Source organism: Marinobacter sp. F3R08 (assembly GCF_018860425.1).
Taxonomy (GTDB): Bacteria; Pseudomonadota; Gammaproteobacteria; order Pseudomonadales; family Oleiphilaceae; genus Marinobacter.
This window is the reverse complement of record NZ_JAHKPI010000025.1, coordinates 568,605-625,058: the sequence shown is the minus strand read 5'-3', so window position 1 is coordinate 625,058 and position 56,454 is coordinate 568,605. Positions and strand designations below refer to the sequence as shown.

General features: G+C 54.5%; 61 protein-coding genes and 1 tRNA gene (2 of these 62 running past the window's edge). 36 read left to right on the top strand and 26 right to left on the bottom strand.

The window, feature by feature from the left end:
- Window positions 1–288: the 3' end of a thiol reductant ABC exporter subunit CydC gene (cydC, locus tag KO499_RS18260; protein WP_215985176.1), read on the top strand. Its footprint begins 1,329 nt before the window's first position; the window shows 288 of its 1,617 coding nt (coding positions 1,330–1,617); the start codon falls outside the window, past its left edge; the stop codon is at window positions 286–288.
- Here cydC and KO499_RS18255 read toward each other — a convergent pair.
- Complete coding sequence (locus KO499_RS18255; RefSeq protein WP_215985175.1) at window positions 285–1,526, bottom strand: saccharopine dehydrogenase family protein; 1,242 nt, start codon at window positions 1,524–1,526, stop codon at window positions 285–287. The two genes, cydC and KO499_RS18255, sit on opposite strands and share 4 nt — an antisense overlap.
- A 45-nt stretch (window positions 1,527–1,571) precedes the next feature.
- Window positions 1,572–1,988 carry a hypothetical protein gene (locus tag KO499_RS18250; protein WP_215985174.1) on the bottom strand — a complete coding sequence of 139 codons (417 nt, stop codon included), beginning with the start codon at window positions 1,986–1,988 and terminating at the stop codon, window positions 1,572–1,574.
- Window positions 1,989–2,195: 207 nt separating this feature from the next.
- On the opposite strand from KO499_RS18250, the gene KO499_RS18245 reads away from it, so the two are divergent.
- Together KO499_RS18245 and KO499_RS18240 are read left to right on the top strand one after the other, a co-directional pair.
- A complete protein-coding gene (locus KO499_RS18245) occupies window positions 2,196–2,525 on the top strand; it encodes a hypothetical protein (protein ID WP_215985173.1) in 330 nt (109 codons plus the stop codon).
- 19 nt (window positions 2,526–2,544) lie between these two features.
- Window positions 2,545–3,021, top strand: coding sequence for a hypothetical protein (locus KO499_RS18240; protein ID WP_215985172.1), 477 nt, complete (start codon window positions 2,545–2,547; stop codon window positions 3,019–3,021).
- A 10-nt stretch (window positions 3,022–3,031) separates the two neighbouring features.
- Here KO499_RS18240 and KO499_RS18235 read toward each other — a convergent pair whose 3' ends face one another.
- The 3 genes from KO499_RS18235 to KO499_RS18225 all read right to left on the bottom strand — a co-directional run bounded on the left by KO499_RS18235 (window position 3,032) and on the right by KO499_RS18225 (window position 5,672).
- Window positions 3,032–3,871 carry a putative RNA methyltransferase gene (locus KO499_RS18235; RefSeq protein ID WP_215985171.1) on the bottom strand — a complete coding sequence of 280 codons (840 nt, stop codon included), beginning with the start codon at window positions 3,869–3,871 and terminating at the stop codon, window positions 3,032–3,034.
- Between the two features lie 109 nt (window positions 3,872–3,980).
- Window positions 3,981–4,922, bottom strand: a complete 942-nt coding sequence (locus KO499_RS18230; protein ID WP_215985170.1) for an electron transfer flavoprotein subunit alpha/FixB family protein — start codon at window positions 4,920–4,922, stop codon at window positions 3,981–3,983.
- The gene (locus KO499_RS18225) at window positions 4,923–5,672 is read right to left on the bottom strand and encodes an electron transfer flavoprotein subunit beta/FixA family protein (protein WP_215985169.1); all 750 of its coding nucleotides are present in this window, start codon (window positions 5,670–5,672) and stop codon (window positions 4,923–4,925) included.
- A gap of 415 nt (window positions 5,673–6,087) precedes the next feature.
- Between KO499_RS18225 and KO499_RS18220 the strand changes: the two genes are divergently transcribed.
- A complete protein-coding gene (locus KO499_RS18220; RefSeq protein WP_215985168.1) occupies window positions 6,088–7,740 on the top strand; it encodes an electron transfer flavoprotein-ubiquinone oxidoreductase in 1,653 nt (550 codons plus the stop codon).
- A gap of 150 nt (window positions 7,741–7,890) precedes the next feature.
- Here KO499_RS18220 and KO499_RS18215 read toward each other — a convergent pair whose 3' ends face one another.
- The 7 genes from KO499_RS18215 to KO499_RS18185 all read right to left on the bottom strand — a co-directional run bounded on the left by KO499_RS18215 (window position 7,891) and on the right by KO499_RS18185 (window position 13,405).
- The gene (locus KO499_RS18215; RefSeq protein WP_215985167.1) at window positions 7,891–8,352 is read right to left on the bottom strand and encodes an FKBP-type peptidyl-prolyl cis-trans isomerase; all 462 of its coding nucleotides are present in this window, start codon (window positions 8,350–8,352) and stop codon (window positions 7,891–7,893) included.
- A 199-nt stretch (window positions 8,353–8,551) separates the two neighbouring features.
- On the bottom strand, window positions 8,552–9,118 hold the full coding sequence (locus tag KO499_RS18210; protein ID WP_215985166.1) for a DUF1285 domain-containing protein: 567 nt from the start codon (window positions 9,116–9,118) through the stop codon (window positions 8,552–8,554).
- Between the two features lie 24 nt (window positions 9,119–9,142).
- Window positions 9,143–10,039 (bottom strand): radical SAM protein, encoded by an 897-nt coding sequence (locus KO499_RS18205; protein WP_215985165.1) that lies wholly within the window; start codon window positions 10,037–10,039, stop codon window positions 9,143–9,145.
- A 46-nt stretch (window positions 10,040–10,085) separates the two neighbouring features.
- Window positions 10,086–10,535, bottom strand: a complete 450-nt coding sequence (locus KO499_RS18200) for a SixA phosphatase family protein (RefSeq protein ID WP_215985164.1) — start codon at window positions 10,533–10,535, stop codon at window positions 10,086–10,088.
- A 24-nt stretch (window positions 10,536–10,559) separates the two neighbouring features.
- On the bottom strand, window positions 10,560–11,627 hold the full coding sequence (locus KO499_RS18195; protein WP_215985163.1) for an NAD(P)H-dependent glycerol-3-phosphate dehydrogenase: 1,068 nt from the start codon (window positions 11,625–11,627) through the stop codon (window positions 10,560–10,562).
- Window positions 11,628–11,690: 63 nt separating this feature from the next.
- The gene (locus KO499_RS18190) at window positions 11,691–12,182 is read right to left on the bottom strand and encodes an STAS domain-containing protein (protein WP_215985162.1); all 492 of its coding nucleotides are present in this window, start codon (window positions 12,180–12,182) and stop codon (window positions 11,691–11,693) included.
- 14 nt (window positions 12,183–12,196) lie between these two features.
- Window positions 12,197–13,405 carry a PP2C family protein-serine/threonine phosphatase gene (locus KO499_RS18185; protein WP_215985161.1) on the bottom strand — a complete coding sequence of 403 codons (1,209 nt, stop codon included), beginning with the start codon at window positions 13,403–13,405 and terminating at the stop codon, window positions 12,197–12,199.
- Between the two features lie 114 nt (window positions 13,406–13,519).
- Here KO499_RS18185 and KO499_RS18180 point away from each other — a divergent pair, with 114 nt between their 5' ends.
- Complete coding sequence (locus tag KO499_RS18180; RefSeq protein WP_215985160.1) at window positions 13,520–15,004, top strand: HD domain-containing protein; 1,485 nt, start codon at window positions 13,520–13,522, stop codon at window positions 15,002–15,004.
- Here the strand turns inward: KO499_RS18180 and KO499_RS18175 are convergent.
- Window positions 14,994–16,022 (bottom strand): NAD(P)/FAD-dependent oxidoreductase, encoded by a 1,029-nt coding sequence (locus tag KO499_RS18175; RefSeq protein WP_215985159.1) that lies wholly within the window; start codon window positions 16,020–16,022, stop codon window positions 14,994–14,996. The two genes, KO499_RS18180 and KO499_RS18175, sit on opposite strands and share 11 nt — an antisense overlap.
- Window positions 16,023–16,138: 116 nt before the next feature.
- Between KO499_RS18175 and KO499_RS18170 the strand changes: the two genes are divergently transcribed.
- The 10 genes from KO499_RS18170 (at window position 16,139) to KO499_RS18125 (ending at window position 24,567) form a co-directional block, all read left to right on the top strand.
- Window positions 16,139–17,095 carry an acyl-CoA desaturase gene (locus tag KO499_RS18170; protein ID WP_215985158.1) on the top strand — a complete coding sequence of 319 codons (957 nt, stop codon included), beginning with the start codon at window positions 16,139–16,141 and terminating at the stop codon, window positions 17,093–17,095.
- Window positions 17,092–17,562, top strand: a complete 471-nt coding sequence (locus KO499_RS18165; protein ID WP_215985157.1) for a nuclear transport factor 2 family protein — start codon at window positions 17,092–17,094, stop codon at window positions 17,560–17,562. The genes KO499_RS18170 and KO499_RS18165 overlap by 4 nt, the downstream gene beginning before the upstream one ends.
- Entirely contained in the window at window positions 17,559–18,359 is an 801-nt protein-coding gene (locus tag KO499_RS18160; protein WP_215985156.1) for an SDR family NAD(P)-dependent oxidoreductase, read from the top strand. The genes KO499_RS18165 and KO499_RS18160 overlap by 4 nt, the downstream gene beginning before the upstream one ends.
- Window positions 18,356–19,621, top strand: a complete 1,266-nt coding sequence (locus KO499_RS18155; protein ID WP_215985155.1) for an NAD(P)/FAD-dependent oxidoreductase — start codon at window positions 18,356–18,358, stop codon at window positions 19,619–19,621. Before KO499_RS18160 ends, KO499_RS18155 begins: the two co-directional genes overlap by 4 nt.
- 2 nt (window positions 19,622–19,623) lie before the next feature.
- Entirely contained in the window at window positions 19,624–20,508 is an 885-nt protein-coding gene (locus KO499_RS18150; RefSeq protein WP_215985154.1) for a DUF1365 domain-containing protein, read from the top strand.
- Entirely contained in the window at window positions 20,496–21,770 is a 1,275-nt protein-coding gene (locus KO499_RS18145; RefSeq protein WP_215985153.1) for an SAM-dependent methyltransferase, read from the top strand. The genes KO499_RS18150 and KO499_RS18145 overlap by 13 nt, the downstream gene beginning before the upstream one ends.
- Window positions 21,767–22,288 carry a DUF2878 domain-containing protein gene (locus KO499_RS18140; protein ID WP_215985152.1) on the top strand — a complete coding sequence of 174 codons (522 nt, stop codon included), beginning with the start codon at window positions 21,767–21,769 and terminating at the stop codon, window positions 22,286–22,288. The genes KO499_RS18145 and KO499_RS18140 overlap by 4 nt, the downstream gene beginning before the upstream one ends.
- A complete protein-coding gene (locus KO499_RS18135) occupies window positions 22,285–23,025 on the top strand; it encodes a hypothetical protein (RefSeq protein ID WP_323133367.1) in 741 nt (246 codons plus the stop codon). The genes KO499_RS18140 and KO499_RS18135 overlap by 4 nt, the downstream gene beginning before the upstream one ends.
- Window positions 23,026–23,106: 81 nt before the next feature.
- The gene (gene xthA, locus KO499_RS18130) at window positions 23,107–23,919 is read left to right on the top strand and encodes an exodeoxyribonuclease III (RefSeq protein WP_215985151.1); all 813 of its coding nucleotides are present in this window, start codon (window positions 23,107–23,109) and stop codon (window positions 23,917–23,919) included.
- An 18-nt stretch (window positions 23,920–23,937) separates the two neighbouring features.
- The gene (locus KO499_RS18125) at window positions 23,938–24,567 is read left to right on the top strand and encodes a TetR/AcrR family transcriptional regulator (RefSeq protein WP_215985150.1); all 630 of its coding nucleotides are present in this window, start codon (window positions 23,938–23,940) and stop codon (window positions 24,565–24,567) included.
- Window positions 24,568–24,576: 9 nt separating this feature from the next.
- Here the strand turns inward: KO499_RS18125 and KO499_RS18120 are convergent, their stop codons facing one another.
- Entirely contained in the window at window positions 24,577–24,990 is a 414-nt protein-coding gene (locus tag KO499_RS18120) for a phasin family protein (RefSeq protein ID WP_215985149.1), read from the bottom strand.
- Between the two features lie 347 nt (window positions 24,991–25,337).
- On the opposite strand from KO499_RS18120, the gene KO499_RS18115 reads away from it, so the two are divergent.
- The 4 genes from KO499_RS18115 (at window position 25,338) to hemH (ending at window position 27,880) form a co-directional block, all read left to right on the top strand.
- Window positions 25,338–25,775: a YeeE/YedE family protein gene (locus KO499_RS18115; protein WP_215985148.1), complete on the top strand. Its 438-nt coding sequence runs from the start codon at window positions 25,338–25,340 to the stop codon at window positions 25,773–25,775.
- A 4-nt stretch (window positions 25,776–25,779) separates the two neighbouring features.
- A complete protein-coding gene (locus KO499_RS18110) occupies window positions 25,780–26,205 on the top strand; it encodes a DUF6691 family protein (RefSeq protein ID WP_215985147.1) in 426 nt (141 codons plus the stop codon).
- 97 nt (window positions 26,206–26,302) lie between these two features.
- Window positions 26,303–26,734: a TIGR01244 family sulfur transferase gene (locus tag KO499_RS18105; protein ID WP_215985146.1), complete on the top strand. Its 432-nt coding sequence runs from the start codon at window positions 26,303–26,305 to the stop codon at window positions 26,732–26,734.
- Between the two features lie 36 nt (window positions 26,735–26,770).
- The gene (gene hemH, locus KO499_RS18100) at window positions 26,771–27,880 is read left to right on the top strand and encodes a ferrochelatase (RefSeq protein ID WP_215985145.1); all 1,110 of its coding nucleotides are present in this window, start codon (window positions 26,771–26,773) and stop codon (window positions 27,878–27,880) included.
- 41 nt (window positions 27,881–27,921) lie between these two features.
- Here hemH and KO499_RS18095 read toward each other — a convergent pair whose 3' ends face one another.
- The gene (locus tag KO499_RS18095; RefSeq protein ID WP_215985144.1) at window positions 27,922–28,125 is read right to left on the bottom strand and encodes a hypothetical protein; all 204 of its coding nucleotides are present in this window, start codon (window positions 28,123–28,125) and stop codon (window positions 27,922–27,924) included.
- A 115-nt stretch (window positions 28,126–28,240) separates the two neighbouring features.
- Window positions 28,241–28,331: transfer RNA gene (locus tag KO499_RS18090), tRNA-Ser, on the bottom strand.
- 254 nt (window positions 28,332–28,585) lie between these two features.
- Between KO499_RS18090 and KO499_RS18085 the strand changes: the two genes are divergently transcribed.
- The 5 genes from KO499_RS18085 to KO499_RS18065 all read left to right on the top strand — a co-directional run bounded on the left by KO499_RS18085 (window position 28,586) and on the right by KO499_RS18065 (window position 30,787).
- Complete coding sequence (locus tag KO499_RS18085; RefSeq protein WP_215985143.1) at window positions 28,586–29,305, top strand: Bax inhibitor-1/YccA family protein; 720 nt, start codon at window positions 28,586–28,588, stop codon at window positions 29,303–29,305.
- 95 nt (window positions 29,306–29,400) lie between these two features.
- Complete coding sequence (tusD, locus tag KO499_RS18080) at window positions 29,401–29,817, top strand: sulfurtransferase complex subunit TusD (protein ID WP_215985142.1); 417 nt, start codon at window positions 29,401–29,403, stop codon at window positions 29,815–29,817.
- A gap of 2 nt (window positions 29,818–29,819) precedes the next feature.
- On the top strand, window positions 29,820–30,170 hold the full coding sequence (locus tag KO499_RS18075; RefSeq protein ID WP_215985141.1) for a DsrE family protein: 351 nt from the start codon (window positions 29,820–29,822) through the stop codon (window positions 30,168–30,170).
- A 5-nt stretch (window positions 30,171–30,175) separates the two neighbouring features.
- Complete coding sequence (gene tusB, locus KO499_RS18070; RefSeq protein WP_215985140.1) at window positions 30,176–30,457, top strand: sulfurtransferase complex subunit TusB; 282 nt, start codon at window positions 30,176–30,178, stop codon at window positions 30,455–30,457.
- A gap of 3 nt (window positions 30,458–30,460) precedes the next feature.
- Entirely contained in the window at window positions 30,461–30,787 is a 327-nt protein-coding gene (locus tag KO499_RS18065) for a TusE/DsrC/DsvC family sulfur relay protein (protein WP_215985139.1), read from the top strand.
- Between the two features lie 73 nt (window positions 30,788–30,860).
- Here KO499_RS18065 and KO499_RS18060 read toward each other — a convergent pair whose 3' ends face one another.
- Both KO499_RS18060 and nfuA read right to left on the bottom strand, forming a co-directional pair.
- Window positions 30,861–32,060, bottom strand: a complete 1,200-nt coding sequence (locus tag KO499_RS18060) for a hypothetical protein (protein WP_215985138.1) — start codon at window positions 32,058–32,060, stop codon at window positions 30,861–30,863.
- Window positions 32,061–32,276: 216 nt separating this feature from the next.
- The gene (gene nfuA, locus KO499_RS18055; RefSeq protein ID WP_215985137.1) at window positions 32,277–32,864 is read right to left on the bottom strand and encodes a Fe-S biogenesis protein NfuA; all 588 of its coding nucleotides are present in this window, start codon (window positions 32,862–32,864) and stop codon (window positions 32,277–32,279) included.
- 219 nt (window positions 32,865–33,083) lie between these two features.
- Between nfuA and metH the strand changes: the two genes are divergently transcribed.
- The 4 genes from metH to KO499_RS18035 all read left to right on the top strand — a co-directional run bounded on the left by metH (window position 33,084) and on the right by KO499_RS18035 (window position 39,565).
- The gene (gene metH / locus KO499_RS18050) at window positions 33,084–36,782 is read left to right on the top strand and encodes a methionine synthase (RefSeq protein WP_215985136.1); all 3,699 of its coding nucleotides are present in this window, start codon (window positions 33,084–33,086) and stop codon (window positions 36,780–36,782) included.
- Window positions 36,783–36,814: 32 nt separating this feature from the next.
- Window positions 36,815–37,051, top strand: coding sequence for a DUF2970 domain-containing protein (locus KO499_RS18045; RefSeq protein ID WP_215985135.1), 237 nt, complete (start codon window positions 36,815–36,817; stop codon window positions 37,049–37,051).
- A gap of 362 nt (window positions 37,052–37,413) precedes the next feature.
- The gene (locus KO499_RS18040) at window positions 37,414–39,066 is read left to right on the top strand and encodes a nitrite/sulfite reductase (protein ID WP_215985134.1); all 1,653 of its coding nucleotides are present in this window, start codon (window positions 37,414–37,416) and stop codon (window positions 39,064–39,066) included.
- Window positions 39,059–39,565: a DUF934 domain-containing protein gene (locus tag KO499_RS18035; protein WP_215985133.1), complete on the top strand. Its 507-nt coding sequence runs from the start codon at window positions 39,059–39,061 to the stop codon at window positions 39,563–39,565. Before KO499_RS18040 ends, KO499_RS18035 begins: the two co-directional genes overlap by 8 nt.
- 70 nt (window positions 39,566–39,635) lie before the next feature.
- Here the strand turns inward: KO499_RS18035 and sohB are convergent, their stop codons facing one another.
- A complete protein-coding gene (gene sohB / locus KO499_RS18030) occupies window positions 39,636–40,700 on the bottom strand; it encodes a protease SohB (RefSeq protein WP_215985132.1) in 1,065 nt (354 codons plus the stop codon).
- 231 nt (window positions 40,701–40,931) lie between these two features.
- Here sohB and KO499_RS18025 point away from each other — a divergent pair, with 231 nt between their 5' ends.
- Window positions 40,932–41,246, top strand: coding sequence for an SCP2 sterol-binding domain-containing protein (locus KO499_RS18025; protein WP_215985131.1), 315 nt, complete (start codon window positions 40,932–40,934; stop codon window positions 41,244–41,246).
- Window positions 41,247–41,317: 71 nt separating this feature from the next.
- Here KO499_RS18025 and KO499_RS18020 read toward each other — a convergent pair whose 3' ends face one another.
- The 5 genes from KO499_RS18020 to KO499_RS18000 all read right to left on the bottom strand — a co-directional run bounded on the left by KO499_RS18020 (window position 41,318) and on the right by KO499_RS18000 (window position 45,908).
- Window positions 41,318–41,965, bottom strand: coding sequence for a multidrug transporter (locus tag KO499_RS18020; RefSeq protein WP_215985130.1), 648 nt, complete (start codon window positions 41,963–41,965; stop codon window positions 41,318–41,320).
- Window positions 41,966–41,969: 4 nt separating this feature from the next.
- The gene (locus KO499_RS18015) at window positions 41,970–43,676 is read right to left on the bottom strand and encodes a chemotaxis protein (protein WP_215985129.1); all 1,707 of its coding nucleotides are present in this window, start codon (window positions 43,674–43,676) and stop codon (window positions 41,970–41,972) included.
- Between the two features lie 217 nt (window positions 43,677–43,893).
- Entirely contained in the window at window positions 43,894–44,604 is a 711-nt protein-coding gene (dnaQ, locus tag KO499_RS18010) for a DNA polymerase III subunit epsilon (protein ID WP_215985128.1), read from the bottom strand.
- A 37-nt stretch (window positions 44,605–44,641) separates the two neighbouring features.
- A complete protein-coding gene (gene rnhA, locus KO499_RS18005) occupies window positions 44,642–45,085 on the bottom strand; it encodes a ribonuclease HI (protein WP_215985127.1) in 444 nt (147 codons plus the stop codon).
- A 31-nt stretch (window positions 45,086–45,116) separates the two neighbouring features.
- Window positions 45,117–45,908: a class I SAM-dependent methyltransferase gene (locus tag KO499_RS18000; RefSeq protein ID WP_215985126.1), complete on the bottom strand. Its 792-nt coding sequence runs from the start codon at window positions 45,906–45,908 to the stop codon at window positions 45,117–45,119.
- A gap of 97 nt (window positions 45,909–46,005) precedes the next feature.
- On the opposite strand from KO499_RS18000, the gene gloB reads away from it, so the two are divergent.
- The 7 genes from gloB (at window position 46,006) to KO499_RS17965 (ending at window position 55,080) form a co-directional block, all read left to right on the top strand.
- Window positions 46,006–46,800, top strand: a complete 795-nt coding sequence (gene gloB / locus KO499_RS17995; RefSeq protein ID WP_215985125.1) for a hydroxyacylglutathione hydrolase — start codon at window positions 46,006–46,008, stop codon at window positions 46,798–46,800.
- A gap of 169 nt (window positions 46,801–46,969) precedes the next feature.
- Window positions 46,970–48,661, top strand: coding sequence for a lytic transglycosylase (locus KO499_RS17990; protein WP_215985124.1), 1,692 nt, complete (start codon window positions 46,970–46,972; stop codon window positions 48,659–48,661).
- A 12-nt stretch (window positions 48,662–48,673) separates the two neighbouring features.
- Window positions 48,674–50,497 carry an extracellular solute-binding protein gene (locus tag KO499_RS17985; RefSeq protein WP_215985123.1) on the top strand — a complete coding sequence of 608 codons (1,824 nt, stop codon included), beginning with the start codon at window positions 48,674–48,676 and terminating at the stop codon, window positions 50,495–50,497.
- Between the two features lie 15 nt (window positions 50,498–50,512).
- Window positions 50,513–51,598: a microcin C ABC transporter permease YejB gene (locus tag KO499_RS17980; protein ID WP_215985122.1), complete on the top strand. Its 1,086-nt coding sequence runs from the start codon at window positions 50,513–50,515 to the stop codon at window positions 51,596–51,598.
- Window positions 51,595–52,623, top strand: coding sequence for an ABC transporter permease (locus KO499_RS17975; protein WP_215985121.1), 1,029 nt, complete (start codon window positions 51,595–51,597; stop codon window positions 52,621–52,623). The genes KO499_RS17980 and KO499_RS17975 overlap by 4 nt, the downstream gene beginning before the upstream one ends.
- A gap of 1 nt (window position 52,624) precedes the next feature.
- A complete protein-coding gene (locus KO499_RS17970) occupies window positions 52,625–54,229 on the top strand; it encodes an ABC transporter ATP-binding protein (RefSeq protein ID WP_215985120.1) in 1,605 nt (534 codons plus the stop codon).
- Between the two features lie 65 nt (window positions 54,230–54,294).
- Complete coding sequence (locus KO499_RS17965; protein ID WP_215985119.1) at window positions 54,295–55,080, top strand: enoyl-ACP reductase FabI; 786 nt, start codon at window positions 54,295–54,297, stop codon at window positions 55,078–55,080.
- A 69-nt stretch (window positions 55,081–55,149) separates the two neighbouring features.
- Here the strand turns inward: KO499_RS17965 and KO499_RS17960 are convergent, their stop codons facing one another.
- Window positions 55,150–55,554: a PilZ domain-containing protein gene (locus tag KO499_RS17960; RefSeq protein ID WP_215985118.1), complete on the bottom strand. Its 405-nt coding sequence runs from the start codon at window positions 55,552–55,554 to the stop codon at window positions 55,150–55,152.
- 25 nt (window positions 55,555–55,579) lie between these two features.
- On the bottom strand, window positions 55,580–56,454 hold the end of the coding sequence (locus KO499_RS17955; protein WP_215985117.1) for a DUF1631 family protein. 949 nt of this gene lie beyond the right edge of the window; only the last 875 of its 1,824 coding nucleotides appear in the window; the start codon falls outside the window, past its right edge; the stop codon is at window positions 55,580–55,582.

The following is a 56,454-nucleotide window of genomic DNA, read 5'->3' as shown; positions in this document are numbered from 1 at the left end:
CTTGCCGAACGCTTCGCCACAGAACCGGACCAACTGGATACCTGGCTGGGCAACGCGGGCAGCCGGCTATCCGGCGGCGAGGCGCGTCGGGTCGCTCTGGCACGGGTATTGTTGAACCCTGCTCCGCTGGTCATTCTGGATGAACCCTTTACCGGTCTGGACGCCGAAACCCGTGCACGGATTACACTGCGGATGCAGTCGATACTGGAAGGAAAAACCGTGATCAGCCTTGCTCACGGGTCCGATGCCCTTCCGGACACCGACCGCGTGCTTCATCTGACTGGTTAACGGGTTTCGAGAACCTCGAACGTAAGGCCTGCCTTGCTGGTCAGCCGCTCCATCAATTTGCCGTCGAGCAAAGACGATGGCGTCCAGAACCCGCCCGGCTGACCCGCCGGAATATCGAACGCCAGACACATGCCTGCCTCACCAAGCATCTTGCCGGTGGAACCGTAGCCGGGATCCTGATCGCCGGTCACCTTGGTGATGATGGTTTTGCCATCTTCTGTACGACCCACAAAACGCAGATCATAAAACCCGGCCTTTTGCGCTTCAGGGCTGGGCCCCTCACCAGGCTGGGGCACAAATTTCCCAACCAGCCAACGGGTTGGCTTAATGGCCGAGGCAGTAAAGAACGCTGCCAGGCCGCCGGTGATGGCGTACGCCGCCAACCGACCCTTGGTTCCACGGCCGGTCATCATTGCTTCGTCGTAAGTGAATTCCTTGCCGTACCGTGCGTTCTGCATAGCGTTAGAGCGATGTACCACCCGCGTATTGATCGCCCCCATCACGAAAGGCGCCAGCCAGGCGTTAAAGGTTTTATCGAACTCGGCACCCTTCAGGTTGGGCTGACGGGTCTGTGAGCGATGGTCCGGTGGGCAGATAGAGAAAGGATTAGCCAGTTCTTTTCGTAGCTTGGGATCAGCCGCGGCCTCCTTCGCGATGTTCATCATGGAAGCGACGGTGCCACCAGAAAACTCTCCCTTGGCCACTTTCACCCGCATGCGAACATCCTGACAGGGCTTACCGAAGGTTGCTTCTGCCTCATTCTGCAGGAACCAGACCCCCATATCCGACGGAATTGAATCGAAACCGCAACAGTGAACAATGCGCGCACCAGAGGATTTCGCCTCCTCCTCGTAACGTTCCACCATCTTGCGGATCCATTGCACCTCGCCGGTAAGATCGCAATAATCCGTGCCATTGCGGACACAGGCCTGCACTAACGGCTCTCCATACAGCGCATAAGGGCCAACGGTGGAAATGATCACCCGGGTTTGCTCGCACATGGCATTCAAGGCTGCCGCATCAGACGCGTCAGCCAGTATCACGGGCAGATCTTTGGCCTTCTCACCAAGCTCGCCTTTCAGAGTGTTGAGCTTGCTCTCGGACCGGCCGGCAATCGCCCACTTCACCGATTGACCAGTTCCATAAGAATCGAGCAGATAACGGCTCAGAATCTGGCCGACAAAACTGGTGGCACCGAATACCACCAAATCATAGGTTGTTTCTTGGGATTTGGTCATTACTCTTCCTTAGTCCACAGTATTGATTGAGTATCGCCTGAGCGTTTAACGAAGCGCAGCGGGCGCTTTGGCGCCCATCAGGCGCATAAACGCAGCCACACCCAGGCCCCAGAAACCGTTGAGAAGCAGTCCGCCGACCCAGGTCTGGGCAGACACATCGATCCCCTTCAGCGGGAATACCAGCAACATGGCAACTGCGGTGGGACCTACAGCCCCCACAATGACATGCCCCAACCAGAACTTCACCCCGGCAAGCCGACCAAGGACCAGCCACAGAAAAACGCCCCAAAGCCCGCCAAAAAATGCCAGTGATACAACCTGTGGAACGCCAAGTGGCGGCACCGGAGAAAGGTTAAAGGGCGCGACAGGAACAATACCACCGAGCCAGAACAGCGCGAACAGGCCCTGATGGAACACAAGCGTTGCGAAAAAACCACTGGCAAATGCCTTTAGCCAAACCATGAACAATCCTCTGTTAGTATGAATAGTCGGCCTTAACTCTCTGATTCTGCGCAGCCCATTTCACAACTTCAACTCATATTAACCGTTTTGAGTGCCTGTTCTATTTTCCTGACCGCGTCCGGGAATTCGTCGTCACGGCCAATCGTTTTTCCCTCGTCGTCAGTCACACTTCAAGGCAATGCCCGAAACGATTTCCGGAGGCTCAAATTGATCACATTCTTGATGGTAGTGAGCATCTCGCTTGTCCTGTTCGGCAGCTTTGTTAGCTGGCAGGTTCTTGAACAGCGCAAAGTGATCGCCCGAATGATGGAAAACGACGACATCTCCTGCCCCGGGCAGGAGCCGGAGCTGTTTCTTACGCTGCGGGTGCTGGATCCGATTACCCTGGCAAAGCGGGAATCACGCTCTGCCCGTTTGCTTGCTGATAAGCTCCCGGTGATGGTGCGGAAAATGGTGTATCAGGAAGTTATGAAGGAACTGGAGGAAGAAATGACCGAACGCGGTATTGATGTGGAAATGCAGATCGAATATCGGTAACCGATAGGAGCAAAGCACCATGATCACCACTGTAATCGTACCGTTACTGCTGCTTCTGGCCTTCAGCGGATTTTGCTTCGCCTACTGGCAGCTTTTGCTCTGCCGCCGTGAAACACTGATCGTCAATTCCCATCGCTTAGCGGCACACAATGCCATTCAAAAGCGTAGAATGGAGCTTCTGGAAGTCCGTAATCGCGCCAGGTTATTGGAGGATTCCGTCTCCGGTGGCACCAGTGCCGTAGAAAAGCTTCACAAGGCAATTTCCAATACCACGTTCGGGCTGATCGATCGGTTCTCGAAGGATGAGGCGTTCCGGCAAAGCGCTCGCAAAGCCCGGACGACCCATGACCAGACCAGCCAGCAGATCTATCGAACCGTACGCACTACCAACAAGGCATTGCACATTCTCGCGGACACCCTGATCATCGGAAAGGCCGAAAAACGACTCGCATCCCGCACACGCGAAAAGCCCTCGGATTCAGGCAACAGTCGCTAAACAGGTAGAGTTAAGTCTTTTCCAGACGTTTGAAAACCAGATCGACAGTCAGATCCAGTGACTCAAGTTCCGCGGCCTTCGCAAGCCCTTCTGACGTCGCCCGGTATAAATGTGGAGTCATCGCAAGAAGATCAGCGATACTGTTCCGGTCCGGAAGAGTCATTGGAAAACGCAGCACGGTCGAGCTCAGTTGCCGGAAACCCTCGGGTACCGAGGCCCCGTTGTCTCCTGCCGGTTTCAGTTCAGGATAGATGATCTGACGCAGTTCCCGGAGATGGTCTGCTCCGGCATCCACTTGCAGTACCTGCCCACCTGACTTCAGCACCCTTGAAAATTCGCTGTAAACCGGAAACCCGAAGAGACACAGCACCAGATCCAATGACTCTGGCATAACCGGCAGGTTTGCGTTACTACCCACCACCCACCGGGTTTGCTTGTCCTTTTTTGCCGCTGCAAGAACTGCCCATTTCGAGATATCGACACCAATCGTGGCAAGATTTCTGTCCCCGGCGGAGCCTGTCAGATGTCGAAGGTAATAACCTTCTCCGGAGCCGGCATCGAGCACAGAGCCCCTCGCGTCTCCCGGAAGAGATCGCAGCGCCTGCTCACTCACGGCGTCGGCAATCTTTTCATAGAAGCCCGCACCCAGAAACCGTTGCCGCGCAGCGACCATCTCTTTGCTGTCACCCGGATCCAAAGAGCGTTTCTTCTGCACCGGCAACAAATGTATATAGCCCTGCCGCGCGACATCAAAACTGTGGCCATTCTCGCAACGCCAGGTGTTATCACTCGGGGTCAGCGGACAGCCGTCCAGTGGACAGGCTAAAGCATCAAAGGGCATGGAGCTCATGGTTCGGGTATCCGGTTCAACAGTCAGTGCCAGGTATCATGGCAGGTATTTTAATGTCACCCAAAAGAAAAGGCACCCGAAGGTGCCTTTTTGCAAGTCTGACAGAAAGTTACAGAACTTTCTTCAGCTCTTCTTCCAGTTGCGGAACTGCTTCAAACAGATCCGCCACCAGGCCGTAATCGGCAACCTGGAAGATCGGCGCTTCCTCATCCTTGTTGATCGCAACGATCACTTTGGAATCAGACATGCCGGCCAGGTGCTGGATGGCACCGGAGATGCCAACGGCGATGTACAGTTGTGGCGCAACAATCTTACCGGTCTGACCAACCTGCATGTCATTCGGTACGAAGCCCGCATCAACAGCGGCACGGGAAGCACCCACTGCGGCACCCATCAGATCAGCAACCTGCTCCAGCATCTTGAAGTTGTCGCCGTTCTGCATGCCACGGCCACCGGAAACCACGATACCCGCGCTTCCGAGATCCGGACGGTCCGACTTGGCCAGCTCTTCGCTCACGAAGGTAGACAGGCCTGCATCCTTAACCACGTCCAGCTGCTCAACGGTAGCAGAGCCACCTTCAGCAGCCACCGGATCAAAAGCGGTCGGGCGAACGGTGATGACCTTGATGCTGTCGCTGGACTTAACAGTAGCGATAGCGTTACCTGCGTAGATCGGACGAACAAAGGTATCGTCAGATTCAACACGCATGATGTCGGAAACCTGGGCAACGTCCAGAAGCGCAGCAACGCGCGGCATGAAGTCTTTACCGGTGGTGCTGGCAGCGGCCAGGATGTGGCTATAGCCCTTGCCTACTTCGGCAACCAGTTCGCCCAGATTTTCACCCAGAAAGTGACCATAAGCAGCGTTATCGGCAACCAGTACCTTGTTCACGCCTTCAGCCTTGGCGGCTGCTTCAGCAACGGCGCCACAGCTCTCACCGGCAACCAGTACGTCGATGTCTCCGCCGATGGCCTTGGCAGCCGCTACAACATTCAGGGTGGCCTGTTTCAGGCTGCTGTTGTCATGTTCAGCAATTACAAGGATGCTCATTTAGATCACCTTCGCTTCGTTCTTCAGTTTATCGACCAGCTCGGCAACGTCGGCCACTTTCACACCCGCCTGACGGGAAGCAGGCGCTTCAACCTTCAGAGTGGAAAGGCGTGGAGCGATGTCGACACCCAGATCGGCCGGGCTCATGTTGTCCAGAGGCTTCTTCTTGGCCTTCATGATGTTTGGCAGAGAAGCGTAACGCGGTTCGTTCAGACGCAGGTCGGTGGTAACAACCGCCGGGAGGGTCAGGGAAACGGTCATCAGACCACCGTCAACCTCGCGGGTCACGTTAACCTTGTCGCCTTCAACAACCACTTCGGAAGCGAAAGTGCCCTGAGCCATGCCGCTCAGCGCGGCCAGCATCTGGCCAGTCTGGTTGTTGTCGGAATCGATGGACTGCTTGCCAAGAATAACCAGCTTCGGCTCTTCTTTCTCAACAACAGCCTTGAGCAGCTTGGCCGCTTCGAGAGACTGAACCTCCTCGTCTGTTTCGACGTGGATACCACGATCCGCACCCAGCGCCAGCGCAGTACGAATCTGCTCCTGGGAGGCTTTCGGTCCGATGGATACCACCACGATTTCACTGGCAACACCCTTTTCCTTCAGGCGAACGGCTTCTTCAACCGCGATTTCGCAGAACGGGTTCATTGCCATCTTGACGTTAGCGAGGTCAACACCGGTGTTATCCGGCTTGACGCGCACCTTTACGTTGTAGTCGATTACTCGTTTTACAGCGACCAGAACCTTCATAGATTCCTCGTTCTTCTACGATGGGTTTATCTTGCAGTCCTCACGCGAAGCCTGCCGAAAATCAGTGCGCACAACAGATAGAGGCAACACCCGGCAGAATCAACAGACTCAAACGTCGCGTCAGAACTGACCTTTCAGCCAGTTTCCCGGTATTGACTGGGAATGACAGTGAGACGATACTAGATTTCGACTCAAAACACACGTTTTTCAGTGTGCCCATACAATGCCAAAGGATAGAGCAAATTTCAAACAAACGTTTGTTTGATTCTTGAGATGCGTTATCCTTACTTGCATTCGAGTCAGCTTTATAAGCTTTCAGCAGTCGTCCATAGGCATTTTTACCGGTATGATGGCGACCAGAAAAACTCTGCCCGCGGGCACATAATATTCATTAAAGATGTTTGAGGAGACCAACGTGGAACGCGAATCGATGGAATTTGATGTTCTGATCGTCGGCGGCGGCCCGGCAGGCCTGTCGGCAGCTTGCCGTGTCATGCAACTGGCACAGGAAGCAGGCGAGGAACTCACCGTGTGCGTGGTGGAAAAAGGTTCTGAGATCGGCGCCCACATTCTGGCCGGTACCGTATTCGAGCCCACTGCCCTCAACGAGCTCTTCCCTGACTGGAAAGAAAAGGGTGCGCCTTTGAACACGCCGGTGACCCGTGATGATATTTTCCTGTTGAAGAATCAGGAAAGCGCCACCAAGATCCCCAATGCATTTGTGCCCAGGAACATGCACAACCATGGCAACTATATTATCAGCCTTGGCAACCTGTGCCGCTGGCTTGCCGAGCAAGCTGAAGGACTTGGCGTTGAGGTTTATCCGGGGTTTGCAGCAGCTGAAACCATTGTTGAAGATGGTCAGGTAAAGGGCATCATCACTGGTGATATGGGTGTTGCCCGGGACGGTTCTGAAAAAGATGGCTACATGCCGGGCATGGAATTGCGTGCCAAGTACACCTTGTTTACCGAAGGCTGTCGCGGCCACCTTGGGAAGCGTCTGATCAACGACTTCAAGCTGGATGAAGGCAAGGATCCCCAGCACTACGGTATCGGCATTAAAGAACTCTGGGATATCGATCCCGCAAAACATGAGCCGGGCCTGGTGGTGCACACCACGGGCTGGCCCCTGAACGAAACCGGCTCCACCGGCGGCTCGTTCCTGTATCACCTGGAAAATGGCCAGGTCTATGTTGGTCTGATCACCGATCTGTCCTACAGCAACCCGCATCTGAGTCCGTTTGAAGAGTTCCAGCGACTGAAGCTGCATCCGGAAATCAAAAAGTATCTTGAAGGTGGCAAGCGTGTTTCCTACGGCGCACGGGCCATTGCAAAGGGTGGCTACAACGCCCTGCCGAAGATGAGCTTCCCGGGTGGTCTGTTGCTGGGTTGCGATGCCGGCACTCTGAACAGCTCCAAAATCAAGGGCTCTCATACCGCCATGAAATCTGGCTTGTTGGGCGCCGAAGCCGTGTTCGAGGCACTGAAGGGCGGCAAGAGCGGAGAGGAAATCACCAGCTTCCAGCAGCGTTTCGAAGACAGCTGGCTGTACAAGGAACTCTATGCCGAGCGTAACTTCGGACCAGCAATGCACAAGTTTGGCAACGTGGTTGGCGGCGCGATTGCCTTCGTAGAGCAGAACATCCTGCGTGGCAGCCTGCCAATCACCTTCCGCGACACCACTCCGGACTACGCCACCCTGAAGCCGGCGTCCGAGTGCAAAAAGGTGAGCTACCCGAAACCGGATAATGCGCTGACATTCGATCGCCTGTCCTCGGTGTTTATTTCCAACACCAACCATGAGGAAGATCAGCCGGTACATCTGAAGCTGACCGATCCGGATTTACCAATCCGTGACAACCTGCCCAGATTCGATGAGCCTGCGCAGCGGTATTGCCCGGCCGGCGTCTATGAGGTTGTTGAGAAAGACGATGGCAGCGGTCAGCGATTCCAGATCAATGCCCAGAACTGTGTTCACTGCAAGACCTGCGATATCAAGGACCCTGCCCAGAACATCAACTGGGTAACTCCGGAAGGCGGCGGTGGCCCGAACTATCCGAATATGTAAATTCGGATTGCGGAAATCAGAGCGGCCCCTCGGGGCCGCTTTTTTATTGGCCTGGGCACAGATGAAAGCGTTCATCTGTGCCAATTTTATTCTCAACGCACAAAAAAACGGCTCCCGAAGGAGCCGTTTTTAACACCACATCAGAAAAGCTTAGTGAGCGTGGCCGTGCTCTTGCTCTTCGTCGGTCGCTTCACGAGCTTCTACCACTTCTACGTCGAAGTGCAGTGTCTGTCCGGCAAGCGGATGGTTCGCGTCGATAGTGACGGTCTCATCGCCAACCTCAACCACGCGAACAACCTGAGGGCCGCCCGGGGTCTGAGCCTGGAACTGCATGCCCGGCTCGATGGTGTCAACGCCTTCAAATGCAGAACGCGGAACCGGCTGAACCAGCTCTTCGTTAACTTCACCGTAGCCTTCAGAAGGTTCTACAGAAACCTTAACCTGATCGCCTGCATTTTTTTCGTTCAGCGCACTTTCCAGTCCACCGATAATGTTCTGTGCACCTTCCACGTAAGACAGTGGCTCACGACCTTCTACACGGGAGGAGTCAAGCTGCTCTCCCTGATCGTTGGTGAGCGTGTAATGGATGGTAACAACACGAGGTTGGGCCATGTGATCTCCTTGCGTGTCGCAATGACTGTTTAATTGATTTAGGCAATCGAAAGTAGTCATGAACAGCCAGACTGCACAGAGGGACTAACGACCACCGGGCCTCGTTAGAGAGCCAGGCTCATAACAAGTATGAAAACACAGTCTAACAATTGGGCGCTTGCGTTTTCTACCGTCAATTCTGGGGCCGCGGTAGGGGTTTTCAACCACCCTGCCCGATTTTGTAGAAAATTCCGTGACTGAACACCCCCAGAACCGGCTGGCCATCTTCATTTCGCTCAACCACATGCTCAGCCAACTCGTAATAGGCGGCAGTAACCACTCGCGCTTCGATGCCATGACGAACCGTCACAATCGGTCGAGGTTCGTCGGAGTCCGGATAGACACCAACTTCCAGAGAATGATGCTGTCCAATCTCCAGGGTCTCGCCCATATTTGTTGTCAGTGAAATAACCTGCCGATCGCCCTCACCCACTACCTGAAGGGAGTGGGCCAGCAGCGGCGCATCCTCGACCTTTATGCGCCACTTTTCAGCCGGCGTAACCAGGTAATATTCGCCATCCTGTTCCCGTCGAAGAATGGTAGAAAAAAGGCGCACAATGGCTTCCCGAGCCAGAGGTTCGCCCTTGAAAATCCACTGGCCGTCCCGGCTGATGCGAAGATCCATATCGCCCGACAATGCCGGATTCCACTGGTCGAGTGGCGGGTTTCCGGAATTTTTCACGGTTTCGTCCACCTGCTGTGCGAGATTTTCGGGCTTCATGCTCATAACGGTGGCTCCAGCTTCAGGAAATTACAATCCACGCATCCATTCCGCACGAAGCGGCGCCGCGCCAGGATTGCTTATGGCCAGATTTACCTGGTCCAGCATTTTCTGCTTGTCGCGGCCCAATGTACCTTTGAGCACCAGGTAGTTGGAGGCGTGGTCACTGCGAAAGATGGTTCTGTCGAGCTCAAGATGCTCCAGAAAGAGACGAATCTCTTCAAAAAGCCCCTGCTGGGAAAGCTGGACAAAATCATGACCAAAGCCTTCACGGAAACGTTCCTCACCTTGGGGGAAGCTGACTACGAGGGTCGACAGATAATCCGGCTGGGTTTCATTGCACAACGTGGCGGTATTGATCGCATGCTGGCGTGAAAGGCTTTCACCTCCAAGCCCGTTAAGCACCATCACCGAACTGGTCAGGCCCGCTTCACGGATCTTCAGCAGAGCCGAACGGGTGGATTCCCAGGATTCACCCTTATTCACCCGGCGGAGGATTTCATCGTCACCCGATTCCATACCTACATACAGAATCTGCAGGCCTGCTTCCTTGAGCTGGGCAAGTTCTTCCACCGTTTTTTTCGCAAGATTCCGGGGCAGGCAGTAGCTGGATACCCGCTGAAGATCCGGAAAAGCCTCCCGTAACTGTCCGAGAATTTCCAGAAGTCTGCGGGTAGGCAGCACCATGGCATCGCCATCCGCAAGGAAAACCCGACGCACACTACCCAGGCTTTGGGCTGCTTTTTCGATATCACGAAGCACGTCGTCAGGCTTGCGGGCCCGGAATTTCTTCTGGGGCTGGGTGTACATCTCGCAGAATGTGCATTTATTCCAGGAACAGCCATTGGTAACCGGCAGAATCAGCGACTTTGCTTCACTGGGTGGCCGAAAAACGGGTTCTACGTAGTCTATCGGGAAGCTGTACATAGTCAGGCTCGAATAGTCAGGATTTCAGAAGTCGGGGGACGAAGGATCAGGGCAGAAACTGTGCTTTCAGGTCAGCGCAGCCGGGACCGACCACAGGCATGTCCAGCAACACGGCCTGAGATGTCATAAACGGGATTCCCCGCCGATGAGCATCCACCATCAGAGTGGCCAGAGCCCCTACCAACGGCATGTGGGACACGATCATCAATGGCGATTCCTGATGCTCGATCAGCGCGTCAAGACATTCCCCCGGGTCATCGTCAGGGGTAATGAACCGTTTTTCCTCAATCGGACAGTTGAGAATCTCGGAAACGATGGCCGCCGTCTGCCGGGCACGGACGTAAGGGCTACTCCAGATCAGCTTTGGGCGCCAGGGCGACTCCGCGATACGGGCTGCAACTTCAGCGACACCCAACCGGCCATATTCGGTGAGTTCTCGCTCCCGATCCAGCGAGTGCCAACCAGCTTCTCCGTGACGCATAATAAGCAGTTGCAAGAGCACCCTCCGTTTCCTGGACCTTTACTGGCTGATCGTCCGCGGCAAAATAAACTCAACATCAGAATTCTGGACCGACATCATCAGGCTATTGATGACCGCTTTAATCGACGCCGTGCCATACAATATTTCATATAGCCCCCGTACGAGCGGCATGTAGATACCGACAGCCTCTGCTTTTTCCTTGACCAGTTTCAAGGTATAGATGCCTTCGGCCACCTGCCCCAGCTCAGCCACGGCATCGTCCAGCTTCTGTCCCTGCCCAACGGCAAAGCCAACGCGGTAGTTCCGGCTCTTGGGAGACGTACAGGTTACGATCAGGTCACCAACCCCTGCCAGCCCCATAAACGTCATGGGATTGGCACCGAGACTGACCGCGAAACGGCTCATCTCGGCAAGACCCCGGGTTATCAGCATGGCCTTGGCGTTCTCCCCCATCTCCAGAGCAGACGACAGACCGGCAACAATGGCATAGATATTTTTCAGCGCACCGGCCAGTTCCACACCGTAAATATCCACATTGGCATAAACACGAAAATACTCGCACCCCAGAAGATCCTGAACCGTGCGGCGCACCTCAGGATCTTTTGCGGCAATCACGGTGGCTGTCAGGTCGCGGTTTGCAATTTCACCCGCAAGGTTGGGGCCACTCAGCACACCGATTCGACAACGGGGAATCTCCTCCTGGAGGATTTCGCTCATCAGTTTGAAGCCGTGCGCTTCAATGCCTTTGGTCAGACTGATAACGATCTGTCCATCACGAAACTTGTCGCTATTTTCATGGATAACGGCCCGAAATGCCTTGCTGGGGATCGCAACAAAAACGATTTCCGCCTTTGCAACAGCGTCGGCAAGATCGGTGGTCGGCTGAATGTCTCCGATCAGTTCGACATCCGGCATGTAACGGCTGTTGATCCGGGTGGCGCGAATTTCTTCCGCCTGGGCTTCGCCGCGCATCCAGAAATGAACGCGATGGCCGTTTTCGCCAAGAACCTTGGCCATGGCGGTGCCAAAACTACCCCCGCCAAGAACCGCGACATCGTGCATTGGTCCGTTTGCCTCATCATCCCGAGGCATCGTTCGTTCAGACATAGTTCTTCCATTTCTAAGATCGGGTGTGAATCCGGATTCGCCTTGCGTAGCAGACTTTAGGTGTTAACCGGGTTCCTCACATTCCAGGGCACGTACCAGATTCTTGAACTCTTCCCTGTTCCTCTTGTTCAGGCCCATTAGCACCCTGTGGGCATCGAGAACCTTGTCCCGAACCTGCTGCTCACTGGCCCTGAGCACCGGGATTTCTTCAAGTTCTTCAATACGGGACGCGGGTTCTCGAACAATGATGAAGATCTTGTCGAACCCCATGGAAGTGATAATGCGGGTAATATCAGGATTGGTCGAAATCAGTGTAGGCAGGAAATGGCTCTGTTTCTGGGCTGCCATGGCAATCTTTGCCAAAAGCCCGAGCGTGGTACTGTCAATAATCTCGGTTTCGGTGAGATCAATCACCACCGTTTTAAACTCGGGGTCCTGGGTAATGGACTCAACCAGATTGTCCAGCGTCGAACACAGGTTCAGCCGGATTTCCCCAATAAACTTGAGGACATAAATGCCCTGTTTCTCAGCTTGCAGGATCTTGTAACCAGCCATGTTTCACACTGCCACTATTTCGACGAAGTGTTGTCTGACCCAATCAGGGTATCAGTTACCGACACAACAGCGATATCGTCCGGCAGCTCTGAAATCTCATCGAGATTCAGAGCCTCGTTAAATGAGGCGATAGTGTGACTACCTCCTGATACGAGTTCAAGTAGTGTCCGCTCCTTTTCATCCAGACCCTTTTCCCGAATCACCTCCAGGATGCCATCCGAAAACAGGATCAGATGGAAAGGTTTATTGAGGAACACCTCGTAAACTTCCCACTCGGGGGCCTCAAACAGACCTACCGGTAAACCGTTGCCTTCCAGAAAAGCCGTTTCTCCTCCTTCGAAAGACAGAATGGGCATCGGGAAGTGTGCGCCCACCGCGTAACGGAGTTTACGCTCACTCAGGGAAATAATGCCAACGAAGACGGTTACATGCTTCCCAAGGCCCGTATCGAGCAACTCTGAATTGATCCGCTCCAGGAAACGCTCAGGGTATAGAATGTCTTCGCTGGATCCCCGCCGAAGGTTGCGCTGCAGGCGATTGGTGAGGTTTTTAAGCAACACGGTCACAAAGGCAGAACTGGCCCCGTGACCTGACACGTCGGCGATATAGACCAGAACCTTGTCGTCGGAAATGCGAAAATAATCCAGGAAATCACCGCTCAGATAGAGCGATGGTTTGATCATATGATCCACCTGAAGGCCACTCATGACCTGCTCGTGTTCAGGCAACATCCTTAACTGAACTTTTCGGCCGGCCCGTTGATCAGCGCGCAGCTCTGCGATCCCGTCCCGGAGATCCCTGTTCGCTTCTTCCAGTTCCTGCCGGTACAGCTGGTTCAGGCGGTGGACCCGAACCCGGTCAAACAGTTTTCCGATGACATCATCCAACGCGCCTTTGTCGTCGTTGCATGGTTTGAGGACAAAATCCGCCGCCCCTGCCCGCAAAGCACTGACAACATCGGCACTGGACACTCCGGAAGAGCAGGCCACGATGGGCGTGAAGGTTTCTACTTCCTCCAGCCGATTGGCAAGGTCTCTAATGGCGGAGGGACGCAGATCTGCAAAGATAACGTCAGGGGTGTTATCGTCGAACAGTGCCTTTGCACCCGCAAGATCCGGATAGCCGGTCACGTAGAACCCCCTCGCTTCAAGGTAACGGGCGAGATCCGTACGGGCCTTTTCATCGGCGTCGATTATAAGTATGCGCTCGGTGCGCGAGGTCATGGCAACTGCCCTAAACTACCAGCGATAAACGATAAATTGGCTTGAATAAGCCTATTCTGGCACGACCCTGTGATATAACAAGGCCAGTTTTACGAATTTGGGAGATTCCATCTGATGCGACGTGCCGTTAATGACCTTCTCGGAGCCTATGACAAGCTGATAATGGATCCGGTTCACGGGGGTATTCCGCTATACCGGCACGAGATTCAGGTGATCGACCACCCGCTGTTCCAGCGCCTGAGAAATATTTGCCAGAACGACATCCTGAGCCTGGTGTTTCCTGGAGCGACCCACTCCCGGTTTCTGCACAGTATTGGCGTGATGCACGTAGGCACCCGGATGTTCCGATCGATGATCGACGCCTATCTGAGGGAACGTCAACTCAGTGAACAGACAGATCTGAGCCTGAGCCAGCTGGATGCCATCGACTATCTGGCGAAAACCATCCGGTTGGGGTGTCTTCTGCATGACAGCGGACATTCCAGCTTTTCCCATCAGTTCACCCAGGCCCGTCGCATCCGGGAACTGATGTCCCGGCCGGGCCGATTCAGGGATCTCTGGCGAGGCGTGGACTACTCCACGTATCATCCGGAAGACCCCGAAGAACTCGAGCATGAACATTATTCGGTACGTGTTGCCCACGACGTACTGATGGCGGTGGACCTGGACAGCGCCGGCCTTCATCCCCGGGACGTTATTGGCATCATGGAAACCACAGAGGTAAAGCCCAGCGACACGTTTTGCCGCCATGCACGAACCTTCTGGGCCTTTATCGCGGGTGAAGACGCTGCCGCCGGCTCGCCCTTGAGCGACAATATTCCGGGCCTCGTGATGGACCTGCTGTCGTCGATTGTGTCCGGAGAGATAGATGCTGACCGGGCCGATTATATGCTGCGAGACGGCTTTCACTCATCGGTCACCATCGGCGGATTCAACCTGGACCACCTCCTCAGCAACCTGCGCTTTGGCTGGGATGTCTCTGAACCCTGGCTCGGGCTTGCCATCACCCAGAAAGGGCTTGGCGCTCTGGAAGACTTCGTTTATAGCCGTCACCAGATGTACCGAAAAGTGTATGCTCACAAAACAGCCCTTGGTTTTGACTGGTTACTGAGAGAGGCCATCAATGAGGTCCTGGATGATCCGGAGAATTTCGACTGGGTCGATACGTGTTTGAGCGATATGAGCTACTTTGCGGAACTCACCGACAACTTTTTCTGGGAGGCGTTTCGGAAAGTGGCTCGCAAACATCCGAAGAGTTTCTCCTTCTGTATTGTAAACCGCGTAAAGCTGAACCACCTGGACACCCAGGAAGATCTTTCGGCCGCTGGCATCGAGAGCCATAGTTCATGGCTGGCAAAGGAACTCGCGCTCAACCCGGCGCAAGTGGTTACCTGCTCAATGCGTGCACGATTCTCCAACATCCAGGACAATTTCAACGGTATCAAGGTTCTCGTGCGAGAGCCCATTCATCGCGCGCGCTCTCTGGAAAAGATCAGCGATGTCAGCGCCTTCTTCAGCAAATTCAGTGACGGTACCATCACCCATTTTTACACGCGCCCGGACGTAACCACGGGAAAACAGAATCTGCTCACCGAGTGACAGCACTGGCAGTCAGTTCGGCAACCAGACCGCTGGCGCTGTCGAACGCGCCCTCAACCCGTCCCCCGCTGAGCCAGTCGCCTGCAAACCCCAGCCCACAATCCGGGAACCACAGGTGACCAGGCTGTTCGCCGCCTTCCGAGCGGGCATAGAGCCAGCGATGCGTGACAATGTCATCCGGACCGACTTGAAACCCTGTCAGTTGCCGGAAGGCTTCAAGCAGTCTGTTCGCAACCTCTTCTGCGGGCGTGTCCACATGCTCCTCCGTCCAGGACGGACCGGCGTGCAAAACCCACCACTGCCCATCATCTGGCCGATCGGGCTTGCTGGAATTATTCGCTACCCAGAACAGGGCCGGATGCTGGCAGCGCATGCCCTCATGATGTAGCCAGGGTGAAACCGGAAAGTGAGCTGCAACAGCCCAGCAAGGCAAGACTCTGCTGACCGGATCATCAAGATATGAAGCCAGCCGATCAAGGCCACTATCCGCCAGCAAATCTCTCGCCTGAGCCGGCGGCGTGGTGATAATAATCTGATCGAAGTCTCCGAGAGGATTGCCAGCCGTATCGTAAACAGTCCAGGACTGGTCATTACGAACCAATGAGCCAACCCGGGTTTCGGTAACGACGTGGGTATGAGCAGACAGCGCCCGGGTGATGGCCGTCATTCGCGGCGTGCCCACGAATCGGTTTTCCTGAGGAAATGCCTCCCACTGCCCGGTACTGGTCTGGAAGCCAAATCGCCCGTGCCATGGTGCAAAGATACTGTCACCGCCGAATTGGCGAAGAAAAGGCAGAAACTGCGGATTTCTGGAGGTGAAGTATTGGGCGCCCACATCGACTGACCCATCGCTTACACGCTTTGATGCCAGCCTGCCCCCGGGGCCCCGGCTTTTTTCAAACACGGTAACGTCATGGCCAAGTTCCTTCAGTTGTATGGCCGCAGTCAGTCCTGAAAGGCCTGAACCAACAATGGCAATACTGCGTATAACAGGTGTATCAAAGGTCTTATTAAACATGGGTTAGCGTGCATCCAATTTCGGTAATGAGATCGTACAACGTCCTGTGATGGATGGCTCAGCCACCGTGTTGTCCGTTCAACCAAGCTTCCATTGAGAGAAAAGGCACCCTGGGTATGACCCGAAGGCAGCATTTGCTTACAAACATTCGGAGATGGTTCGATTCCGAGGCGGGTTCGGATCACATAGACACCACCTCAAGATCATTCAACATTTCGCGGGTTATTCCGTTCATAGCGCTTCATCTGGCCTGTTTACTGGCCTTCTATACCGGAGTAAGTGCATTTGCGATCGGGTTCGCACTGGCCTTCTTCCTGATTCGCATGTTTGCGATTACTGGATTCTATCATCGGTATTTTGCCCACAAGACGTTCAAGACCAGCCGGCCTGCCCAATTCGTGTTCGCCGTTCTGGGTGCCAGTGCCGCGCAACGCGGGCCGCTTTGGTGGGCTGCACATCACCGACACCATCATCAGCACTCCGATCAGGAACTTGACCTTCACTCGCCACATCAGGGCGGATTCTGGTGGTCTCATATGGGCTGGTTTACCTGTGAGGCAGGCTTCGCGACCGATGAACGGCGGGTCAGGGACTGGCTGAAATTCCCCGAACTCAAACTGATCAATCGCTTCGACTCTCTGGTGCCTGCACTGGCCGCCGTTGGCATCTACAGCCTCGGAGAGATTCTGGCGAACTGGGCACCAGGCCTGGGAACCAACGGCATGCAGTTGCTGATATGGGGATTCTTTATCTCGACTGTTGTGCTGTTCCACGCCACGGTATCAATCAACTCCCTGTCCCATGTCTGGGGCAGACGCAGGTTCGAAACCTCAGACGACAGCCGTAACAATTTCTGGCTGGCTCTGCTTACCCTTGGTGAGGGATGGCACAACAACCACCATCGCTGGCCCCAATCCGTGCGCCAGGGGTTCCGATGGTATGAAATCGATATGACGTGGTATGGCCTCTGGCTGATGTCAAAGCTGGGAATCATCTGGGAACTGAATCCTATTCCCCGGCACATTCAGGAAGAAACACGCGAGATGGATGAACGGAGGAGGAACAGGCAATGACAACCGCCTCACAGAAGATTGAAGTGGGTAAACGCAATCCTGCCATTCCGGTGACGCTCGACCACTTCCGGACACTGTTTAACGAACTCGACAAGGGAAACCTGAACAAGCTTTCTCAGGTCTATAGTGAAGATGTCCGGTTTCAGGACCCGCTGGGAACGGTTCACGGCCTTGACGAACTCACCCGCTACTTCGCCGGGGCCTACGCAAATGTGCTCTCCTGTCGGTTCGAGTTTGGCGACGCGGTGGTTCAGGGCGAGTCGGCAGCGGTGCCCTGGGTGATGCACCTGCGACACAAACGCCTTCGTAAAGGCCGGGAAGTACAGGTTCAGGGTATCAGCCACCTGGAGATCAGAGACGGCATGGTGTGTTACCACCGTGACTACTTTGATGCAGGAGAAATGCTCTATGAAAACCTGCCGCTGGTTGGCAGAGTTGTTCGCTGGATCAAGGATCAGGCCGGATGAGTGATCGCCTACAGGAAACCTCTAACATCTGGATTACTGGTGCCAGCTCTGGCATCGGAGAGTCCGTTACCCGGGCCCTGACCCGGGGTGGTCACCGGCTGGTTATTACCGGGCGACGCAAGGCAGCACTCGAGGAGCTTGTCTCTGATGCGCCCGAGCGGATTATACCGGCCGCAGCCGACACCACCAGCAAAGAAGAATTGCAAGCCATTGCCGGGACGCTGGAGAAACACGGCGACCTGAACATGGTTATCCTCAACGCCGGCACCTGTGAATACCTTGAGATTGCCCAGTACAGCAGCGATGTCATTGAAAAAAACATCCATACCAACGTCATTGGCACGGCGAGGTGCATCGACATAGCCCTGCCTGCGCTCCGGCGCACCCGTGCCAAAGGCCAGCCTGCGACGCTGGTCATAGTCAGCTCATCGGCCTGGTGGTTTCCCTTCGGCCGGGCCGAAGGTTACGGAGCGTCCAAGGCCGCGCTGACCTACTTTGCCCAGGCGCTCAGGGCAGACCTTGCAGCCGAAGGCATCGATGTGGTGGTCGTTTCACCGGGCTTCGTGAAAACCCCGCTGACCGATCGCAACGATTTCCCCATGCCGTTTCTGGTATCAGCAGAGGATGCTGCGGAGCGGATAGTCAGCGGCCTTGCCCGTGGACATAACGAAATCGCCTTTCCCAAACGTTTCACCTGGATGTTGAAAGTACTCGGCGCCCTTCCCCGGCCCCTGATTGATCGCATGGCAGCCTCGATGGCCAGCAAAAACAACGCTGAACAGGAAAACAATGGATGAATAGCGAACGTCAGCGAATTGCTGTCATCGGAGCCGGTGTCTCTGGCCTCACGGCTGCATGGCTTCTTGCCGAAAAACACGAGGTTCAGATTTTCGAGGCCGGCGACTACGCCGGTGGTCATACCAATACCGAACAGATTGAAGCCGGTGGCAGGACCTGGCCGGTAAACACCGGATTCATCGTATTCAACGACTGGACTTATCCGAATTTCATCCGACTGATGGAGCGCCTAGGAGTGGCCTCTGAAGTCAGTGATATGAGTTTCAGCGTGGACTGCAGCAGCACTGGACTGCAATACAACGGCACCAGTCTGAACACGCTGTTTGCGCAACGCCGGAACCTGATCAATCTGCCCTTCCTGAAGATGGTGCAGGAGATTCTCCGCTTCAATAAGGAGACCCGCACCGAACTTGAAGCAGGCAACATCAACAACGAGGAGACCCTGGGTGAATACCTGAACCGCAACGGCTACTCCCGCTATTTCAGAAACTTCTACATCGTCCCCATGGGCGCGGCGATCTGGTCGGCGCCCGAGATTGTTCTAGAACAGTTCCCGATCCGCTTCTTTCTTCAGTTCTTCAACAATCACGGCATGCTGTCCGTTGATGACCGCCCCACCTGGAGAGTCATTACCGGAGGGTCGGCCCAGTATGTGACCAAAATGATGGAGCGACTTGGCGACGCCACTCATCTGAACAGTCCGGTAGACAAAGTTGTAAGAACTGAAACCGGCGTAACGGTCTCTGTGAAAGGTCAGGAGCACCATTTCGATCAGGTTATTTTCGCATGCCACAGTGATCAGGCTCTGGCCATGCTCGGAGACCCCACTGACAAGGAACAGGATATTCTTGGCGCAATGGCGTTCCAGAACAATGATGTTGTGCTCCATACCGACAGCAGCGTTCTGCCAGGCAACAGACGTGCCTGGGCCGCCTGGAACTATTTCATTCCCGCGCACAACACGGAACCCGTCTCGGTCACCTATAACATGAATATCCTGCAGAACTTCCACGACGCACCGGAAACCTTCTGTGTGACGCTGAATCGCAGCCGGGATATCGATCCCGGCAAGGTGCTCAAGCGTTTCGAGTACGCGCACCCGTTATTTACCCTGGATGCGGTCGCTGCCCAGGAACGCTACGACGAAATTGGCAACCAGAACCGGACCCACTTCTGTGGCGCGTACTGGTTCAACGGCTTCCACGAGGACGGTGTTCGCAGTGCTCTGCGCGTAACCCGGGCCTTCGGGGTGGAGCTTTGAATGTGAACAGCCAGTGGCTGGAAGGCACCGTCAGGCACAGACGCAAGTACCCTGTGGCGCATGAGTTCAGCTACAGCACGGGTATGCTTGCCCTGGACACCGATGAATGGAACCAGGTCGCTGCTGTGAGCCCGTTATTTTCTCTGGAACGGCGCAACTGGCTGTCTCTGAAGCGCAAAGATTACTTCCGCCCGGACATCCCAGACCTGTCGGACGCAGTGAGAGATCATGTCGCTGAAGCCACCGGCTGGCGTCCGGACGGGGAAGTCGAGCTCATCACCCACCCCCGCTATTTTGGCTATGTGTTCAACCCGGTCAGTTTTTATTTCTGCTATCGGGCCGGAGACTGCCCTGCAGATGGTGCGGTTCCCAGAGTCATCGTCGCTCAGATTACCAACACGCCCTGGCATGATCGCCATGTCTATTGTCTCGAAACCATCGGTGCGGAACCTAATCAGGCCGGCTGGCGCACCGAACAGTTCGGATTCAGCAAGCGCTTTCATGTATCACCCTTCAACGGCATGAACCAGCACTATGAGTGGTCTTTCAGCTTTCGTGGCCCGGAGCTGAGAATTCACATGAATGTTCTGGAAGAGGGGCGCAAGCATTTCGACGCCACTCTGGTAGTCCAACGTACCCCCCTGACTCGTAAAGAAATGCATAGAAGTCTGCGAAAGTTTCCCCTGGAAGCTTTCAAGGTGGTGGTTGGCATCTACTGGCATGCCCTTCGGCTCAAACTCAAGGGAGCACCGTTCTACACCCACCCGGACAAACTGTCTGAAGACGATACCACCTACCGCCGTGGGCATGATGATGCCGGGCTGGATGTCTCCGGCTCCAGGACTAATGACAAGATTCGTGGAAGGGTAAGCTCATGGAGAACCTGAATACTTCTGTTAAAAACGCCACCCCCGGTTCCGGCAGTGTGCCGGCCCTCAGCCGATTCGCGAGAACCCTGGTGATTCAGCAGCTCTGGCTACTGGGCGAAGGTAGACTGACAATCCGGGAATCCGGTTTTGAGGATCTGGTGTTCGGCGATGGCAATACCAGGTATGAGCCTGCCGAACTGATTGTCCATGATCACAGCACCTGGCGAGACCTGCTCACCGGAGGCAGCGTCGGCGCAGCAGAGGCGTTCGTAGCCGGCGATTGGTCTACTCCCGATCTGGTTGCACTGCTTCAGTTCTTCACCCGCAACGTGGACCGGATGAACGAGTTCGAGGACCGGTTCAGCTGGATTACCAAGCCGGCGCTGAAGGGTCTGCACTGGCTTAACCGAAACACCAAAGAAGGCTCACGGAAAAATATCAGTGCCCATTACGATCTGGGCAATGACCTCTTCGAGGCGTTTCTGGACCCTACCATGATGTACTCCTCGGCCATCTACCCAAGTGCCGAATCCACACTGGAAGAGGCTGCAGTGCACAAACTGGATACCATCTGTCGAAAGCTGAATCTGCAACCTGACGATAAGGTGATTGAAATCGGTACTGGCTGGGGCGGCTTTGCCGTTCATGCGGCCAAAAACTATGGCTGCCACGTGACCACCACGACCATTTCCAGAGAACAGCTGGAGCTCGCGAGGGAGCGGGTTCAGAAGGAAGGCCTTGAAGACCGGATCACCCTGCTGTTTGACGATTACCGTGACCTGGAGGGGCAATTCGACAAACTCGTCTCCATTGAAATGATTGAAGCCGTTGGCCCGCAGTTCCTGGACAGCTATTTCTCCCAGATAAACGCACTGCTCAAGCCTGATGGCCTGGCTCTTGTACAGGCTATCAACATGCCGGAACAGCGTTACCAGCGTGCGCTGAAGAATGTGGACTTCATTCAGCGCTTCATCTTCCCGGGCAGCTTTATTCCCTCCTTCGGGGCGATTCTGGAGTCGGTTCGCAAAGAGAGCAAACTGGTTCTGACCCATGCCGAAGACACCGGCTTCCATTATGCCCGAACGCTCAGAGACTGGTGTGACCGCTTCATGGCCCAGCGCGACAAGCTGGAGTCCATGGGCTACGACGAGGCATTCCGACGCCTGTGGCACTTTTACTTTGCCTACTGCGAGGCAGGCTTCAGCGAGCGAGCCATTGGCGTGGCACAGCTGATTTTCGCCAAGCCCGGCAACAAGCGCGAGAATATTCTGAGCGTATGATCAACTCGGAAACGGTCCGTAACGTTCTGAATTTTCTTCTTTTCCAGGCCGGCTGGTTTGCCTGCGTGTTCTATCCAGGGCTGATCGGCGCGGGGATCGTAGTGTTATTTCTGGTCTTTCATTTCCTGCTGATAAGCCAGAAACGGATGACCGAACTGCAGTTCATCGGCCTGGGAACCGTGGTTGGCTCAGTTCTGGACGGCATCTGGTTTCACACCGGGATTCTCGACGACGGTACCGGCCAGGTAATGTTGACGCCACCCTGGTTGGTGGCCATCTGGGCCATTTTCATGACCACCCTGAGCCATTCGCTTGACTGGATCAGTAAGAAGCCGTGGCTACCTTTCGTGCTGGCGCCCTTTGCCGGCCCGTTCGCTTACTGGTCTGCAAGTCAGCTCGGTGCGGTAGAGCTGCCCGAACTGGTGCCCTCACTTTTTGCACTCGGGATTGGCTGGCTGGTTGTTTTCCCGCTACTCCTGTATGCCCGCAAAACGCTGTATCCGGAGCTGGTGGGGTGAGTAGCCCGTCCGGACTCGCTGCCCTGGCCCTGATGGCGGTAACCCTCCAGGCCTCGGCCCAGGAATTCCGGTTTACCGGTATGGCTTCCACCAAAGATGGCACTGGGATCTACGAGGAACACCACCAGGTTGATGGCACTTGTACAGGCGGGGTATTTCGCCCTCAACAGCATAGGGTTGCCTATTACAAGCCCGGGGAAGAGGCGTCGTTCGCCTATAAAACGCTTGATTACAGCGCTTCAGTGCTGCGCCCTGGCGTCGATTTCATTCAGCCGACCTTCGCTGAACAGATGCAAGTAAACTACCCTGAACCGGAAACCCTGTTAATTGAATGGCAGACGCCCCAAGGCGATTCAAAGCGCTTTGAGGTTGCCTACCCACCAGATACTGTTGTGGACTCCGGCTTTGATAACTTCGTCCGTCAGAACTGGCAGAGTGTGGTGGCTGGCGAATCTGTTGAATTTCGATTTCTCGGTCCTACCCGTGGCGAGCACTATGGCTTTGTGCTGGAGCGAGCCGAGAATAGCCGGCTGAATGCAGACCACATAGTGCAGATACGCCCAACGGGAATGGTGCTGAGGTTCCTTGTGGAGCCTATTGTCCTGGGTTACAGCGACTCCGGCGCCCTCTCTGATTACCTCGGACTGACCAATATTCGGAAAAATCGAGACGAAAACCATACGGCCCACATCCGCTATTCGGTGGATACCTACCCGAATTGCGAACTGACCCCCTAAAACGGCCTCCCGAGCCAAGGCAGACCCTGGGGGGCAATATGTTAAACTTCGGCGGGAATCAACGCCGGAGAGTTTTTTGCAATGATGTTCGTGTCTTTCAACGTCAACAGTATCCGCACACGCCTGCACCAGCTAGAGGCTGTCATTAATAGCCTTGCCCCCGATTTCATCGGCCTCCAGGAAACCAAGGTTCAGGACGACGACTTTCCCGTCGAGGCGATCCGTGAGCTTGGCTATCACGTGCATTTCCACGGTCAGAAAACCCATTATGGTGTTGCTCTGCTCTCGAAACTCGCACCGAAGGAAGTGATCAAAGGCTATCCCTGGGACGACGAAGATTCCCAGCGCAGACTGATTACCGGACATTTCACGGTTAACGGTGAGAACCTGACCGTAATTAATGGTTATTTTCCCCAGGGAGAAAGCCGCGACCATCCGGTGAAGTTTCCTGCCAAAGAAAAATTCTACGCTGACCTGATGCGCTATCTGGACGAGCTCGGTGAACATGGGGGCCATGTAGTGGTCATGGGGGATATGAACATCTCGCCAACCGACAAAGACATCGGTATCGGTGCAGACAACGCCAAACGCTGGCTGCGGAGTGGCAAGTGCTCTTTCCTTCCGGAAGAACGGGAATGGCTTGGCCAGGTAGAGTCCAGGGGGTATACCGATATTTTCCGGTATCTGCATCCGGATGAAACAGACACCTTCAGCTGGTTTGATTATCGCAGTAAAGGCTTTGACCGGGAGCCCAGGCGGGGCCTGAGAATTGACCTGATCATGGCCAATAGCAGCCTGCTGCCCAAAGCCCAACAAGCCGGTGTTTCCTACGACATTCGAGCCATGGAGCGGCCGTCCGACCATTGTCCGGTCTGGGCGAGCTTCGAGCTATAGAGGCCGGCCCGGCGCGACATGAAAAAAATTAAAACCCGCGACCGTATTCTTCAAACAAGCCTGGCGCTGTTTAACAGCGTCGGCGAACCCAATGTCACCACACTCCTGATCTCCGATGAGATGGATATCAGCCCGGGTAATCTTTACTACCATTTCAAAAGTAAAGGCGACATTGTCGAAGAGCTTTTCGACCAGTACGAGCACGAAATGCTGGATCTGCTGTCGGTTCCGAACGACGCCGATATCACGCTGGATCAACAGGGATTCTTTCTTCATCTGTTATTTGAAACAGTAGCGCGTTACCGGTTCCTCTATCAGGACCTGGTGAACGTGCTATCCCGCTACCAACCGTTGCAGGTAAGGTTTAAGCGGATCAAGAGGAAGAAAACGTTCGCCTTTCGGACAATTTGTGAGAGCTTCCAGCGCCAGGGAATCATGGAAATTGGCACGAAGGAACTTGACCCACTCTGTGAGCAGTTAACGCTAACCTCTTGTTACTGGAGTGCTTTTGACACGCTGTCGCACTTGGAAAACCGCGAGACAGTGGATCCAGGTCGCGGTGTTTACCAAATGATGCACCTTGTGCTTCCCTACCTGACTCCGGATTTCCAGGAAGAAGCCCGACTGATGAGTCGGGACTATCTTTGAACACCGTCGTTATTCTTCGTCGTCGCCCGCACGGCCCCGAAGGCGAGCAAGTTCAGACTCCAGCTTCTCGATGCGACGCTCAAGAGACTCAATGTCTTCGCGACGATGGATACCAAGCCGCCTGAGCGCACCGGACACCCGCTCATCAAACAGGTGCTCAAGTCGGTCCCAGGTGCCGGTGGCGCGCTCACGAACCCCCTCAACACGATCCTCAACCGATTTGATCTGCTTTTCTACGACACCCCGGGTCTTGTTTTCCAGTTGCTCACCCTCTTGGACAAGGCGATCGAAAAAGCGGCCGGTGTCTTCCTCGGCCTTGGTGTAGGCGCCCAGCCCTGCCAGCCAGATCTGACGGGCAGAGCCCTTGATTTTTGCCGCCAGCTGCGGATCGTTCTCTGGCTTATTGTCACTCTCATCCGACATAAAACATCCTCGGGGGTACGGATACTTCTTACAGAAGCCCATTGTATTACAGGTTTCGTCGCATTTCAGTCAGTCCGAAAACCGCATAGTGAAAGGCGGCAGTATAAAGACGCATCCAATATGAAAAAATGTTTTCAAACGAGAGACGCTCTGGCTTGAAGTGTTCAAAATATGGTCAATACTTCCCAATACCGGTGTCCCAGCTGATGCCGGTTTGTCTGGAAGTCTTTCATGGATACTACTCGCACGCCTCCGCCCGGCATCCTTTGCCGGGCTTTTTTTTGGTATTATTGCCCCAAGATATATGCTTATTCCAAATCGAACATCCGTAATATGGGGACTATCAGATGATTGAAATCGCGTGGAATGACTTCACCCCCTGGTCAGCGCTGCTGGGCGGGATTTTGGTGGGTATTGCAGCGGCCAGCTTCCTGCTTCTGAACGGCCGCATTGCCGGCATCAGCGGCATCCTTGGCGGCCTCCTCGCCCCAGCGAAAGGCGATGTCATCTGGCGGCTGGCTTTCCTGGGCGGTCTGATCTGCGCACCGGCACTCTGGCTATTGGCAACGGATCTGCCAGCCATCGAAATCAATGCCGGCTATCCCGCGTTAATCATTGCCGGTGTGCTCGTTGGTATTGGCACCCGTTATGGATCTGGCTGCACGAGCGGCCACGGTGTCTGCGGCCTGTCACGTCTTTCTCTCCGATCACTGATGGCAACCCTCAGCTTCATGGGCGCCGGTTTTGCCACCGTGTACGTTATCCGTCATCTTTTGGGAGTCTGATGCCATGAAATATTCCCTAGCATCGTTGTTCGCCGGACTTGTGTTCGGCATTGGTTTGATTGCCTCCGGCATGGCGAATCCCGAGAAAGTGCTCGGCTTCCTCGACCTTGCAGGCTCGTGGGACCCTTCCCTCGCCTTTGTCATGGGTGGTGCCATTCTGGTTGGCGTGTTCGCCTTTGCGATCGCCCGTAAACGCACGTTATCGTTCCTCGGTTTCGACATAAAAATGCCAGCAAGCACGCATATCGACAAACGCCTGATCCTTGGCGGGCTCATGTTCGGTGTTGGCTGGGGAATTGCCGGTTTCTGCCCTGGTCCGGGGCTTGTCGCACTGGGCGCCGGTGAAATTAAGGCCGCCGTCTTTGTTGCCGCTATGATTGCCGGCATGGCCATTTTTGAAGTGATTGAGCGTAACCGCGCAAACGCCTGAACGGTTTCAGAAAATTTCCCTGCGGTCACTCTGACACAGCTCTGAGGCTGTGCGATGATAGTGACAGCGCCATTACCCGACCCGGAGACAACGTTTCATGGATATCAGAAAAATTGACGATCACATCTCGGTAACTCCGCAGATTTCCGTCGACGACGTGGCTGAGGCCGCAAAACTGGGATTCAGAACCCTCGTAGCGAATCGCCCCGATTGTGAAGAACCTGGCCAACCGCCAATGGCCGAGATTGAGGCCGCTGCCCGTGAGCAAGGGTTGACCTGGGTATATATGCCGGTGGCGTCAGGACATATTACTGATGACGACGTAGAGCAGTTTGCACCCATGATCCGGGACGCCGAAAAACCCGTATTGGCATTCTGTCGGTCCGGGACGCGCTGCACCGTTCTCTGGGCGCTGAGCTCGGCTCGCTCCAGGCCAGCCTCTGAAATCTTCACCAAGGCTCAGAACGCCGGCTACGACATTTCCGGTCTCGCCCCCCGGATGGCAGAACAAGCCTCCCGCAAAGGCTGAGTTACAACCGATCAATCAAAGCTCAGGATCCACTCTATGCAATTCAAAGGTTCACAGAACTTCAGCCACAACAGACCTGACCGTTTAGGTGTACTGGTAACCAACCTTGGTACTCCGGACGCGCCCACAACGTCAGCGCTCCGTCGTTATCTTGCTGAGTTCCTCTCGGACCCGCGAGTAGTCGAGCTGCCCCGACCTCTTTGGTGGATGATCCTGCATGGCGTTATTCTGCGCATTCGCCCCAAACGCAGTGCAAAAGCCTACGCCAGCGTTTGGCAGCCTGAGGGCTCTCCACTTCTGTTCCACACCGCCAGGCAGGCTGAGGGGATTCGGGAAGCGCTCAAGCATAAATATGGCTCAAATGTTGTGGTCGGATTTGCCATGCGCTATGGCAATCCCTCGATTGCTCGAGTTCTGGATGACATGCAGGAACAGGGCGTTCGCAAGCTGCTGGTACTGCCGCTATACCCTCAGTATTCAGCGTCTACCTCCGCGTCAACCTTCGATGCCATTGCCAAAGATTTCACCAGACGGCGGTGGCTGCCGGATTTTCGGTTTATTTCCCACTATCCGGATTTCCCACCTTATATCGAGGCGATGGCTCGCCACATCGAAGGACACTGGGCCAACCACGGGCGGAATGAAAAACTCATCCTTTCCTATCATGGGATTCCGCTGAAGTACCTCAACAAGGGCGATCCATACCATTGTGAATGCCATAAAACGTCACGACTGCTGGCGGAACGACTTGGCCTGAACAAGGAAGACTACATGACCACCTTTCAGTCGAGATTCGGCAAGGAAGAGTGGCTCAAGCCTTATACGGATGAAACCCTGAAATCCCTGCCAGGAAAAGGCGTAAAGTCCATCGACGTGTTCTGCCCCGGCTTCTCATCGGACTGCCTGGAAACCATTGAGGAAATCGACGAGGAAAACCGCGAATACTTCATGGAGGCTGGCGGCGCAGAATTCAGCTATATCACTGCACTCAACGCGACGCCAGGGCATATCGAGGCGCTCGTGAAGTTGATTGAAGAAAATCTGGAAGGCTGGCAAGTGCCAAAAAACGAGCCTGACACTCTGACCGCACGACAGCAAAGAGCCGACGAGCAAAAAGAGTTCGCCTATCCGGGCCGGAATCTCTGATACAGGCCATCTCTAAACCGGACGACGTCAGTTGCTCCGGTTTACTCTTTCTCCCCACCATCGTCCGAAAGATCCGGAACAGACTGGCAGAAGGTACACTCCTGTGTATCGACTGCCGCGCCACCCGCTTCCACATACCGGACCTTATGATTCGCCTTGCCCCGGTTTGCGGACACAGCGAACTTGCGGTCCCGGCGTTCTGTTGAACGGGGTTCAGTTGTCTGGGTTGTTTGAGAATCAGTCATAGGAAACCCTCGCGCTAACAATACCTGAATAATGAGGGTGAGACGGCGCTAAACCAAGTACGAATAAATACCGGGAGATAAAACAGAAGAAATACTTAAGAAGAGAGAGGAAAAATGGCGGTGGGCCAGGGATTCGAACCCCGGGAAGGCTACTAACCTTCGGCGGTTTTCAAGACCGCTGCATTCAGCCACTCTGCCAGCCCACCGTTTTTCCATTCACTGCCGTGCGACAGCGATGTGCATCATACCGGATTTGCTTGTGCTGTCAACGCTCTGCATAAAACCTGCCGCACTTTTAAACATTACCAGTTTTTAATGGAATCCAGCAGCGAGTTTCCGGTCGTAAATGATTGAAAGTCTGGAAACTGGCACTATGATCTGACCTAGATTCCTCAACCTGTTTCATTTACAGTTCAAGGCTGTTCCGCGATCAAAATCCTGGAACCCAACGGAGAGAAAGATGGAAAACAGACAATACAGTTACCAACAGAACCGAGGGAATACCATTGCCCGCGGCTCTGCGACAGATGCAATTAGCCCGGAAGCTTCCAAGGTTCTGAAAAACACCTACACACTGCTTGCCATGACTTTGCTGTTCAGCACGGTAATGGCCGCAGCCTCAATGTATGTGGGACTGGGCCGGGGCGCCAGCCTGATCTGCAGCCTCGGCGCATTGGCGCTGGTCTGGTTTGTTCTCCCCCGGACAGCGAACAGCAGCGCCGGCATTGGTGTTGTTTTCGCCTTCACAGGGCTCCTTGGGCTTTCCCTCGGGCCAACGATGAATTACTACCTGCAGTTCTCGAACGGTAGTCAGATTGTTATGCAGGCGCTGGGTGGAACGGCACTGGTCTTTTTTGCCTTGTCCGGCTATGTTCTGACCACCAAGAAAGACTTCAGCTTCATGCGTGGCATGCTGGTAGCAGGCTTGGTTGTTGTGCTGGTTGCGGCTGTTGGCGCCATGGTTGCCAGCCTCTTCGGTGTAGAAATCACAGCGTTCAGCCTCGCCATCAGTGCTGCGATCGTTTTCCTGATGTCTGGCTTTATCCTTTACGATACAAGCCGCATCGTAAATGGCGGTGAGCAGAACTACATTATGGCCACGACAGGACTGTACCTGAACATCTACAACCTGTTCCTTGCCCTGCTTCATCTGATCTCCGCATTCAGCGGTAACGATTGATGCAGCCATAGGCTCTGGCCTTTGGAAAGCCCCGGCACTTGCCGGGGTTTTTGCTTTCTGTAAACTGAAAAGGTTCTCTGGTAAGACGCGACGGCATGACCGACACAAGCACTCAATCGTTTACTCTGGTGATTACCGGTGCCCCCTATACGTCCCAGGCCCCGCAAACGGCTCTCGCCTTTGCCAGGGCTGCTGTTAATCTGGGCCACCGTCTTGATCGGGTTTTCCTCTACGGGGATGGGGTTCATCTGGCCTCGGCACTGTGTGCACCGCCATCTGATGAACCCCATTGGCCGGAAGAGTGGTCGCGTTTTCTCACCGATCACAGCATTCCCGGGGTTGCCTGCATTGCCTCTGCTCTGCGTCGTGGCCTGATCAACGAAACCGAACAGAAGCGCTACGAGTTGCCGGCCGCGAATCTGCGCGCTCCGTTTGAAATAGCCGGGCTCGGAGACTGGGTCGAGGGGCGGATAAAGTCCGCGCGCACGCTCTATTTTCACGCTGGAGACTAACCATGAGTACTCTGATCATGATTGATCATCCGCCTTATGGCACATGGATCGGGCGGGAAGCACTCGACATGGCGTTTTCCCTTGCAGCTTTCGATCAGCCGGCATCGCTTCTGTTCATGGGGGCTGGCGTTAACTGGCTGAGAAAGCCACAGGAAGCCGGCAGTATTGGCCAGAAGTCTGTGGAGAAGAACCTGTCAGCGGCACAGATATTCGGTATCGATGCAATCCTCGCCGATCGGGCAGCATGCGAGATCTACGGACTGGATGAGAATTCCCTCATCAAAGGCGTGACTCTGGCGGATGCCGATGCGGCCCTGCTATCCGATTATGACCACACAACGTTCGCAGGTTAGCCTGAATGACTGGCATTCACACATTGCACATTCTGAATAAAGCCCCCGACCACCCACGGGCTACCCGATGCCTCGAGATGATTTCTCCGGACGATGGCCTGTTGCTCATAGGTGGCGGGGTACTGTTTCTTTCCACCGGGTGCCTGCCTGATGCAGCCAAGGTATTTGCTCTGACTGCGGATGTCGATGCCCGCGGAATCGGGCATCTGAGTGGCAATACCAGCATGGTGGACTATACGGAAATGGTAGCGCTCTCACTGCAGGCACATCGGGTTATCAGTTGGTGAATCATGACCAGTAACGCAATACCACAGCGAAACAACGAAGGATTTCTTGAAGACGCCGAGGAGTGGACAGAAGGGGTTGCGACCGTGATTGCTGCCCAGGATGATATAAAACTGACTGAAAAGCACTGGGAAATCATTCAGTTTCTTCGCTCTTTTTACAAAGAGCATGAGATGTCACCTCCATCCAACCGCCTATTCGTGAAAGCCGTCAAAGAGGCATTGGGCGAGGACAAAGGCAACAGCATTTACCTGATGCAGCTATTTCCTGGTACGCCGGCAAAAACCGCCTGCCGGATTGCCGGACTGCCACGCCCCACCAATTGCCTGTAGCGCGCCCCTCTGCAAAGATGCCTACGAGCTCCGCTACCTTGCCGCCAAGAACCAGATAGGCGCGCTCTTGTTGCTAAAAACTCAAATAACTTAGCGAGAGGAACTGAATCATTCCCGTCAGGGCTCCGAACAGACCTCCCACAACCATCAACTGAATCTCCTCCTCCCGAAACGCAGGCCGAAGAACATCCTGGAATTCACGAGGTTTGAGTGCTTTCATCCGGTGGGACAGAATCTCTGAAACCACTGCCGCCTGATTTCGGTTGAAGCCCGGATCGCTGAAGACATCACGGGTAGCGAATACAGCCTTCTGGTTCATAACCTTTTTCAACTCTGTATAGCCGGTCATACCCACAGCCACCTGCGCGGTCAGCTTCATGACGACAGCATTATCCAGTAATGGTCGCAGATGTTTCTGGATAAGGGCCCGGGTTCTGTTGGCATGACTTCCATTGATCATCGCATCCGCAACCTTCTCGACGGTGATCAACTCCTCAGCAACAAGCCGTGCCCAGACCTCACTGATCTCGGATTGCCTCCGAAGAAACAGGCCCTGAAGATTCCAGAACAGGAAGCGTCGGGGTTTCAGCGGGGCGAAGATCAGGCTGATGGCAATCCAGTTGGTAACAAAGCCAATCACCAGGCCGCCTGCGGGTAGCAGCCAGGGCTCCGGATAACGGATCCATAAAGGCACAAGTAAGGCACCGAGAGCGCCACCGATAATCGCACCGCGGTTGATAACAGACTGCAGCTCCACCCTGCCCGCCTGCTGAAACATGCGGTTCATCATATCAGGGTGCTTTGCCAACTCGCGGCTGAGCAGCGCTTTGAGGTCGACCAGTTCGTCAAGCTCGTCGCCAACATCCTCCACCAACTCTTCTATGCAGGACGGAAGCTGGTCCCGGCCCCACCGGTAGATCCGGTTTTTCAGGAACTGTGGCAAATTATCCCAAAGCACCGGGTCGATTTCATACATGACCTCATCGATGTACTCGTCCATTCTGGGCGTAACCTGGGATATGACCTGTTGAACGATGCGCTGGGGTTCCAGCTTCTGATACACCGTGCTCAAGTCACCCATGCTCTGGAGGGTTCTGTCGATGCAAATGTGTGCCATTCTCTCGGCTTTACGCGGAATGACCCCCTGCCAACCAAACACTCCCACGCCGATATACTGGATCGGATAAAAGGACATCTGGATAGCAAGCCAGTTGGTTAGCCAACCGACTACCGCCGCCATCAGAGGCACGGACAGAAGCACAACGTCGAACAATTTTGACCCCGGCTGAAGAGTGTAAACCGGTCAAACCGGTAATAACGCTATGAACGAGGACAGGATGGTACCTGTGCGGTGTTACTTTGATGCAACCAATAATAGAGCATTCATACCACCGCAGCATTGGCAGTGTTGCAAGACAATATCTTGCGGTAGGGCCTTGCAGCCGCTGCCGCGCCCGAAGAGAGCGCGGTACAGCGGAGAGAGAAGGTTTTACTGGTAGTAGGCGTTTTCAGTGTTGGTGTGGTCGGTCACATCACGTACGGCCGTGATTTCCGGTACGCGCTCTCTAAGCGTGGTTTCAACGCCCTGCTTCAGGGTCAGGCTGACTGCAGAACAGCCCTGACAACCACCACCAAAGCGCAGTACCGCCACCGATTCATCGACAATTTCTACCAGCGAAACCTCGCCACCGTGAGCTGCCAGGTTCGGATTGATCTCCGAAGCCAGAGTGTAATTCACGCGGTCGGGCAAAGGCGCATCATCATCGATCTTGGGCACCTTGGCGTTGGGTGCTTTGATAGTGAGCTGACCGCCCATCTGGTCTTTGGAATAGTCTACGTAAGCCTCTTCGAGGAAGGGCACGGAATTGTGATCCAGATACAAAATGAACTTGTCCAGATCCACCTGCTCGTCCGTAGGTACCACTTCGTTGGGCGGGCAATAGGCCAGACAGGTCTCGGCATTTTTGGTACCGGGCTGGGTCACGAATATACGGACTCCCATGCCTTCCACGTCCTGCTTCTCGATAAGTTGTGCAAGATAATCCCGTGCGGGATCTGTCACAGTAACCTGAGCCATGTTTTCAACCCGTTTGAAAGTTTCACTTCATTTTAAGGGAGATCGTCGCAACATGAAAGACCAAGTAAAATAGTCGGGTAATGAATTTCCCGTATTGGCAGGTATATACGAAAGGCAATTGATAATCGTCATTCGTACTAAGACGAGCCTGGGCATTTTTGCTATGATCCCGCGCCATTGACACTATTACAGCGCTATTAACGACATCCGGATATATTTATGACCGATCGCACAACCCGTCTCGACCAGCTCCACAAGGCCTTGCAGGAACGCATAGTAATCCTTGATGGCGGCATGGGTACCATGATCCAGAACCTCAAGCTGGACGAGAAGGCCTTCCGCGGCGATCGGTTTGCCGATTATGAACGTGAGGTTCAGGGCAACAACGATCTTCTGAACCTGACTCAGCCGGCCCTGCTCCGCAACATCCATGCGGACTACCTGGACGCCGGCGCGGATATCATCGAAACCAACACCTTCAATTCCACCCAGCTTTCCCAGGCAGATTACGGCCTCGAAGAAATTGCGAAAGAACTGAACGTAGCTGCCGCACAGCTTGCGCGACAGATCGCAGATGTATACACCGCCAAGACTCCGGAAAAGCCCCGTTTTGTGGCCGGCGCCGTCGGACCCACATCGCGCACCGCGTCTATCTCACCGGATGTTAACAACCCTGGCTACCGAAACGTCGACTTTCAGGCCCTGGTAGACAACTATTACGAGGCGGTTGAAGGCCTGGTTGAGGGTGGCTGCGACCTGATCCTGATCGAAACCATTTTCGATACGCTGAATGCCAAAGCAGCCATCTACGCCACCCAACAATACTTTGAAGACAGCGGTACAGCACTGCCGATCATGATTTCCGGCACGATTACCGATGCGTCAGGCCGAACCCTGTCGGGCCAGACCACCGAAGCCTTCTGGAACTCCGTAGCGCACGCCAGACCTATCTCCGTGGGGCTCAACTGCGCGCTGGGTGCCGATACTCTTCGGCCATACGTCGAAGAACTGTCTGCCAAGGCGGAAACCTATGTAACCGCACACCCGAACGCCGGCCTTCCGAACGAATTTGGTGAGTACGACCAGACACCTGAAGAAATGGCCGAGATTATTGAAGGTTTCGCTCGCGATGGCTTCCTGAATATCATCGGCGGCTGCTGCGGCTCACGCCCCGACCACATTGAAGCCATCGCCCAGGCTGTAGCAAAGTACCCTCCCCGGAAAATTCCTGAACGACCGAAAGCCCTGCGCCTCTCCGGCCTCGAGCCATTTACTGGCGATGATAACGTTCTGTTCATCAACGTAGGCGAGCGCACCAACGTCACCGGCTCCAAGCGTTTTCTGCGCCTGATCAAGGAAGAACAGTACGAAGAAGCTCTCAGCGTTGCCCGGGACCAGGTAGAAAACGGTGCCCAGATCATCGACATCAACATGGATGAGGGCATGCTGGAGTCGAAGGACGTGATGGTTACCTTCCTGAAGCTGGTGGCCTCGGAACCGGACATCTCCCGGGTCCCGATCATGATTGATTCATCCAAGTGGGACGTGATCGAAGCAGGGCTACGTTGCATCCAGGGCAAGGCCGTCGTGAACTCTATCAGCCTTAAGGAAGGCGAAGACGAGTTCATCAAACGAGCCCGGGATTGCATGCGCTATGGCGCCGCCGTTGTCGTGATGGCATTTGACGAACAGGGGCAAGCAGATACCTATGAGCGCAAGACAGAGATCTGCAAACGCTCCTACGACGTGTTAAAGGGCATCGGCTTCAATCCGGCCGATATTATCTTTGACCCTAACATCTTCGCCATTGCTACTGGCATAGAAGAACATAACAACTACGCTGTGGATTTCATCAACGCCACACGCTGGATTCGGGAACACCTTCCCTACGCCTCCATTTCCGGAGGCGTGAGCAACGTGTCCTTCTCGTTCCGGGGCAATGATATGGTCCGGGAAGCCATCCACTCCGTGTTCCTGTACCACGCCATCAAGGCCGGGATGAACATGGGAATCGTGAATCCCGGACAATTGGTGATCTACGACGAAATCGATCCGGAACTCAAGGAACGGGTGGAAGACGTTGTCCTGAACCGCCGCGATGACGCCACCGACCGCCTGCTTGAAATTGCCGAACGCTACAAAGGCAAAGGCGGAAAAACACAGGAAGAAGACCTGGCATGGCGGCAATGGCCCGTTGAAAAAAGACTTGAACATGCTCTGGTGAAGGGCATTACCTCGTACATCATTGATGACACCGAAGCCTGCCGCCAAAACGCAAGCCACCCCATTGAAGTGATTGAAGGTCCGTTGATGGACGGCATGAACGTGGTTGGCGATCTGTTCGGCGACGGGAAAATGTTCCTGCCCCAGGTGGTCAAGAGTGCCCGCGTCATGAAGCAGGCCGTCGCCCATCTGATCCCTTTTATCGAGGCCGAGAAGACTGAAGATCAGAAAGCCAAAGGCAAGATCCTCATGGCGACAGTGAAAGGCGACGTGCACGATATTGGCAAGAACATCGTCGGAGTGGTGCTTCAGTGCAACAACTATGAAGTCATTGACCTCGGCGTCATGGTGCCTTGTGACAAGATTCTGGACGCCGCAAAACAATACGACGTCGACATCATTGGTCTCAGCGGGTTGATCACACCCTCCCTGGACGAAATGGTGCACGTGGCCCGCGAAATGCAGCGGCTGGATTTCAAGATCCCGCTTATGATAGGCGGAGCCACAACGTCGAAGGCTCATACTGCCGTAAAGATCGAGCCCCAGTACAAAAACGACATTGCACTGTACGTATCGGATGCGTCTCGCTGCGTGAACGTTGCCTCGCAACTTCTAAGCAAAACCGCCAAGCCGGATTTGGTAAGCGCTGCACGCACGGAATATGATGAAATCCGCGAGCGCCGCAAGAACCGTGGCGACAGGACCAAGCTGGTTTCTCTCAAGGCGGCACGGGATCGTGCTCCGGAGATATCGTTTGAAGGCTACCAGCCCCCCAAACCGGCATTTACTGGAATCCGGGTCTTCGAAGAATACGATCTCAATGAGCTGGTTGATTACATCGACTGGACGCCATTCTTCATATCCTGGGATATTTCTGGCAAGTACCCGGCCATCTTTGATGACCCCAAGCGTGGTGAGGCAGCACGAAATCTCTTCGACGATGCTCAGATTATTCTGCGCCGGATGATCGACGAGAAACGGATCACTGCCCGCGGCGTTATCGGTTTCTGGCCAGCGAATCGCAGAGGCGACGACATCGTGCTGTACAAGGACGAATCCCGTAGCGACGAGTTGACCACCCTGCACCACCTTCGACAACAGGATGAGAAGGCTCCCGGAAAACCCATGATGGCACTCTCTGATTTCGTGGCACCTGAGGGCTCGGACAACGTTGATTACGTGGGTGGCTTTGCCGTCACTACAGGCATCGGCGCCGAGGAGTTCTCAGTGGAGTTCAAGGACGCCAATGACGATTACAACGCAATCATGGTGAAAGCTCTGGCAGACCGTCTCGCAGAAGCTTTCGCTGAGCGCATGCACGAGCGTGTCCGACAGGAGTTCTGGCGTTACGCCGCTGACGAAGAACTGGCCAATGACGATCTGATCAAAGAACGATACCGCGGAATCCGCCCTGCTCCAGGCTACCCTGCCTGTCCGGATCATACTGAGAAGGCTGCCTTGTTTGAACTTCTCGAGGCCACCGATAAAATCGGAATTGAGCTGACGGAACATTTCGCCATGTTTCCAACCGCCGCCGTGTCCGGCTGGTATTTTTCGCACCCGGAATCCAAATACTTTTCAGTCGGGAAAATTGGCGCTGACCAGGTTGAAGACTATGCTGAACGCAAGGGAATATCCCGAGCCGAAGCGGAACGTTGGCTTGCACCAAGTCTGGCCTACGATCCAGCTGAATAATCTGCACGCAAGACAGAGACCAGGGGCGGATCATGACTGAGTTGTTAAAGGCAAATAAGATCGATCAACAAAAGCCTAAAAGACCCGGTATTTTGAAGGTCATGCAAAGTATTCTTGCCGGCGCCATCGGTGTGCAGTCCGACAAACGCCGGGAAGAAGATTTTTCAAGCCACAGCCCCTGGCCATACATCATCGCAGGAATCCTGTTTACCGTCAGTTTCGTGGTGGGGCTGATTGTGATTGTGAACCTGGTTCTGGCCAGTCAGTAGCGTTACTGACCTGAGACCCAGACAACTGCGAAGGTCACCGCAAGCATTACCAGAACAACTGCGGCAACGGCATCAGCTTGGCTGTCAGAGCGTACGGTCTTCTTCATGTCGATTCCTCTTTGCGGGTGATTGCTCGTCTTGTTGTTATTGTCATGGCGGCGGTAACTGACACGGCGCCAATCCCCCCTAAGTTAAGCAGGTAATTAATATTCGTCCAGTGCCTTGTTCTTTCTGCTTATCACCTGAATCGATAAACATATTTTGAAATAATCATTTTAAGAATAAAAACCCGCTGTTATCCTTCCCGTCAGATATAAGGCCGCCGGCCTGAATATGACGCTTTCAAGCAGGATCTTCCCACTATGTACGTATATGATGAACACGATCGGCAAATGGCTGCCGAGAGGGTTGCCCAGTTCCGAGACCAGACCGAACGAGCTCTGGCCGGTGAACTGGCTGAAGAGGAGTTTCTTCCCCTGCGCCTGCAGAATGGGCTGTACGTTCAGCGTCTTGCCCCTATGCTCAGGATCTGTGTTCCCTACGGCATGATGCGCTCGAATCAGTTGCGCAGACTTGCCCGTATCACCCGCGATTACGACAAAGGGTACGCCCACTTCACGACGCGCCAGAACGTCCAGCTCAACTGGCCAGCGCTTGAGGATGTGCCCGATATTCTGGCCGAACTGGCGGAAGTCGAGATGCATGCGAACCAGACCAGCGGTAACTGCATACGAAACACCACAACGGATCAGTTCTCCGGCGTCCAGTTTGACGAAATCGCCGATCCCAGGCCCTACTGCGAAGTCATCCGTCAGTGGTCTACGTTCCATCCGGAATTTGCCTTCCTGCCCAGGAAATTCAAAGTGGCGGTGAATGCCTCGGAGCACACTGACCGTGCCGCTATTCAGGTTCACGACATTGGCCTGCAAATGGTACGCAATGACGCCGGTGAGCTTGGCTTCCGGGTTCATGTCGGTGGCGGCCTCGGCCGCACTCCAATGGTCGGCCCTGTCATTCGCAGCTTCCTTCCCGAGCTGGACCTGCTGACCTATCTGGAAGCGGTGCTCCGCGTTTACAACCGATATGGCCGGCGGGACAATAAATTCAAGGCCAGAATCAAGATTCTGGTCAAGGCACTGACGCCTGCCGGCTTTGCAGAAAAGGTGGAAGCCGAATGGCAGCACATCAAGGATTCGCCAACCAAACTTACACCGGAAGCCATTAACCGGATCAAGACCTACTTTACCGAACCGGATTACATGGCACTGGAAAACGCCACGGACACTCTGGCCTCCCAGCGGTTCGAGCACAGGGGCTTCGATCAGTGGCTCACCCACAATGTTGATACTCACAAGAAGCCGGGCTACGCCATCGTAACCCTGACCATGAAGAAAACCGGAACACCTCCGGGAGATGTGAGCGACAGGCAACTGGAACAGATTGCAGATCTGGCCGACGAATTCAGCTTCGGCGAAGTCCGCGTAACCCATCAGCAGAATGTGGTTCTGGCCGATGTCCGTCAGGACCGCTTGTTTGAATTGTGGCAAGCCATCACACCGATGGATTTTGGCACCGCGAACCTGAACACTCTGACCGATGTGATCTGCTGTCCCGGGGGCGACTACTGTGCCCTCGCCAATGCCAAGTCAATTCCGGTAGCGGAAGCCATCCAGCGACAGTTTGATGACCTGGACTACTTGTATGACCTGGGTAACATTGATCTGAATATCTCGGGCTGTATGAATGCCTGCGGTCATCACCACGTTGGCAATATCGGTGTTCTGGGTGTCGACAAGAAGGGCGAGGAGTTCTATCAGATCAGCCTTGGTGGCTCCTCCCAACATGACGCATCGATTGGGAAGATCCTTGGCCCGTCGTTCGCCCGTGACGACATGCCCAGCGTGGTCTCCAAAATTATTGATGTCTATGTTTCCAAACGCACGGAAGAGGAAACCTTCCTGGACACTTATCGCCGTGTAGGAATTGAGCCTTTCAAGGAGCGCGTGTATGCCTAACGTAATTTCCCGGGATGGCAGCATCCGCCAGGACAACTGGACTGTGATACCCCGCCCGGCCGAGGGTGAATCTCTCGACATCCCGGCGGACCAGCCAGCATTGATTCCAGCAGATCTTTGGCTGGCCGGATACGATCATTTCAGCGGACGTCAGGACATCGGCGTATGGTTCGATAGCCACGACGAGCCGGAAATTCTGGATGGCCACGTGAACGAACTGCCGGTGATCGCCGTCAACTTTCCGAAGTTCAGTGATGGACGCGGATACAGTATTGGTCGTTTGCTGCGGGAACGCTTCGGTTACGTTAACGAAATGCGGGCAATCGGGGATGTCTTGCTGGACCAGCTTCAGTTCATGAAGCGCTGCGGATTTGATGCGTATGTGCTTCGGGCTGACAAAGATATCACCAAAGCTGAGAAATGCCTGAACTTCTTCAGCCAGGGCTACCAGGCCGCTACCGATACCGACATCCCTCTCTTCAGGCGTCGCGCCTCCTGATCTACCTGAAAGAGAGGGGCTACCCCTCTCTTTCATTCAGTCTACAAGCTCTCAGCCATTAACAAGCCGACTACTGGAACTTCTGGTTCCGGAACGCCCCCAGGACTCTCCAGACAGTGTGTTCAAGCGCCGAACTGGTTGCCAATCCCAGTTTTTCCGGAAGACTCCGTTTGCGCTGGTAGGTCACCGAGACCACATCTGCCCGCTCACAGGCTTCAATTAGATATTCATCGGACGTCTTGATCTCATCAATCAGCTTCACGTCCATTGCCCGCTTGCCAAACCAGATATCGCCGTTTGCTACAGCGGCAATATCCAGATCCGGCCGACGTTCGCTAACATATTCTTTGAACAATACATGGGTATCTTCAAGATCTTCCAGAAACTTTTGCCGTCCTTTGTCGGTATTTTCTCCGAAAACAGTCATCGTGCGCTTGTGTTCACCTGCAGTCAGAACTTCAAAGTCCACGTCGTTCTTCTTGAGTAACCGATGGAAGTTGGGCAGTTGGGCGACCACGCCGATTGAACCCAGGATCGCGAACGGGGATGCCACGATCCTGTCCGCTACACAGGCCATCATATAACCGCCGCTCGCTGCGACCTTATCGACGCAGGCAGTCAGCTTGACTCCCTTGCTACGAATACGATCAAGCTGGGCAGCTGCCAGACCGTATGAATGAACCAGTCCGCCGCCACTCTCAAGGCGGATCACAACCTCATCTTTCTCAGGATCAGCGACGCTCAACACTGCCGTAATTGCACGGCGAAGGGGATCTGTGTCGCTTGCTTTAATATCACCATCGAAGTCGAGAACATAAACATGACCGGGCCTTTCGTCCAGCTCGCTTGCGTCGCTTTTCTTTGCCTTACCTGCCTTTTTCTCGGCTTTCTTCTCTTTTTTCCGCGCCTTCTCGAATGCCTTGCGTTCCTGCTCGCTCATCAGCCTGGCCTGGATGACCTCACGCAGTTTTTGGTATTTTTCATTCAGTTTCTGGATTTTGAGTTCTCCTTCACCCTCATGATCACCCCGATCCTTCTGGGCCGCGGACATGATGACAGAGATCACCACCAGCGCCGCTACCACAAAGGTCACGATCTTGGCCAAAAACAAACCGTATTCTGTCAGGAACTCCAAAGTGCTTCTCCAAATGTTTATACAAAGACAAGAGTGTAACTTACCGAAATTATGGTGATAAAGAGAGCAAAAAAATTAAAACAAGCGTTCGATCGACCTTGACAGAACGGACCACTCACCATAAAGTCGGATTGCGAGATCGGCTCTACCCAGGCACCCGATCAGGCTCGTGCAGCCAGGGACATCACGCCATCGTGATCATGACCAGACAACCACTAAAAGGGGATACCAATGTCTGTAGCTCAGGTATTTGAACAACTGGAACAGAACTTTAACGCAGACGCAGCTCAAGGCCTGGACCTGGTGTTCCAGTTTGACATTGAAGACGACAAGACTTACCACCTCGTCATCAACGACGGCACCTGCAAGATGCATGAAGGCGCCCATGACGATCCTTCTGTCACCCTGATCATGAATTCCGAAACATTGAAGGGCATCGTTTCCGGAGAGACTGATGGTATGCAGGCATTCATGGCAGGTCAGCTCCGGGCTGAAGGCGATATGATGCTGGCGACCAAGCTGGGTGAACTGTTCAAAATGGGCTGACAGGCTCTTCTGAATGGTACATAAAAAAGCCTGCGCTTCGGCGCAGGCTTTTTTATGTACCCGGGGCGCTTTTACTGATTCCAGAACTGTACGGCTGCCCTCGCCTGCTCATTAACTGGAACTGCCACCAGCCCCGAAAATGAAACCTTTACATCAAAGACGGCACCATCTCGCATAGGCATGAACGTCGAGTTACCATCGACAGCCTCTATAAACGGCAGATTGAACTGCTGATCCCATTTCCAGATGTCCGGCCAAATGGCCGAGGAAGAGGCGATTGCGGTTTTCGGAGAAGACCACTCCTGCTCCAGCGATGTGTAACGTCCCCTCAACCGCTCCAATCGGTATCCGGGCGTGAAATCAAGCCACTGAAGCGGCCCGGAAAACCGCAGAATACGAGAGTCTATCTGCCACTGATCTCCCTGCAGTGTCCTTGCCACCGACACCCCATTTGGTCGATCAAGACTAACCTCCCAGATCTGCTCAGCCTGTCGTTTCGTGGTGATCGTGGCAATGGTCTGCATACCCCCCATCTCTTGATAGTTGGTAAGATTGACAGCGATGACAAGAGCGTACAGACCGGCCAGTATCGAGCAGAAAACCGCCATTCCCTTCAGCCAGGTAACGAACAAATGCGGTTGTCTGAAAAACAGGATGCCCGCTATTACCAGTGTGGCACCTGAAGCAGCCAGTACAATAATAGCGAGCGAATGAGACATGAAACTACAAGCCTACGTCGTCCAGCGACGATTCTGCCAATCTCAGCAAGTCCGCGTTACGGTCATCACTCTTACCGATACTCTCGATGTAGTATTCAAGAGAGGTCAGCGCATCTGCGAGTGCTTCGAGTACCTGGGCTTCCGGAGCTTCCTTGGCATCGAGCAGGCGCTCCTGGATTGACGCTGCCACACGTTCAAGAACCTCTGCCGCCGCTGGATCGTTAACCATCTGCAGACCACCCCAGATGCTGTGCAGTGTCACCGGTAGATTGGCAAGATGCAGTTTGTCGAAATCGGATTCAATAAAAGCAGTAATCGCCCGTTTCGCCAGCGTCAGCGCACCACGAGCCTCATCGGCAACCACATACATGGCCTCCCGAAGGTACAAAGATTCCTCTCGCTTACGCTCACCGCCAGCCAGGGCATCAGTCTCTGATGTAATGCCTCTGGTTACGATCTGCATCACCGCATCTTCAACCCCAAGTACGGAATCAGCGAGCCTGTACAGCTCATCATCGCCTGGCAGTCGGGACTCTGCTTCCCAATTACGCAGTTTGTTTGCCTCTTCCCTCGAAATACCCGCGAGCTTGTTCAGGTCCAGCATGACCAGCGTGTTAGCCAGACGATCCAATGCATCAGCGATCGACGACAACTCAGCCAAATCCGGCTCGATACCCCGCTCAATAATATCCAGCTTGTCTTTCAACTGGTTCAGCTCACTCTGCAGAGCTTCTGACAGGGATTTCAGAACGTCGCTGCCAGGGCCATACAACCTGCGGGAGTGAGCCTCGAGCATTGAATCCGGAAAATCAGCCGGCGCGAGATGATAGGCGGACAACACCCCGGTTACTTCGGGATTTGCAGAACCGCTGCGATACAGAACATAGACCAGATCCCGTATCAACGAATCCGGCGCATCTTTGGCAGTTGCCACTTTTCCCACATATACCACTTCACGGGCGTATTTCTCGATCCGCATGAACATGCGCTTGCGGGCCTTGTTAAAGACCATCGCACGATCAAGCATGGTGTCTGCGACAATGCCCACCAGACACCACATCTGTCCCATGGGCGCACCCTGGCACAGGCGTGCAAATCCCCGCGCGGCACGCCCAACCAGTTTCTTGCTCACCACGTCGTTACGGTCGCGCAGAATTCCCAGAAGCGCCACCTGAAAGGTCAGACGCATACGACGGGCCATGACTTCGTAATCAGCTTCGCTGCCCTCAAATTCCTGCAATGCTAAACCAGAACAGAAATCAGGGCGCTCTTTGACATCGATATCGAAGAAGCACGACTCGGGATATGGTTTTTCCCTTCGCGCCTCCCGGAGATCATTGATAACAGGAAGCAGTAGTTCAGGATGATCCTCCCTCTGCTGATGGTAATACTCAACATACCGACGGAGGATAAAAAGTGCGCTGTTAAGCGTTGTGAGCAGGATATTTTTGTCGTCATTGGCGCCAACGGGGACGTCATTGGCCATCGTCACCGCTTCCTGGCAAAGCAGGGTTCCACCGCGCAGCTCTACCAGAATAAAGATACCACGCAACTGGTTGATAAAATCGACGCAGTTCTGGAGATCCTCACCCCTTTCGCGGTTTTCCTGAAAGCGTTCAAGGCTGGATTCTGCTTGTTTGATGGTCTGCTCTATTTCACTTTTGACCAGATCAAACGACTGCGATTTCGTCGCGAGAGACGACTGAACCATAAACACTTCCCATTAATATTGCGGAGACTACCGCATCCTCTTTGGTGGTCACTGGTCTGAATACAGCGGACCAGTCCTTTTTGTTGTGAGCCGAACACCCCTTATCCGGCCAAAGCAAGCTCGCAAAAAACTGGCGAACTTATCATTACTTATAACATAAAACTCAAGTACCTCAAGAAAGGCAGAATGTAACATTTGGTACAGGCAGACACAGTTCTCATTCCGGGTTCTGGAGTTTTCCCCAAATGGTTTCTCCGGCCTGTTTTTCCAGAATGGACATAAATTCGTCGTGAGCCTGGTTTTCGGCCGTCGACGCACGGATCACTGCAAGCGCCTCCCGGTCCGCAGGGAGGCGTCGGATGCCGGCAGCACCGCCGCCATTTTCTGAGCCCGCATCAAGGGATAGTGCCGTCTGTCCACCCGTCAGAAGAAGGTAGACATCGGCCAGTATTTCGGCATCGAGCAATGCCCCGTGCAAATCCCGATTACTGTTATCGACCCCGTAGCGCTTGCACAGCGCATCAAGATTGTTCTTCTGGCCCGGATGCCGGGCTCTGGCAATTGCAAGGGAATCGACAATACCGCAATGGTCAGCGGTTTTCCTCACGGGCTTCAGACGGGCGAATTCAGAGTCCATGAATCCGACGTCAAATGCTGCGTTGTGAATAACCAGCTCCGCGCCCTTGATAAACTCAAAGAATTCGTCGGCGACATCAGCAAACAGCGGTTTGTCGGCGAGGAATTCATTGGTGATCCCGTGGACTGTTATGGCCTCGGCTTCAACTTCCCGCTCCGGATTGATATAGACATGGTAGTTGCGCCCGGTGAGCTGACGCTCCATCAATTCAACGCAGCCGATCTCGATAATTCGATGACCCTCTGCCGGGTCAATACCCGTGGTTTCTGTATCTAGTACGATCTGTCTCATTGCCTGTACCCGGTTCTCTGTGTTTTGCGACACACGCCTAAGCGTTGGTCAGCTCTTCAACGCCACGGTTGGCGAGCTCATCCGCCAGTTCGTTATCCGGTACTCCGGAATGTCCTTTGACCCAGTGCCAGTTGACCTTATGCCTGGCCACTTCCGTATCCAGCTCCCGCCATAGATCTTCGTTCTTGACCGGCTTTTTTGCAGCGGTTCTCCAGCCATTCCGCTTCCAGCCTGCCATCCATTCAGTGATACCTTTCCGGACATATTGGGAGTCCGTGAACAGCTCCACCTCACAGGCACGCTTAAGGGCTTCAAGACCGCGAATAGCAGCCATAAGCTCCATGCGATTATTGGTTGTTGCCGCTTCGCCGCCATGCAGGGTTTTGCGAACATCGCCGTATCGCAGCACTACCCCCCAGCCTCCCGGGCCAGGATTGCCCTTACAGGCGCCGTCTGTGTATAGAATTACCTTGCCGGCCATTCAGTCTCCTGATACCAAATTCAATGGTTTACTAAAGCTTGTTTACGGGTGAATCATTTCTGCTACAGCCGCGCGAAGCGCCTACGGCCCTGGTACCCGGCATGGCAATGACTTTGCTCTGTCGCCAGACCGGACGGCGTGGCAGCCGGGCATGCACGCGTTTTTTGGCAAGGATACAGTAATAGCCCCCCACTGGCAGAAACCTGTTACCTGATAGCCGATTATCAACCCGGCTCACCACTTTCCGGGCGCCTCTTTGCAGGGGCACCCGGAAAAACCGGGTAACAGACTCTTCTACTTCGAAGCCCAGCAGGCGGAGCCAGTCTTCCATCCTGCCCCGAAGAAGAAAGCGCCCGCCCCATGGGCCCTCATTACTTCTGGCAATGAGTTTTCGCACACCCCAGAGGCTGAGAGGATTGAAGCCAATCAACACCATGGTGCCCTCGCCCCTGAGTACTCTCGCAGCCTCGCGGATGACCTGATGAGGACAAGGTGAAAAGTCAGCGGTATGATGCATTACGACCAGATCCATGGAGTCGCCCGGAAAGGCAAGCTCGTCAGCATCACAGATAGCCACCCCATCGGGCATGTTGGGAAACCATCGCGGTGTTGCAATTATTCGCTGTGAGAAATCAGTGCCTGTTGCCAGCGGAAGCCGATGACTGACGCCAACCTGTAATTGCCTTGCACCGGTGAGATTCTGAAGCTCAGCATCCAGAAACCGCCTTTGATCCGCCAGCAAAGCACGCCCCAACGGGCTTTGGAACCAGCGCTCAAAGCTCTCATGCCTGGTGGAATAATCAATTGCGACGGATTCACTCACCCTTGCGTCACTCTCCCGGAGCCCTGACCTGCGGTTGGGACCTTGTGTTTAATGCTCTATCATATCAGCCACATTCGACAATCACATGTGGGGCCTTATGCTGACCATTTCCGCCATACCCGCTTTCAGTGACAACTATATCTGGTGCCTTTCCGATGCCGCCAGCGGAAAAACACTGGTTGTCGATCCAGGTCAGGCACAGCCAGTCCTGAACCACTTGGCCAGGAAAAATCTTGTGCTGGACACCATTCTGGTGACCCACCACCACCCGGACCATGTCGGTGGCATTAAAGAGTTGCTTGCCAGCTTTCCGGACTGCCGGGTAATCGGCCCCGCAGACTCACCCTATCAGGGTAGCAATCACCTGGTCCGCCCCGGCGATGAGGTGGTTTGGAAAGGGCTGACATTTCAGGTACTGGGAGTGCCCGGGCATACACTGGATCACATTGCCTATTTCACAGATGTCGAAATTGAGGGCCGACCGGTTTTGTTCTGCGGCGATACCTTGTTTGTCTGTGGCTGCGGACGGCTGTTCGAAGGCACCCCTGCACAAATGCGTCAGTCCCTTCAGACGCTGAGAGCTCTACCAGGAAAAACCGCCGTATATTGCGCCCATGAATATACGCTTGCCAATCTCCGGTTTGCCCGTAGTTGGTTACCGGAAGATGAAGGCCTCAAACAGTTCGAGACGCAATGCCAGTCTGCCCGCAATGCCGGAATAGCTACCGTACCGTCGGTGCTTGAAAACGAGAGGCAACTGAATCCTTTCCTGCGCTGGGACGATCCGGCCGTTATCGCAGCTACACGAGCCTATTGTGCAAAGCAGGGACTGCCAGCGGATTCTGACAACGCCATCTTTGCGGCGATACGCCACGGCAAGGATAACTTCTGACGTTCGACGATACGCACTTAACAAATCCTCTCAGAGCCGTAACGAGAGGTTTCTTGACCGTTTTTAAATCGGTCCCATAAAATCGTTGCAAATTTGTGACCGTAAATTGTTCACTGTGCCGGCATTTCAGACCCTGGATCCGGCTTCAACCTGAAACCGGAAATCTTCTATGTCGGTCAGTCGATTATCATTTTTATTTTTCGCCGGCGCCCTCGCCAGCGGCTGCAGTAGCCTGATCAGCCAGGACGGTGAAAACCCGCTGAACACAGACGAAGTCACTGTCGCTGCGGGTGATGAAGGACTGAAAAAAGCGGTCGAGTCCGGCGACGAAGCCCAGCACGAGCCATTGGACGAAGCCATCGCTCCTGAACTGAAGGTTGCCGCCAGGGACGCCCGGGAAAAACTCGATAATCCAGCTCAGAAAACGGGAGAAGAAGCTCTTGTTAAGAACGATTTGTGGGCCCGTCTGCGTTCGGGCTTTGTCCTTGATCACGACGTTGATAATCAACGCGTAAAGGACCAGCTGAGCTGGTATACCCGGCATCCACATTATATCGAACGGGTTGTTGAGCGCGGCAGCCGGTACCTCCATTACATTGTGAACGAGACGGAACAGAGAGGCTTACCGGCAGAGTATGCCCTGCTTCCAATTGTTGAAAGTGCGTTCGATCCCTTCGCCTATTCCCATGGCCGGGCCGCAGGACTCTGGCAGTTTATTCCTTCTACCGGAAAATATTTTGGCCTGACCCAGAGCTGGTGGCACGATGATCGTCGGGATGTTATTGCCGCCACGAACGCGGCACTGACCTACCTTGATCGTCTGGCCAATCGCTTCGACGGCGACCATACGCTAGCGCTCGCCGCCTATAACAGTGGCGGAGGTACAGTCTCCAGTGCCATGCGAAGGAACAGGAACAGCAACAAACCTACGGACTTCTGGTCTCTTCAACTGCCACAGGAAACCCGTCATTACGTCCCCAAGCTGATCGCTCTGGCGAAAATCTTCGATAATCCCGAGGCTTACGGGGTCAAACTACCTTCTCTAAAAGATGAACCCTATTTCGAAATCGTTGAGACGGGCTCCCAGATGGATCTTGCCCAGGCGGCGGAATTGGCAGGCGTGGATGTTGACGAGATTTATCTGCTCAATCCTTCCTACAACCGCTGGGCGACCGCCCCTGATGGCCCTCATCGGCTGCTGATTCCGGTGAAGAACGCCGACTCTTTCCGCACCGCGCTGGCTGAGATCCCTGCGAACGAGAGAGTTTCCTGGCAAAACTACGTAGTTAAAGCTGGCGACAGCCTGAACTCGATCTCCCGGAAATTTTCAACGACGCCCTCCGTGCTTCAGCAGGTCAACAGTCTCAACAGTGATTTGATCCGTATCGGCCAGCGCCTGATGATTCCATCTGCATCCAAGGGCAGCGACGCCTATGCCCTCAGTGCATCCCAGCGTCTGGAGCGCAAACAGGCCAGAAAACGCGAGGGGAACAAGGTCCATTACACGGTTCGCAAAGGCGATACCTTCTGGGATATCGCCCGTGAGCACCGGGTTACAGTGCGGGAAGTTGCTGCCTGGAATGGTATGGCGCCTGGCGATCCACTAATGCCAGGCAAGGATCTTGTCATCTGGTCCAAAACCAGCCAGCCAACGGTCGTAGCAGCGAACAGTGACCGTGGAAAAGCCATGGTTCGCAAGGTCGGTTATCGGGTACGAAAAGGCGACTCTCTGGCCCGGATTGCCAGCCGGTTTTCCGTCAATGTGAGGGATATCGCAAGCTGGAACGATCTGAATACCGCCCGTTATCTGCAACCCGGGCAAAGTCTGGTACTCTACGTTGATATCCGAAACAGTCCCTGACGTGCGAGACTTATGACAAGAACACGGAAAGCCCAACCCCTTACGTCGTTTTTTTCAGCCCTGGCGCTCATTGCCACACCTTTTATCTCAACGCTTTCCTTCGCCGACGAGGCAGTGCCGGAACATGGCATTGCCATGCACGGCGAACCGAAATACCCGCCGGGGTTCAGCCACTTCGATTATGTGAATGCCGACGCGCCCAAGGGCGGCACACTTAAAATGGCGGTTGTCGCTAACGGCTTTGATTCATTCAATCCATTTGATATCCGGGGCGTCGCCGCAGCAGGCATCAGCACCTATCTTTATGACACACTGCTGGAATCATCTGACGACGAGCCCTTCTCCGCTTATGGACTGATTGCAGAATCACTGGAGACGCCCGACGACCGCAGCTACGTTGTCTTCAACCTTCGGGAACACGCCAGATTTCACGATGGCCAGCCGATTACCGCCAATGATGTGAAGTTCTCCTTCGACACGCTCATTTCCAAAGGCCACCCGTTCTTCCGGAATTACTACGCCGACGTCAGCACAGTGACCGTTGAGAGTCCCCGACGAGTCCGTTTTGATTTCAGTGATACCAGCAACCGCGAACTGCCACTGATTCTCGGGCAAATGCCCATTCTTCCAGCGCACTACTGGGCGGATCGCGAATTTGGGAAAAATGGCCTCAATCCACCGGTGGGTAGTGGGCCCTATCGGATCAGCGACTTCGAGGCCGGTCGCTCCATTACCTATGAGCGGGTCAAGGATTATTGGGCGCAGGATCTGGGCGCTCGGAAAGGTCGATTCAACTTCGACCAGATCACTTATGACTACTACACCGATGACACCGTGGCCCTGGAAGCCTTCAAAGCGGGTAGCTTTGACTTCCGGCTGGAGTCATCCGCCAAGAACTGGGCTACCGCCTACACCGGTGAACGCTTCGATAATGGCACGATTATCAAAGAAGCCATTGAGCACCACCGCCCTTCCGGCATGCAGGGCTTTGCGTTCAATACCCGGCGAAAGGTGTTTTCCGACCCGCTCGTACGTGAGGCGCTCGCCTATGGTTTCGATTTCCAGTGGGCCAACAAGAACCTGTTCTTCGATCAGTACACCCGTACCGACAGCTATTTTGAAAACAGTGACCTGGCCTCCTCCGGTCTTCCAACCGGTCGTGAACTGGAAATACTCGAACCCTACAGGAACCAGCTACCTGAGGATGTCTTTACCAGAGAATACCATCCGCCCAGCACCGAAGGTCGGCAGGGGCTTCGCCAGAACCTGAAAACCGCAATGGAGCTATTGACGGCAGCCGGCTATGAAATCCGGGATGGCAAAATGGTACACGGACAAACCGGAGAACCACTGGCTTTCGAGATCCTGCTGTTTCAGAAAAGCTTTGAACGGGTTGTACTGCCCTTCAAAAACAATCTAGGCAGGCTTGGCATCGATGTCACTGTCCGCCTTGTGGACAGCAACCAGTATATCCAGCGCCTGCGGGAGTTTGATTTCGACATGATCACCCAGGTGTTCGGCCAATCTGATTCACCGGGTAACGAACAGCGGGAATACTGGCATTCCTCCACAGTGGATGCCAAAGGATCGCGTAATTATATGGGTGTGAATGATCCGGTGATCGACGAGCTTGTGAGCATGGTTATCCAGGCCCCCGACCGCGAAGAACTGGTATTCCGGACGAGAGCCCTGGACCGGGTTCTGCTCCATCATTACTACGTCATTCCTCACTGGCACCTGAGAAGCGACCGCGTTGCCTACTGGAACCGTCTGCAGCGGCCGGTTAATACGCCGAAGAATGGCATCGATCTGGATAACTGGTGGGCTAAGCCCTGAGGAACACGCCGCTAAATGGGCATTTACATACTCAGGCGCCTTGCGCTGATCATTCCCACGCTGATCGGCATCATGCTACTCAACTTTGTCATCGTTCAGGCCGCTCCCGGCGGCCCGGTTGAGCAGCTCATTGCGGAAATGGAAGGCCACGGCGGCAGTGCCCTCGCCCGGGCGTCTGGCGGTGGCACCGGCGGCGAAGTAGCTGACTCCTCGGGAGACACGCGTGGCTCACGGGGCATTCCGGATGAACTCCTGAAAGAAATCGAGGTCATGTATGGCTTCGACAAGCCTGCCCATGAGCGCTTCTTCAAGATGCTTGGCGACTACGCCACCTTTAATTTCGGCGACTCCTTCTTCCGTGAAAAAAGCGTTATTGACCTGATTCTCGACAAAATGCCCGTTTCCATCTCTCTTGGGCTCTGGTCAACACTGATCATCTATTTGATATCGATTCCCCTGGGCATCCGGAAGGCCGTCAGTGATGGCTCCCGCTTCGATGTCTGGACCAGCTCCGCTATCGTGGTCGGCTATGCCATACCGGGCTTCCTGTTTGCCATACTTCTGATCGTACTCTTTGCCGGCGGCAGTTACTTTGACTGGTTTCCGCTCCGCGGACTGACCTCATCCAATTTCGAAGAGCTTGCCTGGTATCAGAAAATTGGTGACTACTTCTGGCATCTGGCTCTGCCGGTCACCGCCAATGTTATTGGGGGTTTTGCCACCCTGACACTGCTCACCAAAAATTCCTTCCTGGATGAAATCGGAAAACAATACGTGGTCACTGCCCGAGCCAAAGGCCTGGACCAGAAAGAAGTGCTGTATGGCCACGTTTTCCGTAATGCCATGCTGATTGTCATCGCCAGCCTGCCCGGGGTTCTGGTTTCCCTGTTCTTCACCGGATCGTTGCTCATTGAAGTCATTTTCTCCCTCGATGGACTGGGACTTCTGGGCTTCGAGGCAGCTCTGAACCGGGATTACCCGGTAATCTTCGGCACCTTGTTCATTTTTACGCTGATGGGACTGATTCTTAAGTTGATCAGCGATATCACCTATGTTCTGGTTGATCCGCGGATCGATTTCGAGAGTCGGGAGGGCGCATGAGCATTCGGTCCCTTACCCCGATTCAACAGAGACGCCTCAGGAACTTCCGGAAAAACCGCAGAGGTTTATGGTCTTTGTGGATCTTTCTGCTGCTCTTCAGCCTGTCATTGGTAGCGGAGGTGATTGCTAATGACGCACCACTGATTATCTCCTACAAAGGCGACTTTTATTTCCCGGTGGCGGAGTCTGTCCCGGAAGAAACCTTTGGCGGGTTCCTCCCTACAGAGGCCGACTATCGGGACCCATTTATAGCCGACGAGATCAACGCCAACGGCTGGATGCTCTGGCCTCCGATCCGCTTCAGTTACAACACCATCAATTACGATCTTGATGTACCGTCACCAGCGCCACCAAGTGCCGAGAACTGGCTGGGAACCGACGACCAGGGCCGTGATGTTGCCGCACGGGTGATCTATGGCTTCCGCATTTCTGTGTTGTTTGGACTGACTCTGACGATTGCCAGCTGTATCGTTGGCGTTGTAGTTGGTGCCATTCAGGGCTTCTACGGGGGCAAGACAGATCTCCTTGGCCAACGCTTCATCGAAATCTGGTCCGGTCTACCGGTGCTTTACCTGCTGATTATTCTTTCCAGTATTGTGCAGCCCAATTTTTGGTGGCTGCTCGGTATCATGCTGCTGTTCAGCTGGATGGGGCTGGTAGATGTGGTCCGGGCAGAGTTTCTACGGGCCCGAAACTTCGAATACGTAAAAGCCGCCAGGGCCCTTGGTCTGGATAACCGAAAAATCATGTTCCGACATATCCTGCCCAACGCCATGGTGGCCACCCTGACCTTTCTCCCGTTCATTCTCACAGGAGCAATCACGGGACTGACCTCCCTGGATTTCCTCGGCTTTGGTCTGCCCTCCGGCTCACCATCGCTGGGAGAGCTTATTGCTCAGGGCAAGGCCAACTTGCATGCACCCTGGCTTGGTATATCCGCCTTCGTTTCGCTGTCTCTGATGCTCACCCTGCTGGTGTTTGTCGGCGAAGCCGTGCGCGACGCCTTTGATCCGAGGAAGAGCTGATATGAGCCAACTGCTTCAGATCTCCGACCTCTCCATCTGTTTCGATCAGGCCGCACCTGCGGTCGAGTCACTCTCACTGGCCGTTGCTGAGGGCGAAACCCTCGCGCTGGTTGGCGAAAGTGGTTCGGGGAAATCGATTTCCGCACTGTCGATCCTGCGCCTTCTTGATGCACGCCACGCCCGTTACCCGAGTGGTCAGATCCATTATCGGGGAGAAGACCTTCTGGCCGCGCCGGAAAAGCGACTACGCCAGATCCGGGGACGGGAGATCGGAATGATTTTCCAGGAGCCAATGACGTCGCTAAATCCCCTTCATACGGTTGAAAGACAGATTGGGGAAACACTTGAGCTCCACAGAGGCATGCGCGGGCCACAGGCAAAACAACGCAGCCTGGAACTGCTTGAGCTGGTGGGCATACAAAACCCCGAAAGCAAGCTGACCGCGTATCCCCACCAGCTGTCCGGAGGGCAGAAACAACGCGTTATGATCGCCATGGCACTGGCCAACGAGCCCGACCTGTTGATCGCGGACGAACCGACCACAGCACTGGATGTCACCGTACAGAAGCAGGTTCTGGAACTGCTTCGGGATCTTCAGGAAAAGCTGGGTATGGCCATTCTCCTGATAACCCATGATCTGACCATTGTCAGACGCTATGCAGACCGCGTGGCAGTGATGGAACACGGAAAGCTGGTGGAGGAAGCAGATACCGACAGCCTCTTCTCAAATCCTCAGCACGCCTATACCCGAAAGTTACTTGACGCCGAGCCCCCGGAGGCACCACCTGCCCCTGAAAAACAGGCACATCCCTTGCTCACGGTTGATCAGCTCGACGTCCGTTTTACCATCCGGAAGAATCTTTTCGGCAAGGTGAAAGAGTCTTTCCATGCCGTTCAGAGTGCCGCCTTTGAACTGAACCGCGGCGAAACCCTCGGCATTGTCGGAGAAAGCGGCAGTGGCAAGACCACCATCGGTCATGCGCTACTGAAACTGACCGCCAGCACCGGTAGTATCTGCCTGGACGATACAGAGCTGGCTGCGCTGAACCAGAAGGAATTTCGTCCCTGGCGACGCCGGATACAGATCGTATTTCAGGATCCATTCGGAAGCTTGAGCCCGAGAATGTCGATCGCCGAAATAATCCGTGAGGGCCTGGAAATCCATGACTCACAAAATGCCGGCGAGCATGACCAGAAAGTGATCCGGGCACTGACCGACGTTGGTTTGGACCCGGAAGCACGGCACCGCTACCCACATGAGTTTTCCGGCGGACAACGTCAGCGCATTGCCATTGCGCGGGCACTGGTCCTGCAACCGGATCTGATCATACTGGACGAACCCACCTCAGCCCTCGACCGCACGGTGCAGAAACAGGTTATCGAGCTCTTGAGAGATATCCAGTCCCGTTATGGTCTAAGCTATATCTTTATCAGCCATGACCTGGCGGTTGTACGAGCCCTCAGCCACAAATTGCTGGTACTCCAACATGGCCGGATTGTGGAGTACGGCCAGGCGGCCGAAATCTTCCATGCACCCCGGGCGGATTACACCCGGGAGCTGCTGAATGCTGCGTTCTTTTACCAGCACTCGACTACGACTATTTGAGCGTTACCCCGACCAGAGCACTCAGGGATAATGCACTAAAATCAGGAACACAGGGAGAACGACCCATGGGAATCCTCAGTGGCAAGAAAGCACTGATCGTTGGCGTAGCCAGCAAACTGTCCATTGCTTATGGCATTGCCGAGGCCTTTGCGCGTGAAGGCGCTGAACTGGCATTTACCTACCAGAACGAAAAGCTGCAGCCACGGGTAGAGAAATTCGCGGAAGGATGGGGCAGCAAACTGACCTTTCCATGCGATGTTGCCAGCGACGAAGAAATTGAGAACGTCTTCAAGGAACTGGGGAAGCATTGGGACAACATTGACATCATCGTTCACGCCGTAGGCTTTGCGCCGGGTCACGAGCTGGATGGGAACTATGTTGATGTCACCACCCGTGAAGGCTTCCGCATTGCCCATGACATCAGCTCCTATAGCTTTGTTGCCCTGGCCAAGGGTGCCCGGAGCATGATGCATGAGGGCAGCTCGCTGATAACACTGAGCTATCTGGGTGCCGAGAAGGTTCTTCAGAACTACAATGTTATGGGTCTTGCCAAGGCTTCTCTGGAAGCAAACGTTCGTTATATGGCGTCCAGCCTTGGCCGTGATGGTATTCGCGTAAACGGCATCTCTGCAGGTCCAATCAAAACCCTTGCAGCCTCCGGTATCAAGAGTTTCCGTAAGATGCTTGCCGAAAACGCCAAACGTGCGCCGTTACGCCGTAACGTGACTATCGATGAGGTAGGCAATGCAGCTGCGTTTCTCGGCTCTGACATGGCTTCCGGGATTACCGGCGAGATCATGTACGTAGATGCCGGCTTCAACGTCACTGGCATGGGTGAGCTTGAAGAGTAAGTCATCTCGCTGGTGAAGTGAAAAAGCCGGCTCCGTGCCGGCTTTTTTCGTTACAAGCACTTCCTTTTGTCAATCCTGAGCCATCGCCGCAGCCACAGCCTCCACCCACTCAACATAGGCCGTTTCGTCGGACTCGATGATCCGCACGCCCACCAGAAAGCTGGTTTCATGTGGGCGACACCAGACCGCTTCAACCATCAAATTAAAAGGCTCGCAGTGGTTTCCAAGGTACACGCTTGTCGGCAACAGCGCCTCAGGGGACACGGGCTCCTCGGAAAACAGACAAAGCCCGCTCGCCGAAATATCGCGAATACCGCAAACAAGCCTTTTGGTCTCTGTGACTGCCTCTTCCGGCAACCCTGTCTCAAGTTCCAGAACCGCACGGGCCCTGGCCGTGAGACGGTAGTGAGCACGGTTGTCCTGATCCAGAGGTGGGTCACTCAGCGTTCCAAAACTGTAGTCTTTGTCTGCCATTATTGTTTTTCCTACTTCGGCAATATCAGTTACGGCCTACACGGATGCGGCCAACGACTCTGCTGAGGGCATCGTCGAATTCTGCAGAGGTTCCCAGAACACGAATACGCCCCTCGGCAACCTTCTCAACCAGTTCTTCCTCCAGAAACTCACGTCGATTGAGTCCCAGGCGATCCACGAATACCAATTTTCTGGACGCGTTGATACGCACTGCCAATTTCAGACGAACCGCTTCCTCCGGCTTTTCATTGGGCTCCACGACAATCCAGCCACCCAGCTTGATGGCGTCCACCTGCTTTTCTGCCAGTAGCTTACGTTCTTTCCAGATCCGCTCTTTTTCAGCATTTTCATCGTCAATACGCTGCTGTTCGACAGCCTGTCGCTCCTGCTCCAGAACGGCTGCCCGCGCCTCTTCTTCAGCTCTGCGCTTTGCTTCAGCAGCATCTTTTTCCCGCCTTAATTCCTCGGCACGCTTCTTTGCTGCTTCTGCGGCCTGCTCACGCTGTTGACGCTGCTTTTCACACACTCCGGCTAACAGCTCCACGGTTTCAGCCAATACCTTACCGAACGGTGCCAGCTTCGGCAGAGGCCGGATCTGCTCTTTCTCCAATGACGCCTGGAACTCGCTCCAGTCCTGCAGGCCCAGTTTTACCCCGGCGCCGTTTGTCCAGAGAATCTCTGCTGATTCCGACAGAAACGCGTAGAAGTAACGACGCTGCTCTTCTGTGCCTTCGCCTTCGACAAACCAACGTCCCTCAAACGGCTGAAACGTTTCTCTGGCGGGCACTTCGAAGCTCAGCCAGCTGCTGTCCCATTGCAAATCGCCGGCAGCTGAGAGCGCATCTACCAGATCGGGAACCTCTCCCCTGAGGCGCGAAACCATGACAGATTCGATCCCCG

Coding starts and splice junctions, on each gene's coding strand:
- KO499_RS18255 (WP_215985175.1), bottom strand. CDS start 1,526: ATGACCAAATCCCAAGAAACAACCTATGATTTGGTGGTATTCGGTGCC.
- KO499_RS18250 (WP_215985174.1), bottom strand. CDS start 1,988: ATGGTTTGGCTAAAGGCATTTGCCAGTGGTTTTTTCGCAACGCTTGTG.
- KO499_RS18240 (WP_215985172.1), top strand. CDS start 2,545: ATGATCACCACTGTAATCGTACCGTTACTGCTGCTTCTGGCCTTCAGC.
- KO499_RS18235 (WP_215985171.1), bottom strand. CDS start 3,871: ATGAGCTCCATGCCCTTTGATGCTTTAGCCTGTCCACTGGACGGCTGT.
- KO499_RS18230 (WP_215985170.1), bottom strand. CDS start 4,922: ATGAGCATCCTTGTAATTGCTGAACATGACAACAGCAGCCTGAAACAG.
- KO499_RS18225 (WP_215985169.1), bottom strand. CDS start 5,672: ATGAAGGTTCTGGTCGCTGTAAAACGAGTAATCGACTACAACGTAAAG.
- KO499_RS18215 (WP_215985167.1), bottom strand. CDS start 8,352: ATGGCCCAACCTCGTGTTGTTACCATCCATTACACGCTCACCAACGAT.
- KO499_RS18210 (WP_215985166.1), bottom strand. CDS start 9,118: ATGAGCATGAAGCCCGAAAATCTCGCACAGCAGGTGGACGAAACCGTG.
- KO499_RS18205 (WP_215985165.1), bottom strand. CDS start 10,039: ATGTACAGCTTCCCGATAGACTACGTAGAACCCGTTTTTCGGCCACCC.
- KO499_RS18195 (WP_215985163.1), bottom strand. CDS start 11,627: ATGTCTGAACGAACGATGCCTCGGGATGATGAGGCAAACGGACCAATG.
- KO499_RS18190 (WP_215985162.1), bottom strand. CDS start 12,182: ATGGCTGGTTACAAGATCCTGCAAGCTGAGAAACAGGGCATTTATGTC.
- KO499_RS18185 (WP_215985161.1), bottom strand. CDS start 13,405: ATGACCTCGCGCACCGAGCGCATACTTATAATCGACGCCGATGAAAAG.
- KO499_RS18180 (WP_215985160.1), top strand. CDS start 13,520: ATGCGACGTGCCGTTAATGACCTTCTCGGAGCCTATGACAAGCTGATA.
- KO499_RS18175 (WP_215985159.1), bottom strand. CDS start 16,022: ATGTTTAATAAGACCTTTGATACACCTGTTATACGCAGTATTGCCATT.
- KO499_RS18170 (WP_215985158.1), top strand. CDS start 16,139: ATGACCCGAAGGCAGCATTTGCTTACAAACATTCGGAGATGGTTCGAT.
- KO499_RS18165 (WP_215985157.1), top strand. CDS start 17,092: ATGACAACCGCCTCACAGAAGATTGAAGTGGGTAAACGCAATCCTGCC.
- KO499_RS18160 (WP_215985156.1), top strand. CDS start 17,559: ATGAGTGATCGCCTACAGGAAACCTCTAACATCTGGATTACTGGTGCC.
- KO499_RS18155 (WP_215985155.1), top strand. CDS start 18,356: ATGAATAGCGAACGTCAGCGAATTGCTGTCATCGGAGCCGGTGTCTCT.
- KO499_RS18145 (WP_215985153.1), top strand. CDS start 20,496: ATGGAGAACCTGAATACTTCTGTTAAAAACGCCACCCCCGGTTCCGGC.
- KO499_RS18140 (WP_215985152.1), top strand. CDS start 21,767: ATGATCAACTCGGAAACGGTCCGTAACGTTCTGAATTTTCTTCTTTTC.
- xthA (WP_215985151.1), top strand. CDS start 23,107: ATGATGTTCGTGTCTTTCAACGTCAACAGTATCCGCACACGCCTGCAC.
- KO499_RS18125 (WP_215985150.1), top strand. CDS start 23,938: ATGAAAAAAATTAAAACCCGCGACCGTATTCTTCAAACAAGCCTGGCG.
- KO499_RS18120 (WP_215985149.1), bottom strand. CDS start 24,990: ATGTCGGATGAGAGTGACAATAAGCCAGAGAACGATCCGCAGCTGGCG.
- KO499_RS18115 (WP_215985148.1), top strand. CDS start 25,338: ATGATTGAAATCGCGTGGAATGACTTCACCCCCTGGTCAGCGCTGCTG.
- KO499_RS18110 (WP_215985147.1), top strand. CDS start 25,780: ATGAAATATTCCCTAGCATCGTTGTTCGCCGGACTTGTGTTCGGCATT.
- KO499_RS18105 (WP_215985146.1), top strand. CDS start 26,303: ATGGATATCAGAAAAATTGACGATCACATCTCGGTAACTCCGCAGATT.
- hemH (WP_215985145.1), top strand. CDS start 26,771: ATGCAATTCAAAGGTTCACAGAACTTCAGCCACAACAGACCTGACCGT.
- KO499_RS18095 (WP_215985144.1), bottom strand. CDS start 28,125: ATGACTGATTCTCAAACAACCCAGACAACTGAACCCCGTTCAACAGAA.
- KO499_RS18085 (WP_215985143.1), top strand. CDS start 28,586: ATGGAAAACAGACAATACAGTTACCAACAGAACCGAGGGAATACCATT.
- tusD (WP_215985142.1), top strand. CDS start 29,401: ATGACCGACACAAGCACTCAATCGTTTACTCTGGTGATTACCGGTGCC.
- KO499_RS18075 (WP_215985141.1), top strand. CDS start 29,820: ATGAGTACTCTGATCATGATTGATCATCCGCCTTATGGCACATGGATC.
- tusB (WP_215985140.1), top strand. CDS start 30,176: ATGACTGGCATTCACACATTGCACATTCTGAATAAAGCCCCCGACCAC.
- KO499_RS18065 (WP_215985139.1), top strand. CDS start 30,461: ATGACCAGTAACGCAATACCACAGCGAAACAACGAAGGATTTCTTGAA.
- nfuA (WP_215985137.1), bottom strand. CDS start 32,864: ATGGCTCAGGTTACTGTGACAGATCCCGCACGGGATTATCTTGCACAA.
- metH (WP_215985136.1), top strand. CDS start 33,084: ATGACCGATCGCACAACCCGTCTCGACCAGCTCCACAAGGCCTTGCAG.
- KO499_RS18045 (WP_215985135.1), top strand. CDS start 36,815: ATGACTGAGTTGTTAAAGGCAAATAAGATCGATCAACAAAAGCCTAAA.
- KO499_RS18040 (WP_215985134.1), top strand. CDS start 37,414: ATGTACGTATATGATGAACACGATCGGCAAATGGCTGCCGAGAGGGTT.
- KO499_RS18035 (WP_215985133.1), top strand. CDS start 39,059: ATGCCTAACGTAATTTCCCGGGATGGCAGCATCCGCCAGGACAACTGG.
- KO499_RS18025 (WP_215985131.1), top strand. CDS start 40,932: ATGTCTGTAGCTCAGGTATTTGAACAACTGGAACAGAACTTTAACGCA.
- KO499_RS18020 (WP_215985130.1), bottom strand. CDS start 41,965: ATGTCTCATTCGCTCGCTATTATTGTACTGGCTGCTTCAGGTGCCACA.
- KO499_RS18015 (WP_215985129.1), bottom strand. CDS start 43,676: ATGGTTCAGTCGTCTCTCGCGACGAAATCGCAGTCGTTTGATCTGGTC.
- dnaQ (WP_215985128.1), bottom strand. CDS start 44,604: ATGAGACAGATCGTACTAGATACAGAAACCACGGGTATTGACCCGGCA.
- rnhA (WP_215985127.1), bottom strand. CDS start 45,085: ATGGCCGGCAAGGTAATTCTATACACAGACGGCGCCTGTAAGGGCAAT.
- gloB (WP_215985125.1), top strand. CDS start 46,006: ATGCTGACCATTTCCGCCATACCCGCTTTCAGTGACAACTATATCTGG.
- KO499_RS17990 (WP_215985124.1), top strand. CDS start 46,970: ATGTCGGTCAGTCGATTATCATTTTTATTTTTCGCCGGCGCCCTCGCC.
- KO499_RS17985 (WP_215985123.1), top strand. CDS start 48,674: ATGACAAGAACACGGAAAGCCCAACCCCTTACGTCGTTTTTTTCAGCC.
- KO499_RS17980 (WP_215985122.1), top strand. CDS start 50,513: ATGGGCATTTACATACTCAGGCGCCTTGCGCTGATCATTCCCACGCTG.
- KO499_RS17975 (WP_215985121.1), top strand. CDS start 51,595: ATGAGCATTCGGTCCCTTACCCCGATTCAACAGAGACGCCTCAGGAAC.
- KO499_RS17970 (WP_215985120.1), top strand. CDS start 52,625: ATGAGCCAACTGCTTCAGATCTCCGACCTCTCCATCTGTTTCGATCAG.
- KO499_RS17965 (WP_215985119.1), top strand. CDS start 54,295: ATGGGAATCCTCAGTGGCAAGAAAGCACTGATCGTTGGCGTAGCCAGC.
- KO499_RS17960 (WP_215985118.1), bottom strand. CDS start 55,554: ATGGCAGACAAAGACTACAGTTTTGGAACGCTGAGTGACCCACCTCTG.